Source organism: Variovorax ginsengisoli, from assembly GCF_030486595.1.
Classification (GTDB): domain Bacteria; phylum Pseudomonadota; class Gammaproteobacteria; order Burkholderiales; family Burkholderiaceae_C; genus Variovorax; species Variovorax ginsengisoli_B.
Map to the genome: position 1 here is coordinate 335,253 of NZ_JAUJZH010000003.1, position 51,086 is coordinate 386,338.

The 51,086-nt window shown below is 65.7% G+C and carries 71 protein-coding genes, 1 tRNA gene and 1 other RNA gene (2 of these 73 cut by a window edge); 37 read left to right on the top strand and 36 right to left on the bottom strand.

All coding sequences use genetic code 11. From position 1 onward, the window contains the following. The 16 genes from QZH52_RS06285 to gyrA form a co-directional block, all read right to left on the bottom strand. A protein-coding gene (locus QZH52_RS06285; RefSeq protein WP_301805517.1) for a monovalent cation/H+ antiporter subunit A crosses the window boundary here: on the bottom strand, positions 1-2,903 show its 5' portion. Its footprint begins 37 nt before the window's first position; 2,903 of the gene's 2,940 nt are visible here — the first part of the coding sequence; it begins with the start codon at positions 2,901-2,903; the stop codon falls past the left edge of the window. Positions 2,904-2,945: 42 nt separating this feature from the next. Then, the gene (gene crcB / locus QZH52_RS06290; protein ID WP_286535582.1) at positions 2,946-3,323 is read right to left on the bottom strand and encodes a fluoride efflux transporter CrcB; all 378 of its coding nucleotides are present in this window, start codon (positions 3,321-3,323) and stop codon (positions 2,946-2,948) included. Positions 3,324-3,339: 16 nt separating this feature from the next. Next, entirely contained in the window at positions 3,340-4,641 is a 1,302-nt protein-coding gene (locus QZH52_RS06295) for a TRAP transporter large permease (RefSeq protein WP_301805521.1), read from the bottom strand. Continuing rightward, positions 4,634-5,140 (bottom strand): TRAP transporter small permease, encoded by a 507-nt coding sequence (locus tag QZH52_RS06300; protein WP_301805524.1) that lies wholly within the window; start codon positions 5,138-5,140, stop codon positions 4,634-4,636. Before QZH52_RS06300 ends, QZH52_RS06295 begins: the two co-directional genes overlap by 8 nt. 20 nt (positions 5,141-5,160) lie before the next feature. After that, positions 5,161-6,129, bottom strand: coding sequence for a TRAP transporter substrate-binding protein (locus QZH52_RS06305; protein WP_286535585.1), 969 nt, complete (start codon positions 6,127-6,129; stop codon positions 5,161-5,163). A 171-nt stretch (positions 6,130-6,300) separates the two neighbouring features. Next, a complete protein-coding gene (locus QZH52_RS06310; protein WP_301805528.1) occupies positions 6,301-6,666 on the bottom strand; it encodes a ComEA family DNA-binding protein in 366 nt (121 codons plus the stop codon). A gap of 106 nt (positions 6,667-6,772) precedes the next feature. Further along, positions 6,773-7,957 (bottom strand): lipopolysaccharide assembly protein LapB, encoded by a 1,185-nt coding sequence (gene lapB / locus QZH52_RS06315; protein ID WP_301805531.1) that lies wholly within the window; start codon positions 7,955-7,957, stop codon positions 6,773-6,775. Further along, positions 7,947-8,264: a LapA family protein gene (locus QZH52_RS06320; protein ID WP_286526303.1), complete on the bottom strand. Its 318-nt coding sequence runs from the start codon at positions 8,262-8,264 to the stop codon at positions 7,947-7,949. Before QZH52_RS06320 ends, lapB begins: the two co-directional genes overlap by 11 nt. Positions 8,265-8,296: 32 nt before the next feature. Beyond that, positions 8,297-8,614 (bottom strand): integration host factor subunit beta, encoded by a 318-nt coding sequence (locus QZH52_RS06325; RefSeq protein WP_286508188.1) that lies wholly within the window; start codon positions 8,612-8,614, stop codon positions 8,297-8,299. Between the two features lie 68 nt (positions 8,615-8,682). Beyond that, the gene (rpsA, locus tag QZH52_RS06330) at positions 8,683-10,368 is read right to left on the bottom strand and encodes a 30S ribosomal protein S1 (protein WP_286526302.1); all 1,686 of its coding nucleotides are present in this window, start codon (positions 10,366-10,368) and stop codon (positions 8,683-8,685) included. A 171-nt stretch (positions 10,369-10,539) separates the two neighbouring features. Beyond that, positions 10,540-12,534 carry a bifunctional 3-phosphoshikimate 1-carboxyvinyltransferase/cytidylate kinase gene (locus tag QZH52_RS06335; protein ID WP_301805536.1) on the bottom strand — a complete coding sequence of 665 codons (1,995 nt, stop codon included), beginning with the start codon at positions 12,532-12,534 and terminating at the stop codon, positions 10,540-10,542. A 2-nt stretch (positions 12,535-12,536) separates the two neighbouring features. Beyond that, positions 12,537-13,415, bottom strand: coding sequence for a prephenate dehydrogenase (locus QZH52_RS06340; RefSeq protein ID WP_301805538.1), 879 nt, complete (start codon positions 13,413-13,415; stop codon positions 12,537-12,539). A gap of 2 nt (positions 13,416-13,417) precedes the next feature. Then, positions 13,418-14,536 (bottom strand): prephenate dehydratase, encoded by a 1,119-nt coding sequence (gene pheA / locus QZH52_RS06345; RefSeq protein WP_286535592.1) that lies wholly within the window; start codon positions 14,534-14,536, stop codon positions 13,418-13,420. 113 nt (positions 14,537-14,649) lie between these two features. Continuing rightward, positions 14,650-15,717 (bottom strand): 3-phosphoserine/phosphohydroxythreonine transaminase, encoded by a 1,068-nt coding sequence (gene serC, locus QZH52_RS06350; RefSeq protein ID WP_301805780.1) that lies wholly within the window; start codon positions 15,715-15,717, stop codon positions 14,650-14,652. Positions 15,718-15,767: 50 nt separating this feature from the next. Beyond that, on the bottom strand, positions 15,768-16,352 hold the full coding sequence (locus tag QZH52_RS06355) for a DUF2059 domain-containing protein (RefSeq protein WP_301805543.1): 585 nt from the start codon (positions 16,350-16,352) through the stop codon (positions 15,768-15,770). Then, the gene (gene gyrA, locus QZH52_RS06360) at positions 16,349-19,000 is read right to left on the bottom strand and encodes a DNA gyrase subunit A (protein WP_301805546.1); all 2,652 of its coding nucleotides are present in this window, start codon (positions 18,998-19,000) and stop codon (positions 16,349-16,351) included. The genes QZH52_RS06355 and gyrA overlap by 4 nt, the downstream gene beginning before the upstream one ends. A gap of 225 nt (positions 19,001-19,225) precedes the next feature. Here gyrA and ompA point away from each other — a divergent pair, with 225 nt between their 5' ends. From ompA to ssrA, 4 genes are all read left to right on the top strand, one after another. Beyond that, the gene (gene ompA / locus QZH52_RS06365; RefSeq protein ID WP_301805548.1) at positions 19,226-19,873 is read left to right on the top strand and encodes an outer membrane protein OmpA; all 648 of its coding nucleotides are present in this window, start codon (positions 19,226-19,228) and stop codon (positions 19,871-19,873) included. A 97-nt stretch (positions 19,874-19,970) separates the two neighbouring features. Further along, a complete protein-coding gene (ubiG, locus tag QZH52_RS06370; protein WP_301805782.1) occupies positions 19,971-20,690 on the top strand; it encodes a bifunctional 2-polyprenyl-6-hydroxyphenol methylase/3-demethylubiquinol 3-O-methyltransferase UbiG in 720 nt (239 codons plus the stop codon). After that, the gene (gene gph / locus QZH52_RS06375; RefSeq protein WP_286526289.1) at positions 20,687-21,355 is read left to right on the top strand and encodes a phosphoglycolate phosphatase; all 669 of its coding nucleotides are present in this window, start codon (positions 20,687-20,689) and stop codon (positions 21,353-21,355) included. Before ubiG ends, gph begins: the two co-directional genes overlap by 4 nt. Before the next feature lie 12 nt (positions 21,356-21,367). After that, positions 21,368-21,755, top strand: a transfer-messenger RNA (tmRNA) gene (gene ssrA / locus QZH52_RS06380). Positions 21,756-21,883: 128 nt separating this feature from the next. Here the strand turns inward: ssrA and QZH52_RS06385 are convergent. The 16 genes from QZH52_RS06385 to QZH52_RS06460 all read right to left on the bottom strand — a co-directional run bounded on the left by QZH52_RS06385 (position 21,884) and on the right by QZH52_RS06460 (position 30,919). Then, positions 21,884-23,068: a site-specific integrase gene (locus tag QZH52_RS06385; RefSeq protein WP_301805554.1), complete on the bottom strand. Its 1,185-nt coding sequence runs from the start codon at positions 23,066-23,068 to the stop codon at positions 21,884-21,886. Continuing rightward, positions 23,026-23,244: an excisionase family protein gene (gene xisR / locus QZH52_RS06390; protein ID WP_301805557.1), complete on the bottom strand. Its 219-nt coding sequence runs from the start codon at positions 23,242-23,244 to the stop codon at positions 23,026-23,028. The genes QZH52_RS06385 and xisR overlap by 43 nt, the downstream gene beginning before the upstream one ends. Continuing rightward, complete coding sequence (locus tag QZH52_RS06395; RefSeq protein ID WP_301805560.1) at positions 23,241-23,657, bottom strand: hypothetical protein; 417 nt, start codon at positions 23,655-23,657, stop codon at positions 23,241-23,243. Before QZH52_RS06395 ends, xisR begins: the two co-directional genes overlap by 4 nt. Next, on the bottom strand, positions 23,654-23,824 hold the full coding sequence (locus QZH52_RS06400) for a hypothetical protein (protein WP_301805563.1): 171 nt from the start codon (positions 23,822-23,824) through the stop codon (positions 23,654-23,656). Before QZH52_RS06400 ends, QZH52_RS06395 begins: the two co-directional genes overlap by 4 nt. Beyond that, positions 23,821-24,477 (bottom strand): hypothetical protein, encoded by a 657-nt coding sequence (locus QZH52_RS06405; protein WP_301805565.1) that lies wholly within the window; start codon positions 24,475-24,477, stop codon positions 23,821-23,823. The genes QZH52_RS06400 and QZH52_RS06405 overlap by 4 nt, the downstream gene beginning before the upstream one ends. Beyond that, positions 24,474-24,968 (bottom strand): Lar family restriction alleviation protein, encoded by a 495-nt coding sequence (locus QZH52_RS06410; protein WP_301805567.1) that lies wholly within the window; start codon positions 24,966-24,968, stop codon positions 24,474-24,476. The genes QZH52_RS06405 and QZH52_RS06410 overlap by 4 nt, the downstream gene beginning before the upstream one ends. After that, the gene (locus QZH52_RS06415) at positions 24,958-25,146 is read right to left on the bottom strand and encodes a hypothetical protein (protein ID WP_301805570.1); all 189 of its coding nucleotides are present in this window, start codon (positions 25,144-25,146) and stop codon (positions 24,958-24,960) included. The genes QZH52_RS06410 and QZH52_RS06415 overlap by 11 nt, the downstream gene beginning before the upstream one ends. Further along, positions 25,143-26,507 carry a hypothetical protein gene (locus QZH52_RS06420; RefSeq protein ID WP_301805572.1) on the bottom strand — a complete coding sequence of 455 codons (1,365 nt, stop codon included), beginning with the start codon at positions 26,505-26,507 and terminating at the stop codon, positions 25,143-25,145. Before QZH52_RS06420 ends, QZH52_RS06415 begins: the two co-directional genes overlap by 4 nt. Further along, entirely contained in the window at positions 26,504-26,767 is a 264-nt protein-coding gene (locus tag QZH52_RS06425; RefSeq protein WP_301805575.1) for a hypothetical protein, read from the bottom strand. The genes QZH52_RS06420 and QZH52_RS06425 overlap by 4 nt, the downstream gene beginning before the upstream one ends. 127 nt (positions 26,768-26,894) lie before the next feature. Further along, on the bottom strand, positions 26,895-27,089 hold the full coding sequence (locus tag QZH52_RS06430) for a hypothetical protein (protein WP_301805578.1): 195 nt from the start codon (positions 27,087-27,089) through the stop codon (positions 26,895-26,897). A gap of 1 nt (position 27,090) precedes the next feature. Then, a complete protein-coding gene (locus tag QZH52_RS06435; RefSeq protein ID WP_301805580.1) occupies positions 27,091-28,626 on the bottom strand; it encodes a YqaJ viral recombinase family protein in 1,536 nt (511 codons plus the stop codon). Next, positions 28,623-29,672 carry a hypothetical protein gene (locus QZH52_RS06440; protein WP_301805582.1) on the bottom strand — a complete coding sequence of 350 codons (1,050 nt, stop codon included), beginning with the start codon at positions 29,670-29,672 and terminating at the stop codon, positions 28,623-28,625. The genes QZH52_RS06435 and QZH52_RS06440 overlap by 4 nt, the downstream gene beginning before the upstream one ends. An 11-nt stretch (positions 29,673-29,683) precedes the next feature. Beyond that, the gene (locus tag QZH52_RS06445) at positions 29,684-29,881 is read right to left on the bottom strand and encodes a hypothetical protein (protein ID WP_301805585.1); all 198 of its coding nucleotides are present in this window, start codon (positions 29,879-29,881) and stop codon (positions 29,684-29,686) included. Continuing rightward, positions 29,878-30,084, bottom strand: coding sequence for a hypothetical protein (locus QZH52_RS06450; RefSeq protein WP_301805587.1), 207 nt, complete (start codon positions 30,082-30,084; stop codon positions 29,878-29,880). Before QZH52_RS06450 ends, QZH52_RS06445 begins: the two co-directional genes overlap by 4 nt. Beyond that, a complete protein-coding gene (locus QZH52_RS06455) occupies positions 30,081-30,704 on the bottom strand; it encodes a hypothetical protein (protein ID WP_301805589.1) in 624 nt (207 codons plus the stop codon). The genes QZH52_RS06450 and QZH52_RS06455 overlap by 4 nt, the downstream gene beginning before the upstream one ends. Then, positions 30,704-30,919, bottom strand: a complete 216-nt coding sequence (locus QZH52_RS06460; protein WP_301805592.1) for a hypothetical protein — start codon at positions 30,917-30,919, stop codon at positions 30,704-30,706. The genes QZH52_RS06455 and QZH52_RS06460 overlap by 1 nt, the downstream gene beginning before the upstream one ends. 155 nt (positions 30,920-31,074) lie before the next feature. Between QZH52_RS06460 and QZH52_RS06465 the strand changes: the two genes are divergently transcribed. Next, positions 31,075-31,284, top strand: a complete 210-nt coding sequence (locus QZH52_RS06465; RefSeq protein WP_301805594.1) for a hypothetical protein — start codon at positions 31,075-31,077, stop codon at positions 31,282-31,284. 44 nt (positions 31,285-31,328) lie between these two features. Here QZH52_RS06465 and QZH52_RS06470 read toward each other — a convergent pair whose 3' ends face one another. From QZH52_RS06470 to QZH52_RS06485, 4 genes are all read right to left on the bottom strand, one after another. After that, the gene (locus tag QZH52_RS06470; protein ID WP_301805598.1) at positions 31,329-32,282 is read right to left on the bottom strand and encodes a hypothetical protein; all 954 of its coding nucleotides are present in this window, start codon (positions 32,280-32,282) and stop codon (positions 31,329-31,331) included. Positions 32,283-32,393: 111 nt separating this feature from the next. After that, on the bottom strand, positions 32,394-32,969 hold the full coding sequence (locus QZH52_RS06475) for a hypothetical protein (protein ID WP_301805600.1): 576 nt from the start codon (positions 32,967-32,969) through the stop codon (positions 32,394-32,396). Between the two features lie 8 nt (positions 32,970-32,977). Then, positions 32,978-33,229, bottom strand: coding sequence for a hypothetical protein (locus QZH52_RS06480; protein ID WP_301805602.1), 252 nt, complete (start codon positions 33,227-33,229; stop codon positions 32,978-32,980). Beyond that, entirely contained in the window at positions 33,230-34,030 is an 801-nt protein-coding gene (locus tag QZH52_RS06485; RefSeq protein ID WP_301805605.1) for a S24 family peptidase, read from the bottom strand. Positions 34,031-34,122: 92 nt separating this feature from the next. Between QZH52_RS06485 and QZH52_RS06490 the strand changes: the two genes are divergently transcribed. From QZH52_RS06490 to QZH52_RS06645, 32 genes are all read left to right on the top strand, one after another. After that, positions 34,123-34,323 carry a helix-turn-helix domain-containing protein gene (locus tag QZH52_RS06490; protein WP_301805607.1) on the top strand — a complete coding sequence of 67 codons (201 nt, stop codon included), beginning with the start codon at positions 34,123-34,125 and terminating at the stop codon, positions 34,321-34,323. Next, positions 34,324-34,470: a hypothetical protein gene (locus tag QZH52_RS06495; protein ID WP_301805609.1), complete on the top strand. Its 147-nt coding sequence runs from the start codon at positions 34,324-34,326 to the stop codon at positions 34,468-34,470. A gap of 15 nt (positions 34,471-34,485) precedes the next feature. Beyond that, complete coding sequence (locus QZH52_RS06500) at positions 34,486-34,656, top strand: hypothetical protein (RefSeq protein WP_301805611.1); 171 nt, start codon at positions 34,486-34,488, stop codon at positions 34,654-34,656. Beyond that, the gene (locus QZH52_RS06505; protein ID WP_301805613.1) at positions 34,653-35,132 is read left to right on the top strand and encodes a phage regulatory CII family protein; all 480 of its coding nucleotides are present in this window, start codon (positions 34,653-34,655) and stop codon (positions 35,130-35,132) included. Before QZH52_RS06500 ends, QZH52_RS06505 begins: the two co-directional genes overlap by 4 nt. Beyond that, positions 35,129-36,202: a DNA-methyltransferase gene (locus QZH52_RS06510; protein ID WP_301805616.1), complete on the top strand. Its 1,074-nt coding sequence runs from the start codon at positions 35,129-35,131 to the stop codon at positions 36,200-36,202. The genes QZH52_RS06505 and QZH52_RS06510 overlap by 4 nt, the downstream gene beginning before the upstream one ends. After that, positions 36,199-36,561, top strand: a complete 363-nt coding sequence (locus tag QZH52_RS06515; protein ID WP_301805618.1) for a hypothetical protein — start codon at positions 36,199-36,201, stop codon at positions 36,559-36,561. Before QZH52_RS06510 ends, QZH52_RS06515 begins: the two co-directional genes overlap by 4 nt. Then, the gene (locus tag QZH52_RS06520; RefSeq protein WP_301805620.1) at positions 36,554-37,438 is read left to right on the top strand and encodes an LvrA C-terminal domain-related protein; all 885 of its coding nucleotides are present in this window, start codon (positions 36,554-36,556) and stop codon (positions 37,436-37,438) included. Before QZH52_RS06515 ends, QZH52_RS06520 begins: the two co-directional genes overlap by 8 nt. Then, positions 37,438-37,929: an HNH endonuclease gene (locus tag QZH52_RS06525; RefSeq protein WP_301805621.1), complete on the top strand. Its 492-nt coding sequence runs from the start codon at positions 37,438-37,440 to the stop codon at positions 37,927-37,929. Before QZH52_RS06520 ends, QZH52_RS06525 begins: the two co-directional genes overlap by 1 nt. Continuing rightward, positions 37,930-38,256 (top strand): hypothetical protein, encoded by a 327-nt coding sequence (locus tag QZH52_RS06530; protein WP_301805623.1) that lies wholly within the window; start codon positions 37,930-37,932, stop codon positions 38,254-38,256. A 1-nt stretch (position 38,257) separates the two neighbouring features. Then, positions 38,258-38,596 carry a DUF1064 domain-containing protein gene (locus QZH52_RS06535; RefSeq protein ID WP_301805626.1) on the top strand — a complete coding sequence of 113 codons (339 nt, stop codon included), beginning with the start codon at positions 38,258-38,260 and terminating at the stop codon, positions 38,594-38,596. Continuing rightward, positions 38,596-39,120: a DUF1367 family protein gene (locus tag QZH52_RS06540; protein WP_301805628.1), complete on the top strand. Its 525-nt coding sequence runs from the start codon at positions 38,596-38,598 to the stop codon at positions 39,118-39,120. The genes QZH52_RS06535 and QZH52_RS06540 overlap by 1 nt, the downstream gene beginning before the upstream one ends. Beyond that, a complete protein-coding gene (locus QZH52_RS06545) occupies positions 39,120-39,263 on the top strand; it encodes a hypothetical protein (RefSeq protein WP_301805631.1) in 144 nt (47 codons plus the stop codon). The genes QZH52_RS06540 and QZH52_RS06545 overlap by 1 nt, the downstream gene beginning before the upstream one ends. After that, a complete protein-coding gene (locus tag QZH52_RS06550; RefSeq protein ID WP_301805632.1) occupies positions 39,260-39,454 on the top strand; it encodes a hypothetical protein in 195 nt (64 codons plus the stop codon). Before QZH52_RS06545 ends, QZH52_RS06550 begins: the two co-directional genes overlap by 4 nt. After that, positions 39,451-39,894 carry a hypothetical protein gene (locus QZH52_RS06555; protein ID WP_301805635.1) on the top strand — a complete coding sequence of 148 codons (444 nt, stop codon included), beginning with the start codon at positions 39,451-39,453 and terminating at the stop codon, positions 39,892-39,894. Before QZH52_RS06550 ends, QZH52_RS06555 begins: the two co-directional genes overlap by 4 nt. Next, positions 39,891-40,079, top strand: a complete 189-nt coding sequence (locus QZH52_RS06560; protein WP_301805637.1) for a hypothetical protein — start codon at positions 39,891-39,893, stop codon at positions 40,077-40,079. Before QZH52_RS06555 ends, QZH52_RS06560 begins: the two co-directional genes overlap by 4 nt. Continuing rightward, entirely contained in the window at positions 40,076-40,423 is a 348-nt protein-coding gene (locus QZH52_RS06565; RefSeq protein ID WP_301805640.1) for a hypothetical protein, read from the top strand. The genes QZH52_RS06560 and QZH52_RS06565 overlap by 4 nt, the downstream gene beginning before the upstream one ends. Then, positions 40,420-40,668: a hypothetical protein gene (locus QZH52_RS06570; protein WP_301805643.1), complete on the top strand. Its 249-nt coding sequence runs from the start codon at positions 40,420-40,422 to the stop codon at positions 40,666-40,668. The genes QZH52_RS06565 and QZH52_RS06570 overlap by 4 nt, the downstream gene beginning before the upstream one ends. Then, entirely contained in the window at positions 40,662-40,883 is a 222-nt protein-coding gene (locus QZH52_RS06575; RefSeq protein ID WP_301805645.1) for a hypothetical protein, read from the top strand. The genes QZH52_RS06570 and QZH52_RS06575 overlap by 7 nt, the downstream gene beginning before the upstream one ends. Positions 40,884-40,933: 50 nt before the next feature. After that, positions 40,934-41,173, top strand: a complete 240-nt coding sequence (locus tag QZH52_RS06580) for a hypothetical protein (RefSeq protein ID WP_301805648.1) — start codon at positions 40,934-40,936, stop codon at positions 41,171-41,173. After that, the gene (locus tag QZH52_RS06585) at positions 41,170-41,706 is read left to right on the top strand and encodes a hypothetical protein (RefSeq protein WP_301805649.1); all 537 of its coding nucleotides are present in this window, start codon (positions 41,170-41,172) and stop codon (positions 41,704-41,706) included. Before QZH52_RS06580 ends, QZH52_RS06585 begins: the two co-directional genes overlap by 4 nt. Positions 41,707-42,126: 420 nt before the next feature. Continuing rightward, positions 42,127-42,203: transfer RNA gene (locus QZH52_RS06590), tRNA-Met, on the top strand. An 80-nt stretch (positions 42,204-42,283) separates the two neighbouring features. Continuing rightward, complete coding sequence (locus tag QZH52_RS06595; protein ID WP_301805652.1) at positions 42,284-42,508, top strand: hypothetical protein; 225 nt, start codon at positions 42,284-42,286, stop codon at positions 42,506-42,508. A gap of 447 nt (positions 42,509-42,955) precedes the next feature. After that, on the top strand, positions 42,956-43,315 hold the full coding sequence (locus QZH52_RS06600) for a hypothetical protein (RefSeq protein ID WP_301805655.1): 360 nt from the start codon (positions 42,956-42,958) through the stop codon (positions 43,313-43,315). A gap of 105 nt (positions 43,316-43,420) precedes the next feature. After that, positions 43,421-44,011 (top strand): putative metallopeptidase, encoded by a 591-nt coding sequence (locus QZH52_RS06605; protein WP_301805658.1) that lies wholly within the window; start codon positions 43,421-43,423, stop codon positions 44,009-44,011. An 18-nt stretch (positions 44,012-44,029) separates the two neighbouring features. After that, positions 44,030-44,485 (top strand): DUF2280 domain-containing protein, encoded by a 456-nt coding sequence (locus QZH52_RS06610; protein WP_301805661.1) that lies wholly within the window; start codon positions 44,030-44,032, stop codon positions 44,483-44,485. Continuing rightward, positions 44,454-45,869, top strand: a complete 1,416-nt coding sequence (locus tag QZH52_RS06615; protein ID WP_301805665.1) for a terminase large subunit domain-containing protein — start codon at positions 44,454-44,456, stop codon at positions 45,867-45,869. Before QZH52_RS06610 ends, QZH52_RS06615 begins: the two co-directional genes overlap by 32 nt. Before the next feature lie 17 nt (positions 45,870-45,886). Next, on the top strand, positions 45,887-47,332 hold the full coding sequence (locus QZH52_RS06620; RefSeq protein WP_301805667.1) for a DUF4055 domain-containing protein: 1,446 nt from the start codon (positions 45,887-45,889) through the stop codon (positions 47,330-47,332). Then, complete coding sequence (locus tag QZH52_RS06625) at positions 47,332-48,441, top strand: phage minor head protein (protein WP_301805670.1); 1,110 nt, start codon at positions 47,332-47,334, stop codon at positions 48,439-48,441. Before QZH52_RS06620 ends, QZH52_RS06625 begins: the two co-directional genes overlap by 1 nt. Then, on the top strand, positions 48,438-48,692 hold the full coding sequence (locus tag QZH52_RS06630; protein ID WP_301805672.1) for a hypothetical protein: 255 nt from the start codon (positions 48,438-48,440) through the stop codon (positions 48,690-48,692). The genes QZH52_RS06625 and QZH52_RS06630 overlap by 4 nt, the downstream gene beginning before the upstream one ends. A gap of 9 nt (positions 48,693-48,701) precedes the next feature. Further along, on the top strand, positions 48,702-48,932 hold the full coding sequence (locus QZH52_RS06635) for a hypothetical protein (protein ID WP_301805677.1): 231 nt from the start codon (positions 48,702-48,704) through the stop codon (positions 48,930-48,932). A gap of 150 nt (positions 48,933-49,082) precedes the next feature. After that, a complete protein-coding gene (locus QZH52_RS06640; protein ID WP_301805680.1) occupies positions 49,083-49,925 on the top strand; it encodes a hypothetical protein in 843 nt (280 codons plus the stop codon). A 67-nt stretch (positions 49,926-49,992) separates the two neighbouring features. Further along, positions 49,993-51,086, top strand: the 5' portion of a protein-coding gene (locus QZH52_RS06645) for a major capsid protein (protein WP_301805683.1). The gene runs 205 nt beyond the window's last position; the window shows 1,094 of its 1,299 coding nt (coding positions 1-1,094); its start codon is at positions 49,993-49,995; its stop codon lies beyond the right edge, outside the window.

A 51,086-nucleotide genomic window follows, 5' to 3' on the forward strand; every position in this document is an offset into this window, starting at 1 on the left:
GCCTCCCGCTCGGCCTGCTCGTCGGACCAGCGATGGCTGCGCACCGACTGGTGGGCCAGCGCGGTGAGGATCAGCATGGTCGCGCCGAGCACCAGCGAGAACACGCCCATGTCGAAGAACAGCGCGCTCGGCACGTGAACCTCGCCGAGCAACGGCAGGTGCAGGTGCGCGGTGTGCGTGGTGAGGAACGGATAGCCGAGCACCACAGCGCCGCCGCCGGTGGCCAGGGCCAGCAGCAGGCCGACCGCGATCCAGCGGCGCGGATAGATCCGCAGGTGCTCCTCGACCCACTCGGTGCCCGAGACGATGAACTGCAGCAGCAGCGCCACCGACATCACCAGACCGGCGACGAAGCCGCCGCCCGGCTGGTTGTGGCCGCGCATGAAGAAATAGACCGAGACCAGCACCGACAGCGGCAGCAGCAGCCGCACCAGCACCGCCGGCACCATCAGGTAGCCGACGGCCGTGTCCTTGGCCCGGCGCGGATTCAGCAGGTCGCTGCTGCCGTCGGCCGGCTGCAGCCGCTGCTGGATCGGCAGCGCCATCGACTCGATCGCCGGCCGGAAGCGCCGCAGCAGCGCATACACCGTCAGCGCGACCACCCCGAGCACCGTGATCTCGCCGAAGGTGTCGAAGCCGCGGAAGTCGACCAGCATCACGTTGACCACGTTGCTGCCGCCGCCCAGGAACAGCGCGTTGTCGAGGAAGAAGGGCGAGATGCTGAGCGGGAACGGCCGCGTCATGACGCTCCAGGCGATGGCCGACATGCCGGCGCCGGCGGCGATCGCGATGGCGAGGTCGCGTCCGCGCCGGCTCCAGTGGCGCAGTGGCGCGCCGACCGGCTCCGACTTGGCGCTGCGCATCGGCAGCCAGCGCAGCCCGAGCAGGATCAGCACCGTGGTGACGGCCTCGACCACCAGTTGCGTCAGCGCCAGGTCGGGCGCCGAGAACCAGATGTAGGTGATGCAGCACACCAGGCCCGCGCCCGAGGCCAGCATCAGCGAAGCGAGCCGGTGGAACTTGGCCTGCCAGGCCGCGCTCACCGCGCAGGTGGCGCCGATCAGCCAGGTCATCGCGAACATCGGGGAGAAGGTGAGCAGTTCGCGCGAGCCGCGCGCGACCGGCGTGACCCAAAGTGCCGCGCCGGCGCCTGCCAGCGCCACGGCGACCAGCAGCAGCAACTGCATCTGCAGCCGGCGGGTGCCGAGCAGCCGGCGGCTGCGGCGGCCGGCTTCGCTGAGGCGCGCCATCAGGTTCTCGAAGATCCGCTGGCCGTCGAAGTAGTGCAGCAGCGGCGTGGTCGAGAGCACGCCGCGAGCGCGGCCGTGCCGCTGCAGCAGGTAGAGCAGGGCGCCGCCCGCCAGAGCGATGAAGCTCATCAAGAGCGGCAGGTTGAAGCCGTGCCATAGCGCCAGGCTGTAGGCCGGCAGCTCGCCGCCGACCACCGGCGCCGCTGCGGCGGCCAGGAAGGCACCGACCGACCAGGCCGGCGCAATGCCGACCACCAGGCAGATCAGGACCAGCAGCTCGGCCGGCACCCGCATCCAGTGCGGCGGCTCGTGCGGCGTCTTCGGGACATCGGACCCGCATGGCGGACCGAAGAACACATCGAACACGAAACGGGCCGAGTAGGCCACGCTGAAGATCCCGGCGATCGTGGCGATCACCGGCAGGCCGCGGTCGACCCAGACGTTCGACTGGATGAAGACCGTCTCGGCGAAGAACATCTCTTTCGACAGGAAGCCGTTGAGCAGCGGCACGCCGGCCATCGAGGCGCTGGCGATGATCGCCAGCGTGCCGGTGATCGGCATCAGCTTCATGAGGCCGCTGAGCTTGCTGATGTCGCGGGTGCCGCTCTCGTGGTCGATGATGCCGGCCGCCATGAACAGCGAGGCCTTGAAGGTCGCGTGGTTCATGATGTGGAACACCGCCGCGACCGCCGCCAGTCGGCTGTTGAGGCCGAGCAGCAGCGTGATGAGCCCGAGGTGCGAGATGGTCGAATAGGCCAGCAGCGCCTTCAGGTCGCGCTGGAACATCGCGATGTAGCCGCCCAGCAGCAAGGTGATCGCGCCGGCGCCGCCGACCAGCCAGAACCAGGGCTCGGTGCCCGACAGCACCGGCCACAGCCGCGCCATCAGGAACACGCCGAGCTTCACCATCGTGGCCGAATGCAGGTAGGCCGAGACCGGCGTCGGTGCCGCCATCGCGCGCGGCAGCCAGAAGTGGAACGGAAACTGCGCGCTCTTGGTGAAGGCGCCCACCAGCACCAGCACCAGCACGGCGGGATAGAGTGGGTTGGCGCGGATCAGGTCGCCCGAGGCCAGCACCATGTCGAGGTCATAGCTGCCGACGATGCGCCCGAGGATCAGCACCCCGGCCAGCAGGCAGAGCCCGCCGGCGGCGGTGACCGTGAGCGCCATGCTGGCGCCGCGCCGGGCATCGCGCCGGTGGTGCCAGTAGCCGATCAGCAGGAACGAGAACAGGCTGGTGAGCTCCCAGAACATCACCATCTGGATCAGGTTGCCCGACAGCACCACGCCCATCATGGCGCCCATGAAGGCGAGGAAGAACGAGAAGAAGCGCGGCACCGGATCGGAGGCCGACATGTAGTAGCGCGCATAGAGCACCACCAGCGCGCCGATGCCCAGCACCAGCATGCAGAACAACCAGGCGAAGCCGTCCATGCGGAACGTGAGGTCGAGCCCGAGCACGGGCAGCCATTCGACTCGCTGGCGGATCACGTTGCCGTCGGCGAGGCTCGGAAAGAACCAGGCCGCCTGGATCGCGCAGCCCAGCGCGACCAGCCCGGCCAGCGTCGATTCCCGGTTGCGCGCGTCCGATGGCAGCAGCGCGGCGAGGACGCTGGCGACAAAGGGAAGGGCAACGAGGAAGACAAGGGGCATTGCGGTCGATTCTATCGACCGGCCCCGCGGCAATTTCCCAGGTCAGGCCATGAAATGCTGCACCGTCCGGATGCCGAGCCAGGTGAGGGCCAGCGAGCCCGCCACGTGCAGCATCGCGGTGCCGAATGCGAGACCCAGGCGGCCCTGCATGAGCATGGCGACGACTTCGGCGGAGAAGCTCGAGAAGGTGGTCAGTCCGCCCAGGAAGCCGGTGATCAGCGCGAGGCGCCAGACCGGGTCGAGTTGCGGCATCGCCTGGAAGCTCGCGACGGCAATGCCGATGAGGTAGCCGCCGACCAGGTTGGCGGCCACGGTTCCCCAGGGCAGCGAACCCGGCGGCGACAACCACAGGCCGAGGCCCCAGCGGCTCAGTGCGCCGATGGAGGCACCGGCGGAGATGGAGAGGACGTGAACGAGCATGCGGGCCGCGATGTTCTCACGGCGCCATCTGCTGCGGCAACCAGGTCACGAGCTGCGGTATGAAGTAGATGATGAGCACCGCCGCCACCATGAGGAAGAACATCGGCAGCGTCACGCGTGCGATGTAGATCAGGTCGCGCCCGGTCATGCCTTGCAGCACGAACAGGTTGAAGCCCACCGGCGGAGTGATCTGCGCCATCTCCACCACCAGCACGATGAAGATGCCGAACCAGACCGGGTCGATGCCCGCTGCGGTCACGGTCGGCATGATCACGCCCATCGTCAGCACCACCATCGAGATGCCGTCCAGGAAGCAGCCGAGCACGATGTAGAACACCGCCAGCATCAGGATCAGCTGGAACTTCGACAGCCCAAGCGAGCCGATCCACTCGGCCAGGTGCCGCGGCAGTCCGATGTAGCCCATCGCCAGCGTGAGGAACGCGGCCCCCGCGAGGATCAGCGCCATCATGCAATAGAGCCGCGTCGCGCCCAGCAGCGATTCCTTGAAGGTGCCCCAGGTGAGTGAGCGCTGCAGGCCCGAGATGACCAGGGCGCCGACCACGCCCAATGCGGCGGCTTCGGTGGCGGTCGCGATGCCGGCGTAGATCGAGCCGAGCACCGAGAGGATCAGCAGCGCGACCGGGATCAGGCTCAGCGAGGCGCGCAGCTTGTCGCCGAAGGGCATCGGCGGATCTGCGGGCGGCACCCGGTCCGGATGAAGCAGTGCCCAGATGGCGATGTAGCCGGAGAACAGCAGGGCCAGCAGAATGCCGGGCACCACGCCGGCGATGAAGAGCCGCGCGATCGAGACGTCGGCGCTGACGCCGTAGACGATCATGATGATCGAAGGCGGAATCAACAGGCCCAGGGTGCCGGCGCCCGCCAGCGTGCCGATCACCATGTCGTCCGGATAGCCGCGCCGCTGGAGCTCGGGCAGCGTCATCTTGCCGATCGTCGCGCAGGTGGCGGCGCTCGATCCCGACACCGCGGCGAACACGGCGCAGCCCGCGACGTTGGTGTGCAGCAGGCGCCCGGGCAGGCTCTGCATCCAGGGTGCGAGACCCTTGAACATGTCCTGCGAGAGCCGGGTGCGGAACAGGATCTCGCCCATCCAGAGGAACAGCGGCAGCGCGGTCAGCGTCCAGCCCGAGGCCGAGCCCCAGATGGTCACCGCCATCGCGTCACCGGCGGGCCGGGCGGAAAACAGCTGCATGCCGATCCAGGCGACGCCCGAGAGCGTCAGGCCGATCCAGACGCCGCTGCCGAGGATCAAAAACAAGGTGAGGATCAGCAGGCCTGCGGTGGCGATGTCACTCATGGCGCAGCGCCTCGGCGTTGGCTTGCAGCGGGCGCCCGTTCCACTCGACGAAGAACTCGTCGACCGCGGCGATCGCGAACACCACGGCACCGACGGCCATGCCCAGCTGCGGCAGCCACAGCGGCGTGGCGTCATTGCCGGTGGAGATGTCGTTGTAGCCGTGCGATTGCCAGGCCAGGCGCACGCTGTAGAAGGCGAACAGCGCCGCCAGCAGCGCCCCGACGCCGCAGGCCCAGCGTTCCAGCCAGCGGCGCCCGGCCGGCCCCAGCCGCGAGACGATCAGCGTGACGCGGATATGCTCGCCGCGCTTCAGCGTGTGGGCCAGCGCCAGGAAGCCGGTGCCCGCCATCAGGTAGCCGGCATAGGCGTCGATGCCCGGGATGTTGAAGTACAGCTGCCGTCCGATGATCGACAGCAGCACCATGGCCAGCAGTCCGACCATGAAAAGCGCCGCCAGGGCGGCGGCGCTGTCATAGAGAAAGTCGAGTGTCTTGCGCATTGGGGGCCAGGCGTTCGCCCTTACATCTTCTTGTAGGCGTCGACCACGCTCTGACCCTCGGGGCCGGCTTTCTCGAGCCATTCCTTGATCATCGTGTCGCCCACTTTCTTCATGTCCGACTTGAGCTGGGCGGAGGGAACGTGAACGGTCATGCCGTTCTTCTTCAGCAGGTCGAGGTACTCGAGGTTCTTCTTCTTCGACAGTTCCCAGCCGCGCTTCTCCGCCTCGGCGCCGGCCTTCAGCAAGGCCTCCTGCGATGGCTTGTCCAGCGCGTCGAAGGCCTTCTTGTTGACCAGCACCGCGTTCTTCGGCAGCCAGGCCTGCGTGTCGTAGAAGTTCTTGATGTATTCGTAGGTCTTGGTGTCGTAGCCGGTCGATCCGGACGACATGTAGGACTCGATCACGCCGGTGGCCATGGCCTGCGACAGTTCGGCCTGCTGCACCGTGACGGGCTGGGCGCCGACCAGTTCGCCGATGCGTGCGGTCGCGGGGCTGTAGGCGCGCCACTTGACGCCCTTCAGGTCGGCGGCCGAGGCGATCTCCTTCTTGACGAAGATGCCCTGCGGCGGCCATGCGACCGCGTACAGCAGCATGATGCCCTGCTCGGCCAGCTTCTTCTCGAGCACCGGCTTCTGGGCCTGATAGAGCTTCCAGGCCGCGTCGTAGCTGTCGGCCAGGAACGGGATGCCGTCGGCACCGAACATCTGCCATTCGTTCTGGTAGTTGACCAGCAGGATCTCGCCCATCTGCGCCTGGCCGCCCTGCACCGCACGCTTGATCTCCGGTGCCTTGAACAAGGCCGCATTCGAATGCACCGTGATCTTGAGCTTGCCGGCGCTCGCCTTGTCCACGTCGCTCGCGAACTGAGTGATGTTCTCCGTGTGGAAGTTGGTTGCGGGGTAGGCCGTGGGCAGGTCCCACTTGGTCTGCGCGAAGGCGGCGGCGCCGAGGGTCAGGCCAGCGAGGGCAATGCCGAACTTGTGATGCATGGACACTCCAGAAGGTGCGGAAGTAAAAGGGCGATCGGCAGCATACGTGCAAATATCGGGCCACTGCTCGGGCCTTTCCCTGCCACGGCAATCCTGATGGGCAAACTGGTTCGGCACGAAAAAGCCGCCCGGAGGCGGCCTCGTGTGGTTGTCCGGCGTGGCCGGACGGGTTCAGGGCTTGGCTGCGGCCTTGACCGGCGCCGGCGCCGCTGCGGCCTTGCCCGCCGCCTTCGGTTCGACCTTGGCCGCCGTGACGGCGGGCGCCGCCGGCGCGCCGAAGCCCTGGCCATCGATCGTCAGCCCTTCGGCCGACAACTGGGTCGCCGCCTTGTCCTTCACGCCTTTCACCCGGCCCATGAAGTCGGCCCAGTCCTTGAATGGCGCCTCCTTGCGGGCGTCCGTGATGCGCTTGGACATGGCCGGACCCACGCCCTTGATCCCGAGCAGCTCCGCCTCGGTGGCCTTGTTGGCATCGACTGCGGCCCAGGAGCCGACAGCAAACAGCATGGCCGCGATGGCCACTATCTTCTTCATCATCTTTTTTCTCTCCCTGACATGGTGTGGGAGGCGCCGAAGCACCCCGCCGCGCGCCGAGTGCGCCCGGCCCGGACCATGATATCGGCGAAGCGCCTCGGCAGGGGGATCAGAGTTCCTCGACGCGCCGTGGGGGGTAGCTGTCCCAGGCCTGGCAGCCCGGGCAGTGCCAGAAGTACTGGTGGGCCTCGAAACCGCAGGCCGCGCAGCGGTAGCGCATCAGCGGCCGGGTGGCCTGGTCGAGCGAACGCTGCACCTGCGGGTGGAACTGCTCGTGTTCGAAACGCTCGCCGGCCAGCCAGCGCGAGGCCGCCACCAGAGAGGGATGGTGCGCCAGATGGGCGATGTAGCCGTCGCGCGGCTGCGCCGAGATCGCCGCATCCGAGGGCGCATCGTCGGGCAATGCCGGCGTGCCGCCCAGCGCGATGATCGCCTCGAGTACATCGATCGATGGCGATGCCACGTAGCGCCGCTGCAGCAGGGCGAGCGCCTCGCCGGAGCGCTGCGAAGCCACCGCGGCCTGCTGCATCGCCGCCGCGTACAGGGGCAGCGCCAGCGGCGCGGTCTCGCTCAGTGCCGCCAGCGTGTCGAAGGCTGCCGCCGCATCGCCCTTGCGCAGTTGCAGCGTGGCGCTGTCGATGGCCGGTCGCGGCGCCTCGGGCGCCAGCGCGACGGCCTGCTGCAGCAGCCGGCCCGCGCCCCCGAGGTCGCCGGCGGCCACGCGTTCGGTCGCCTGTTCGCACAGATGGTGGGCCCGGCGGGTGCCGTAGCTGGCCTGGTCGGATTCATCGAGCTTCTGTGCCACGTCCTCGGCCTGCGCCCATTCGCGCGAACGTTCGTAGATGGCGAGCAGCGAGAGCCGGGCCTCGTTCTCGTAGCGCGTGCCTTCGAGCTTCTGCAGCGCGGCCTCGGCGCGGTCGAGCAGCCCGGCGCGCAGGAAATCCTGCGCCAGCGCGTGCTGCGCGCGGTCGCGATCGGCGCGGCTCAGATCGCCCCGGCCCAGCAGGTGCTCGTGCACGCGGACTGCGCGCTGGTATTCGCCCCGGCGCCGGAACAAGTTGCCCAGCGCGAAATGCAGCTCCTGCGTGTCGGGGTCGTTCTGCACCGCCTCGATGAAGGCGTCGATGGCCTGGTCCTGCTGCTCGTTGAGCAGGAAGTTCAGGCCGCGGAAATAGGCCTTGGGCGCCTGGCGGTTCTCGATCCTGAGCTGCCGCAGGTCGAAGCGCGAAGCGAGCCAGCCGAGCACGAAGGCGATCGGCAGGCCGAGCAGCAGCCAGCTGAAATCAAAGTCCATGTTGGCGAACGGCGGGCAGGTCGGTGGTGGCAGGCGCGGGCGGCGCCGCGGGCGAGGCCGTCGTCGGGGCGACCGGGGCGGCCGGTCGCTGGGCTGCGGCGCTGCGGTGTTTCCACCAGCCCGGCAGCATGCCGAGCGCGCCGACCACCAGGCCGCCGGCAAAGGCGGCCAGCACCACCAGCACCAGCGGCGCGCGCCACGAGGTGCCGAAGAAGAAGTAGACGGTGGCGTCGTGCTGGTTGTTCAGCGCGAAGGCGAAGAGGGTAAAAAAAATGGCTGCCTTGAGCAGCCACAGGAGGTATTTCATGCGGGTCCCCGATGGCCGGGGAATTCTATGCCTCAGCGGGCCTTGTTCTTCTCGGCGTCGAGGATCGCGGTCTGGGCGTCGACCGCCTCGCGCAGGGCCTTGCCCGGCTTGAAGTGGGGCACCCGCTTCTCGGGGATCTGGACGCTCTCGCCGGACCGCGGGTTGCGTCCGATGCGCGGCGGGCGCCGGTTGACCGTGAAGCTGCCGAAACCGCGAATCTCGATGCGGTGCCCGCGCACCAGCGCGTCGCCCATGGCGTCAAGAATGGTCTTGACGGCGTATTCGGCATCGCGGTGCGTGAGTTGCGCAAAGCGGGCTGCGAGTTCTTCGACGAGATCGGAGCGGGTCATGGCAAGAAATGTAGGCGAAAAAAAAGACAGGGTGGCGCCCGGCGCCGACCCTGTCCCCGGGACCCGGATTACTTGTCCGAGTTGTCCAGCTTGGCGCGCAGCAGGGCGCCCAGGCTGGTCGTGCCCGCGTTCTCGCGTGCCGACTGCTGGCTCAGGCTGGCCATGGCGCCTTGCTCGTCGACCATGTCCTTCTGCTTGATCGACAGCTGGATGTTGCGGGTCTTGCGATCCACATTGACCACCACGGCCGTGACTTCATCGCCTTCCTTGAGCACGTTGCGTGCATCTTCCACGCGGTCGCGGGAAATTTCGCTGGCGCGCAGGTAGCCGATGATGTCTTCGCCGAGGTCGATTTCAGCGCCGCGGGCGTCCACGGTCTTGACCTTGCCGGTCACGACCTGGCCCTTGTCGTTCACGGTCGTGAACGTGGTGAACGGATCGCTGTCGAGCTGCTTGATGCCCAGCGAGATGCGCTCGCGGTCGACGTCGACGGCCAGCACGATCGCTTCGACTTCCTGGCCCTTCTTGTAGTTGCGAACGGCGGTCTCGCCGGTTTCGTTCCACGAGAGGTCGGACAGGTGCACCAGGCCGTCGATGCCGGCAGCCAGACCCACGAAGACGCCGAAGTCGGTGATCGACTTGATCGGGCCCTTGACGCGGTCGCCGCGCTTGGTGTTCTGCGCGAACTCTTGCCACGGGTTGGCCTTGCACTGCTTCATGCCCAGGCTGATGCGGCGCTTGTCTTCGTCGATCTCGAGGACCATGACTTCGACTTCGTCGCCGAGCGAGACGATCTTGTTCGGCGCGATGTTCTTGTTGGTCCAGTCCATTTCGGAGACGTGCACCAGGCCTTCGATGCCGGGTTCGAGTTCGACGAACGCGCCGTAGTCGGCGATGTTCGTGACCTTGCCGAACAGGCGGGTCGATTGCGGGTAGCGGCGCGAAACACCCATCCACGGGTCGTCGCCCATTTGCTTCAGACCCAGCGAGACACGGTTCTTCTCGGTGTCGAACTTGAGGATCTTGGCGGTGATTTCCTGGCCGGCCTGCACCACTTCGCTCGGGTGGCGGACGCGGCGCCATGCCATGTCGGTGATGTGCAGCAGACCGTCGATGCCGCCGAGGTCGACGAACGCACCGTATTCGGTGATGTTCTTGACGACGCCGCGCACGACTGCGCCTTCCTTCAGGGTTTCCATCAGCTTGGCGCGTTCTTCGCCCATACTGGCTTCGACCACGGCACGGCGCGACAGCACGACGTTGTTGCGCTTGCGGTCGAGCTTGATGACCTTGAATTCGAGGGTCTTGTTCTCGTAAGGGGTCAGGTCCTTGATCGGACGGGTGTCGATCAGCGAACCCGGCAGGAAGGCGCGGATGCCGTTGACCAGCACCGTGAGGCCGCCCTTGACCTTGCCGCTCGTGGTGCCGGTGACGAAGTCGCCGGATTCGAGGGCCTTCTCGAGCGCGAGCCACGAAGCCAGACGCTTGGCGGTGTCGCGCGAGAGGATGGTGTCGCCGTAGCCGTTTTCGACGGAGCCGATGGCCACGGAAACGAAATCGCCGGCCTGGACTTCGAGCTCGCCCTTGTCGTTCTTGAACTCTTCGATCGGCACGTAGGCTTCGGACTTGAGGCCTGCGTTGACGACGACGTGGTTGTGTTCGACACGCACGACTTCGGCGGTGATGACCTCACCGGTGCGCATCTCCGAACGCTTCAGGGATTCTTCGAATAGGTCGGCAAAAGATTCAGACATGTGTTTTTCCTTCCGTCACTCAGGGTTTGCAGCTGCGATGGCGACATTGCCTGCAGCTGGCTTGGATCTGGCGACGGCGGTTGTGTGGGCATGAAGCCCGGTTAGGGTTGAACAACCAGCATGGCCGATGCGCTGTCGCGCGGCGGGGACCCGGCTGGATCGAAATACCGTTCAAGAAGACTCGAACGGCTGTACTTCCTGCCACCAGGCAAGCACCTGCACGACCGATTGCTCGATCGTCTGGTGCGAGTTGTCCAGGAGGCGGGCATCAGGCGCCGGCTTGAGTGGCGCGACGCTGCGGGAGGAGTCCCGGAGGTCACGCGCTTCCAGGTCGGCGCGAAGACTGTCGATTGTAGTCGAAATACCCTTTGAAATCAACTGCTTATAGCGCCGTTCGGCCCGGTGGGCGGCGCTCGCCGTGAGGTAGACCTTGAGCCCGGCGTCCGGGAAGATCACGGTGCCCATGTCGCGGCCGTCGGCCACCAGGCCCGGCAGGCGCCGGAAGCTGCGCTGCAGGGCCAGCAGGGCGGCCCGCACCGCCGGCAGCGCCGAGACGCGCGAGGCGTCCATGCCGGCGGCTTCCGTGCGCAAGTCCTCGCTCACATCCTCGCCCGCCAACAGCACCTTGCCCTCGTTGAACACGAGAGGCAGGGCCCGCGCCAGGTCGGCGATGCGGGCCTCGTGGGCGGGCTCGGCGTCGAGTCCGGCGCGGCGCATCGCCAGCCCGGTCACGCGGTAGAGCGTGCCCGAGTCCAGGTAGTGGTAGCCGAGCCGCCGCGCCACCTCGACCGTCAGCGTGCCCTTGCCCGAGGCGGTCGGGCCGTCGATGCAGATCACCGGCACCTCGGGCGCATGGGCGACCGAGAACAGGGTCTCGAAATAATCGGGGAAGGTCTTGGCGACGCAGTGCGGATCGAGGATGCGCACCGCGACGCCGTCCGGATTGAAGGCCGCCAGCGAAAAGCACATCGCCACCCGGTGGTCGTCGTAGGTCTTGATGCTGGCCGGCCGCCAGCTGCCGGCCGGCAGCGGGTGGACGCGGATGAAGTCGGGGCCGTCCTCGACCGTGGCCCCGAGCTTGCGCAGCTCGTTGGCCATGGCGTCGATGCGGTCGGTTTCCTTGACGCGCCAGCTGGCGATGTTGCGCAGCGTGCTCGGGCCATCGGCGTAGAGCGCCATCACGGCCAGGGTCATCGCGGCATCGGGAATGTGGTTGGCGTCGAGGTCGATGGCCCGGAGCGGCCAGGCGCCGCGCGAGATCGCCAGCCAGTTCGGGCCACTGTCGACCCTGGCGCCCATCCGGCGCGCGGCGTCGATGAAGCGGATGTCGCCCTGGATCGATTCGGCGCCGACGCCCTCGATCCGGATGCCCGTTCCTTCGGCGATGGCGCCGAGCGCGATGAAGTAGCTGGCCGACGACGCATCCGCCTCGACGTGGATATCGCCCGGCGAGCGGTACTGGCTGCCGGCCGGAATGGTGAAGCGCTGCCAGCCCTCGCGCCGCACGGTGATCCCGAAGCGCGCCAGCAGGTTGAGCGTGATCTCGATGTAGGGCTTGGAGATCAGTTCGCCGACCACGTCGATCACGATGTCGCGCTGGGCGGCCAATGGAAGGGCCAGCAGCAGCGCGGTCAGGAATTGGCTGGAGACGTCGCCGCGGACGCGGATCGGGCCGTCGAGCTGCAGGTCGTCGAGCGCGACCGGATGGATCTGCAGCGGCGGATAGCCCGGGTTGCCGAGGTAGTCGACGCGGCAGCCGAGTTGGGTCAGGGCGTCGACCAGGTCGCCGATCGGGCGCTCGTGCATGCGCGGCACGCCGCGCAGCTCGAACTCGCCGCCCAGCAGGGCCAGCGCGGCGGTCAGCGGCCGCATCGCGGTGCCGGCGTTGCCGAGGAACAGCGACGCCGAGGGCGTCTTCAACCGGCCGCCGAGCCCTTCGATGCGCAGGATGTCGCCGGCGCGCTCGACGGTGCAGCCGAGGGCGGCCAGCGCATCGAGCATGACCCGCGTGTCGTCCGAATCGAGCAGGTCGTGCACGGTCGTCGTGCCGCTGGCCAGTGCCGCCAGCAGCAGCACGCGGTTGGAAATGCTCTTGGAGCCCGGCAGCCGGACGGTGCCGGCCGCCGCGCCCAGCGGCGGGATGTCGAGGAAGGGGGTCGTGAACATGGTCAGTCCGGCGAGGCGGCCACGCCGGGCTGCCACAGGGAGCGAGTGCCGCTCGCCGCCGCGATCGCGTCTTCCAGCTCCTGGGCGTTGCCGGTGCGCACCAGCGCCTCGAGGTGGGCCAGGGCCTCGCGGAAGCCCTGGGCCTGCAGCAGCACCTGCTCGCGGTTGGCCAGCAGGACGTCGCGCCACATGGTCGGGTCGCTGGCGGCGATGCGCGTGAAGTCGCGGAAGCCCGGGCCCGCCAGTTCGAGGAAGCGGCTCCCCTGGGGGTGCGCGGTCATGGCGTTGATGAAGGCGAAGGCCAGCAGGTGCGGCAGGTGGCTCACGGCCGCGAAGGCGCTGTCATGGGCCTCGGGCGTCATCGTCACCACCTTGGCACCGATGGCGGTCCAGACCTTGGAGGCCCGCTGCACGTTCGAGCGCAGCGTGGCCTTGACCGGCGTGAGTACCACCTGGCGCCCGGCGTACAGGTCGGCATCCGCATGCTCGACCCCGGCCAGCTCCTTGCCGGCGATCGGGTGGGCCGGGACGAAGGCGCCGATCTGGTCCTGCAGGCCGCGCCGCGCCGCCTCGATGACGTCGCCCTTGGTCGAGCCGACGTCCATCACGAACATCTTGTCGTTGATGCCGTGGCGGATCGCCTTGAAAGTCTGCTCGGAGGCGCCGACCGGGACCGCGATCAGCACCAGGTCGGCGCCCGACATCGCGAGCAGCGCGGAGGGCGCCGCGACATCGATGACGCCGAGCTGCCGCGCGCGTTCGGTGGTCGAGGGCGACTTGCTGTAGCCGACCACCCGCTTCACCAGTTTCGCGCGCTTGAGCGCCAGCGCGAACGAGCCGCCCATCAATCCGCAGCCAATCAGGCCCAACTGTTCGATCATCGTCAGGCCGTGATCGGGTAGGCGCCCAGTACTTTGTAGAACGCGCACAGCTTGCGCAGTTCGACGAGCGCGGCGGCCACGTTGGGTTGCGAGGGATGGCCGTCGAGGTCGATGTAGAAGTAGTACTCCCACTGGCCGGTGCGGGCCGGCCGCGACTCGAAGCGGGTCATCGAGACGTTGTTGGCCTTGAGCGGCACCAGCAGGTCGTGCACCGCGCCGGGCTGGTTGGGCACCGACACCACGAGGCTGGTGCAGTCGCGCCCGGTCGCCGGCGGCATCGCCAGCGTCTGCGGCAGGCAGATGACGGCGAAGCGCGTGCGGTTGTAGGAGTCGTCCTGGATCGCGTGGGCCACGATGTGCAGCCCGAAGCGGGTGGCCGCGCGTTCGCTGGCCAGGCCGGCCCAGGCCGGATTGCCGGCCGCCAGGCGGGCGCCTTCGGCGTTGCTCGACACGGCGCGCCGCTCGGCGTTCGGCAGGTGCTTGGCGAGCCAGGTCTGGCACTGGGCCAGCGCCTGCGGATGGGCCAGCACCGCCTCGATGCCCTCGAGCGAGTTGCTCGAACGCAGCAGGTGGTGGCGCACCAGCAGGCTGACTTCGCCGACCACGTGGGTCGGCGAGTGCAGGAACAGGTCGAGCGAGCGCGTGACCACGCCCTCGGTGGAGTTCTCGACCCCGACCACGCCGTACTGGGCGCTGCCGGCGGCGGTGGCATGGAAGACCTCGTCGAAGCTGGCGCAATAGACCAGGTCGGCGGCGCCGCCGAAGTACTCGACCGCGGCCTGCTCGCAGAACGTGCCTTCGGGGCCGAGCACGGCCACCCGCTGCGGCGATTCGAGCGCCAGGCAGGCCGACATGATCTCGCGCCAGATGGCCGCCACGTGCAGCGCCTTCAGCGGGCCGCCGTTGCTCTGCTGCATCTTCTCGATCACCTGGGCGACGCGGTCGGGCCGGAAAAAGGGCGTGCCCTCGCGCTTCTTGACCTCGCCGACCTGTTCGGCCACGCGGGCGCGCCGGTTCAGGAGGTCGAGGAGCTGCTGGTCGAGCGAGTCGATCTGCACGCGCAGATCGGCCAGGCCGGGGGAGGTTTCGGGGGTGGAGGGCGGTGTGGCTGGTGCGGTCATTGGTCAAGTGCTCGGTGTCTGCAGGTCCCTAGGCCGGCGCCGGGCCGCCCCAAGGCGGCCTGCGGCCCCCTCGGGGGGCAGCGACACACGCAGTGAGGAGCGTGGGGGTCAGATCAGGCACGCGACCGTTCGAATTCTCGCATGTAGGCCACCAGCGCCTGCACGCCGCCCAGTGGCATGGCGTTGTAGATGCTGGCGCGCATGCCGCCGACCGACTTGTGGCCCTTGAGCTGCAGCAGCCCGGCCTCGCGGGCGCCGGCCAGGAAGGCCTCGTTGCGGCTTTCGTCGGCCAGGAAGAAAGGCACGTTCATGCGCGAGCGGCAGCCGGGATCGACCTTGTTGGCGTAGAAGTCGGAGCCGTCGATGAAGTCGTACAGCAGCCGCGCCTTGGCGATGTTGCGCGCCTCCATGGCCGCGACGCCGCGCAGTTCGCCTTCCTGCTGCTCCCGCAGCCACTGGAAGGTCAGGCCGGCGATGTAGATGCCCCAGGTCGGGGGCGTGTTGTACATCGACTGGTTGTCCGCCACCGTCTTGTAGTTGAAGGCGCTCGGGCAGATCTGGAGCGCATGGCCGAGCAGGTCGTCGCGCACGATCACGATCGTGAGCCCGGCCGGGCCGAGGTTCTTCTGGGCGCCGCCGAAGGCCAGGCCCACGCGCGACCAGTCGACCGGGCGCGACGCCACGTGCGACGAGAAGTCGATCACCAGCGGTGCCTTGCTGCCGAGCGCGGCGAGGTCGGGCAGCTGCTGGAATTCGATGCCGTTGATGGTCTCGTTGGTGCAGACGTGCACGTACGACGCATCGGCCGAGAGCTGCCAGCCGGCCGGATCGGGCAGCCGGGTGTGGCCGTCCGCCGCGTTGCTCGCCACCACCTTCGCCTCGCAGTAGCGCTGGGCTTCCTTGTGCGACTTGATGCTCCAGCTGCCCGTGAGGACGAAGTCCGCACGCGTGCCGCGCGACAGGTTCATCGGCACGATCGCGTTCTCGCCCAACCCCCCGCCCTGCATGAACAGGATGTGGAACTGCGACGGTACCGCGAGCAGTTCGCGGATGTCGGCCTCGGCCTGCGTGCAGATCGCGCCGAACTCCTTGCCGCGATGGCTCATTTCCATCACGCCCATGCCGCTGCCATGCCAGTCGAGCATCTCGGCGGCGGCGCGCTGCAGCACCGCCTCCGGCATCGCGGCCGGACCGGCGGAGAAGTTGTACGGGCGCGGACCCGCGGGCTTCGTCACTTCTTGGCAGGCGCCTTGGCGGGCGCTGCGGGCTTGCCGGCGCCAGCGGCTGCGCCGGTCGGTGCGCCCAGGGCCTTGGCGACGCTGGCGTCGAGCGCGACCATCTTCGGCTCGATCGTGGCGCGGGTGTCAGCCACCAGCTTCTCGGTCAGGGCGGTCTGCAGCTTGGGGTTGACCTCCTGGTACTTCTTGCTCAGCGGCGAGCTGATCCAGGCCATGAGCTGCTTGAGCTCATCTTCGCTGAAGTTCTGCTCCATGATCGGGGTCAGGGCGCCCGGTGCCAGTTGCACGGCCTTGTCGCGCACGATCGGGTAGGCGTCGTCGAAGTACTTCTTGAGCTCGGCATCGGCGGCCTTGGCGGCGGCTTCGCGCTTCTCGGCCGGCACCTGCGTCTGCAGGTACTGGGAGCCGGCCTGGGCGATCGGGGCGCTCGACTGTTCGACCAGTCCGCGCGCCAGCGATTCGATGCCGGGGCGCTGCATGTCGATGAACTGCTTGATCAAGGTCGCCTTGTCCTGGGCCATGGCCAGCGAGCTGCCGGCAAGCGCGGCCGTGAGGAGCGCGAGTTTGATTTTTTTCACTGAGGGTTCTCCGTTGAAGAGGGGGTGGAAGTGTCGTCGTCGGCGCCGGGTTCATTCTCGATATTCGCGTCATTCTCGACGATGCGCTGCAGCCCGCTGAGCTTGGCGCCTTCGTCGAGTCCGATCAGGGTGACGCCTTGCGTCGCTCGCCCCAGTTCGCGGATTTCGGAGACTCGGGTGCGCACGAGGACACCCTTGTCGGTGATGAGCATGATCTCGTCGTCGGAATGCACGAGAGTCGCGGCCACCACTTTGCCGTTACGTTCACTTTGTTGAATCGCGATCATGCCCTTGGTTCCCCGGCCGTGACGCGTGTACTCGGTAATGCTTGTACGTTTTCCGTAACCGTTTTCGGTCGCGGTGAGCACGCTCTGCTCTTCGTCCTCGGCCACCAGCATGGCGATCACGCCCTGGCCGTCTTCCAGCGTCATGCCGCGCACGCCGCGGGCGTTGCGGCCCATCGGGCGGACGTCGTTCTCGTCGAAGCGCACCGCCTTGCCGCCGTCGGAGAACAGCATCACGTCGTGGGCGCCGTCGGTCAGCGCGGCACCGATCAGGTAGTCGCCCGGGTCGAGGTCGACCGCGATGATGCCGGCCTTGCGCGGGTTGCTGAATTCGTCGAGCGCGGTCTTCTTGACCGTGCCCATCGAGGTCGCCATGAAGACGTACTGGTTGGCCGGGAAGGTGCGTTTCTCGCCGGTGAGCGCCAGCACGACGTTGATCTTCTCGCCCTCCTGCAGCGGGAACATGTTGACGATCGGCCGCCCGCGCGAGCCGCGCGAACCCGCCGGCACCTCCCAGACCTTGAGCCAGTAGAGCCGGCCGCGGTTCGAGAAGCACAGGATGTAGTCGTGCGTGTTGGCGATGAAGAGTTGGTCGATCCAGTCGTCTTCCTTGGTTGCCGTCGCCTGCTTGCCGCGGCCGCCGCGCTTCTGGGCCCGGTACTCGCTGAGCGGCTGGCTCTTGATATAGCCGCTGTGCGACAGGGTCACGACCATGTCGGTGGGCGTGATCAGGTCCTCGGTCGAGAGGTCGAAGGCGCTGTGTTCGACCAGGCTGCGGCGGGCGCCCAGCTTGCTCTGGCCGAACTCCTGCTTGATCGCGCCGAGTTCGTCGCCGATGATCACCGAGACCCGCTCCGGCTTGGCCAGGATGTCGAGCAGGTCGTCGATCTCGGCCATCACGTCCTTGTATTCGGCGACGATCTTGTCCTGTTCGAGGCCGGTCAGGCGCTGCAGGCGCATCTGCAGGATTTCCTGGGCCTGGGTGTCCGACAGCTTGTAGAGGCCGTCGGCGTGCATGCCGTATTCGCGCTCGAGGCCGTCCGGCCGATAGTCGTCGGCGTTGATCACGCCGCCATCGGCGCGGGTGCGGGTCAGCATCTCGCGCACCAGCTTGCTGTCCCAGGCGCGGCTCATGAGCTCGGCCTTGGCGACCGGAGGCGTCGGCGCGTTGCGGATGATCGCGATGAATTCGTCGATGTTGGCCAGCGCCACCGCCAGGCCTTCGAGCACATGGCCGCGCTCGCGCGCCTTGCGCAGGGTGAACACGGTGCGGCGAGTGACCACTTCGCGGCGGTGCTGAAGGAAGACCTCGATCAGGTCCTTGAGGTTGCACAGCTTCGGCTGGCCGTCGACCAGCGCCACCATGTTGATGCCGAAGGTGTCCTGCAGCTGGGTCTGCTTGTAGAGGTTGTTGAGCACCACCTCGGGCACTTCGCCGCGCTTGAGCTCGATCACCAGCCGCATGCCCGACTTGTCGGACTCGTCCTGGATGTGGCTGATGCCTTCTATCTTCTTCTCGTGCACCAGCTCGGCCATGCGCTCCTGGAGCGTCTTCTTGTTGACCTGGTAGGGCAGCTCGTCGACGATGATCGCCTGCCGCTGGCCACGGTCGATGTCCTCGAAGTGGCACTTGGCGCGCATCACGACCTTGCCGCGGCCGGTGCGGTAGCCGTCCTTGATCCCGTTGATGCCGTAGATGATGCCGGCGGTGGGGAAGTCGGGCGCCGGCACGATCTCCATCAGGTCGTCGATGCTGGCGTCGGGGTGGCGCAGCAGATGCAGGCAGGCGTCGACCACCTCATTCAGGTTGTGCGGCGGAATGTTGGTCGCCATGCCGACTGCGATGCCGCCGGCGCCATTGACCAGCAGATTTGGCAGTTTGCTCGGCAATACCAGCGGTTCTTTTTCGGAGCCGTCGTAATTGGGGCCGAAATCGACTGTTTCCTTGTCGATATCGCCCAGCATTTCGTGGGCAATTTTGGCCAGCCGGATCTCGGTATAGCGCATCGCGGCCGCCATATCGCCGTCGACCGAGCCGAAATTGCCTTGGCCGTCAACCAGCATGTGGCGCATCGAGAAGTTCTGCGCCATCCGCACGATGGTGTCGTAGACCGACTGGTCGCCGTGCGGGTGGTACTTGCCGATGACGTCGCCGACGATACGGGCCGACTTCTTGTAAGGCCGGTTCCAGTCGTTGTTGAGCTCGTGCATGGCGAAAAGCACGCGCCGATGCACCGGCTTGAGGCCGTCCCGGGCGTCCGGAAGGGCGCGCCCGACGATCACGCTCATGGCGTAATCCAGGTAGCTGCGGCGCATTTCCTCTTCGAGGCTGATGGGCAGTGTTTCTTTGGCGAACGAGGTCATGGGCGGCACGCTGACGGCAAGGGAGGCGGAATTTTACGCTGTGGACGGTGTCGCACCGCCGCAACACAAGGCCGGTATTCCGCCTCCGTCCTACGTTTCCGGGGCGTCTGCGGGGGGGTTTGCCAAAGACCCTATGGCACAATCGCCTCAACGTTTTGGGTGGTGGTCACTTAAAGCGTCCTTGATTCGCAGCGCGGCTGCGGCTTTTTCCCCAAGAGGAGAACCATGAAGAAACTGAATAAAGTGGCGATGATGTTTGCAGTCGCTGCGCTCGCCACTGCCGCCGGCGCGCAGACCCGTGTCACCGCTGCGAATGGCGGACCGGTCATCGACAACTGGCAAAACGGCACCGGCGAACTGGTCTGGAAGAACGGCACCAATGAACTGTGCTGGCGCGATGCCAACTGGACGCCCGCAACGGCTGCCGCTGGTTGCGACGGCGCTCTGGTTCCGGCACCTCCTGTGGCTGCTGCTCCCGCTCCCGCACCGGCTCCGGTTCCCCCGGCAGTCGCTGCTTCGAAGGTCACCTTCGCCGCTGACGCCTTCTTCGACTTCGACAAGTACGTCCTGAAGCCCGAAGGCCGCGCCAAGCTCGACGACCTGGTCTCCAAGATCAAGGACGTGAACCTGGAAGTCATCATCGCCGTGGGTCACACCGACTGGATCGGCACCGTGGCGTACAACCAGAAGCTGTCGGTCCGCCGCGCTGAAGCCGTCAAGGCCTATCTCGTGTCCAAGGGCATCGAGAAGAACCGCGTGTACACCGAAGGCAAGGGCAAGAGCCAGCCGATCGCTGACAACCGCACCGCCGAAGGCCGCGCCAAGAACCGCCGCGTGGAAATCGAAGTGGTCGGCACCCGCCCCAACAAGTGATTCGCCAGAATCGCTGATGAAAACCCCGCCTCGGCGGGGTTTTTTTATGGCCGGCCGCGCGCCGGCATTTCAATTCGCGACGTTTCATAATCGCTGCATGACCGATACCGTGAATGCCGATCCGGCAGAACTCGCCAAATTTTCCGAACTCGCGCACCGTTGGTGGGATCTCGAAAGTGAATTCCGGCCGCTGCACGAAATCAATCCGCTGCGGCTCGACTGGATCGACGGCATCGCACCGATTGCCGGGCGCAAGGTGCTCGACGTCGGCTGCGGCGGCGGAATCCTGGCCGACTCGATGGCGCGCAAGGGCGCCGAGGTGCTGGGTGTCGACCTGGCCGACAAGGCGCTCAAGGTGGCGCAGTTGCATGCACTGGAGGCCGGCACGCGCGGCGTCAAGTACCGTTCGGTCAGTGCCGAGGCGCTGGCGGCCGAGCAGCCAGCCACTTTCGACGTCGTGACCTGCATGGAGATGCTCGAACACGTGCCCGATCCGGCCTCCGTCGTCAAGGCCTGCGCCGACCTCGCCAAGCCCGGCGGCTGGGTCTTCTTCTCGACCATCAACCGCAGCCTCAAGGCCTTCATGCTGGCGATCGTGGGGGCCGAGTACGTGCTCGGCATGCTGCCGCGCGGCACGCACGAATACCAGAAGCTGATCCGACCCAGCGAGCTGGCCGCTTACTGCCGCGCCGCCGGGCTCGACCTGCGCCATACCCGCGGCCTGGAGCACAACCCGGTGACGCGGCGCTACTGGCTGAGCAGCGACACCAGCGTGAACTATATGTTCGCCACCCAGAAGCCGGCGGGCTCCCTGTGAGGCCGGACCGCACCGAAGCCGTCCTGTTCGACCTCGACGGCACCCTGATCGACAGCGCCCCCGACCTGGGCGCCGCGGCCGACCAGATGCGCACCGAGCGCGGCTTGCCGTCGCTGCCGTTGGCGCGCTATCGCCCGATGGCCGGCGCCGGCGCCCGAGGCATGTTGGGCGTGGCCTTCGGCATCACGCCTGAAGCGCCCGAATTTCCCGAGCTGCGCGAGGAGTTCTTCGTCAAGTACGAGTCGCGGATGCTGCACAACACGCAGGTCTTCGATGGCGTGGCCGAACTGGTCGAGGCCCTGAGGGCTGCCGGGCTGCAGTGGGGCGTGGTGACCAACAAGTCCGAGCGCTTCACCGTTCCGCTGACGCGCGCGATGGCGCTGTTCGAAAGCGCCCGCGCTATCGTCAGCGGCGACACCACGCCGCATGCCAAGCCGCACCCGGAGCCGCTGTTCGAGGCGGCGCGCCGGCTCGGCGTCGCGCCTGCGCACTGCATGTATGTAGGCGACGATGAGCGCGACATCCTGGCCGGCCGCGCCGCCGGCATGCGCACGGTGGCCGCGACGTACGGCTACATGGGCGAGCAGGCCGAAGTGGCGCGCTGGGATGCCGATGCCGCCATCGCTTCGCCCATGGAGCTCTTGAAGTTACTGAAACAGGCCTAAAATGATTGGCTTGGGGCTGCACTGGTTTCGACGTGGGTTCGGAATCGCAGCGGGGCATGTCGAGCTGAATGCGCTCGTAAAACAGATTCAAACAAACTAACTGCAAACGACGAACGTTTCGCACTCGCCGCTTAATTGCCGGTGAGCTTTGCAACAGCAGGCCGATGGGCTGGGCAAGGGGGCGCTAGAGCAATCTGACGCCTCCCGGCTGCAAAGATAATCTACATGGGCTGGTCCTGATCCGGGTACCTTGGGTCGGGACGAGAAAATAGGGTGCTGGCGGCCGGTGTAGCGTGCGACTGCGCGACACCGGTGGCGAGACTCAAATCAGACCGCTAAACATGTAGATCTGCGCGAAGAAGGCTTGCGGACGGGGGTTCAAATCCCCCCAGCTCCACCATACACGGCGGTCAACGCCAATGAAAGACAGATGGCGGGCGGCGGTCGATACCGCCTAAAACCGCCCCAAGTTGGCGTTCGGCTCGCACCGATTTCGCACGCAGGACGGGGGAAATTCGCACGCGACCCTCACCCTACCGCCTTCAGGGTCGCCTTCGGCTTCTTGTAGTCGTCGGCGATGAACTTCCCATAGACCGTGAACACCATCGTAGCGTCCTCGTGGCCGAGCTGCTGGGCCAGGTACCACGGGTTCGCGCCGGCCGTCAAGGCTGCGCTGGCGTAGGTGTGCCGGGCTTGGTAGGGGTTCCGGTAGCGCACCCCTGAGCGGGCCAGCAGCGGCACCCAGAGGGTCTTCCGGATCTGGGCGTCGGTCGTCCATGGCTGGCCGCTGGCCGGGTTGAGCCACACATGCTCACCCTTGGCCCGGCTCATCGGCTCCTGGGCCCTCAGGGCGGCGATCGCCTCCGGGGTGAGGTCTACGTCCCGGATGCCCGCCGCGGTCTTCGGACCCTTTTCGACGCCGGCCACCTGGTTCAGGTCGATCCGGACCGTCCCAGCCTTCAGGTTCACTTTGGGCCACTTCATGGCGATCAGCTCGCCCGGGCGCGGGCCGGCGTTGAACCAGAACTGGACCATGGGCCATTCATCCGCCCGGGCCGCCGCGATGATCAAGGCGCGCTCCTCGGCGGTGAACGGGTCGACCTCGTATTCGCTGGCCGTGGCCGTCTGCTTCAGCAGCTTGGTCAGGGCGATCCGCTCGAACGGGTCGAACGCGATCAGGTCGTCGTTCAGGGCGTCCTCGAACACGCTGCGCAGGGGCGTCAGCAGGTTCCGGGCGAACTTGGCCGTCACCTTCATCTCGCCGATCCAGGACCGCAGGGCGCTCGGCGTGGCCTCGGCCAGGGTCTTCTCGGCCCAGAACTGCATCCGGTCGCTGTTGATCGCCTTGCGGTAGCCGTCCAGCGTGCTGGGCGACAGGCTCTTGCTCTCTACCTGGCGCTCGTAGGTCTCCAGCTGGTCCTGCAGCAGCTTGCCGATCAGGACATGCCGGGAGGCGCTGCCGAACTGCTTCGCCTTCGCGCTTCCAGGGAAGTATTCGGCGTAGACGAACTCCCCGTCCTTGATCTTCCGCTGGATTTCGACCCGGACCCCGTGGGCGTAGGTCAGCGCGCTCTTGGTGATCTTCTGTGGCGGCAGCAGCTCCCGGCACTCGGTGCCGCGGTAGCTGAACGCGATCTGGATGCGCTGCTCGTGCTTGAACTCCCGGATGCTCACGCCGCGAGGGCATTCGATGGCGCCTGGCTTTCCACCCATTTGTTCCACTCCTCGGGGTTGATGTAGAGGTTGCCGTCGGCACCCAGCCGGCACTGTACGCCGTCGGTCCAGACGCGCTTCCGGCGCCGGGCGTGCACCGCATCGGGGGTGTCGCCGGTCGCCTCGCAGTGCTTTTTGAGCTTGACCCAGCGATAGTTTGATTCGTTGGCGCTCATTGCGTGCTTCCTCCATTAGGGTGCAGGTCCCCGTCGATCATGTATTCATGGCGGTAGCCCTTGAGCATCCGCTTGAACGCCGCCGACGAGATGACGCGCAGCTTGTCCTTGCCGAACTGGCGGCCGGTCGGGTCGATGAAGCTACGCAGGTAAAAGGTGCGCTCCGGGTACTTGCCGGGCTTGAAGCGGCCGACGACCTGCAGCACCATCTTTCCGTGGCCGTCAGCGGCCCACCATTCCTCGACATCCTGGTAGTAGGCATCGCCCCCAGACGACCACTCGCGGCGGGTGCCCGGTCGCCAAGTGTCGGCGTCATCGACCACGACGCCGTCCATCGGGCCGCTGTACGACTCTTTGACGAACGGGAAGGCTATCTCGTGCGTCTCCATGATTCGAATCTCACTGGCGTTCATTTCCGTGGCTCCTCCGGGCAGCCAAACAGGCTGTCCTGATCTCTGATCTGTGCATCGGTGATTTCGGCTGCGGCTTCACGGGCTACCCTGCGAGCATCGGCGCGAGAGGCAAACCACGGGCCCTTGCTGTCATGCGTCTGGGTCTCGTCTTGGAGTAGGCGGGTCATGCTGACTCCAGTTCGCGGCGGTAGTTCGCCTGGAACACGGCGCGAGCGAACCCGGCCGGCGTCTTGCTGCGGATGGTGGCCCGGTCTGCGCCAGGCGAGGCCTTGTGGATTCGGTCGTCCGGCTCTCCAAGGCCTTCAGCCTCGAACGGTTCCGGCATCACGAACCCATTGCCGACCCACAGCGCCGTGAGCTTCGTATAGTTGTCCGTCAGCTCAAAGCCGGTGTACTGGCTCGGGTGGAAGTAGTGATCCGGCTTCCCGATGTGCGGGATGCTGGACAGGACGCCCACCGGGTTCTCGATGAGGTACGGGGCGCCGGACCAGGATGCAACGGTGCGGCACGCCTCAAAGGTTTCCAGCGCATCGCGGAGCATCATTCCGCCCTTGATGACGAAATCCCGAGCGCCGGCACCAGTCACATGCGTGCAAGGCGGGAAGGCGGCCACGAACACGATCCTGCGGCCCTCTGGCGGACGCCAAGTGCGGCAGTCGCCCCACACGTAGTGGATCAACCCTTCGACGCGCTCACGGCGGATCGAATGCGACATATCCACGCAGTAGCACTCAACCCCGGCTTCAGCCCAAGGCTGCGCCATGATCCCGGATTCGTCGCACAGGAAGATGGCGATCGGCGGCAGTTCTTCGCGCTTCACATCGCCTCCCTGATCTCGACGCCCCGAGACTCCTGGGCAAGAGCGGCGCGGGCGGGCTTGCGTCTCAGATAGTGACCGAACCCGGCCAAATCCCACTCGTCGGGCTCGGTGTAGGCCGCGTACTGGAGCAGGGCGTTGCCGCCGGTCGTGCTGACGATCTCATGCCAGCACGTCTCATCGTCGAACAGGCGAACCACGGCGAGCGCCACGCAGACGCCAGCGTAGAACCGCTCATCGCTCGGCTCTCCCTCCTGCGTGCCCCGACCTTGGAGGGCGGCGGCGCGGTTGTTCCATTGCTCGGCCAGCAACGGCTTCACGTCCTCCATGCATGAGAATCGCAGGCCGATGGTGGCGCATCCTTCTGTATCGCAGCAGATGCCCTCGCCGCCGAAGTCGCGCTGGTCAACATCGGTGATTTTGAAGAAATGAGCGCGCTTGCCGCAGAACGGGCACGGTGCCAGATCGCCTTGGGCTTGGGTGTCAGCGGTCATGGGGTTGCTCCTTCGAGGACTTGAGTCCAGCCATAGAGCGATTCATCGCCATCCAGCCCCGACAGAACTCCTTCCACGCCTCGCAGCCCGGCGGGAATGGGTTGTCATGCACCATGCCGAAGCCGTGCTCTCGCGCGTAGACGCCGTCTTGGTATGGCGTGGTCGGCTTGATGGTCATGCCGCACCCCCGGCAGGCTGTGCAGATGCTCCCGAGCGCAGGGCGAGGACCGCTTCGGCATCGCGGAACCCTTGCTTCCACCACTCGATGCACGTCTTGTCAGATTCCCTGAGCCAGTAGCCCTTGTAGAAGTGCTTGGCCCAGATGATCTCCTGCAGCTGCTGATCGCTCGCCGCGTCTTCTGCCGTGGCGGGCGCTGCCGGCTTGCCATCCGGGGTGAAGTTTGCAACCCGGCCCGTCGCCATCAAGCGGGACTTGAAATCATCGGCGGGCGCTGCCGGCTTGGGGTGGGCGGCAAGGAAGCGCACGCGGTCGCGGTACAGAGCGACAGTGCGGGCGTCTTCTTGGCTCGCCGGCCCCTTCACCAAGCCGTCTTCGATCATGCGCTGGAGAGCTTCCCACACGCCATCGGGCACCACCGGCTCGGCTTGCACTGCGACAGCCGGCGTGGCGGCGAGCAGCCCTCGGATGCTTGCAACAAGATCCATTCCAAGCGGCCAGTACCCCGATGCGTTCAGGGCTGTGCGAATCTCCGTCAGCACCTTCTGCGCGCCGTCGTACTCGGCTTTCCAGTCGATGTCGGCCGGCGTGGCGGGCGGGTGCGAGGGGGCGGCGAGAAGGGCCGCGCGATATTCGGCAACGCACTCGTCGGGGATGTCGTTGCTGACGCAGATCGACCAAGCCTCAGCCATCGCCTCGATCATTTCGGCAGTAGGCTCGACCGGAACAAGTTGCCAGCCCTCTGCCGTGCTGACACCCTTCACGGCTTCGGACGGGGCAGGGGACTCGTTCCAGCCGCGCTCGAACACTTCCTCTGGCGGCCCCATCGCCATTTGCTCGTCGTAGCGGCCTTGCTGGTAGCCGAGTTGGTACTCGCTGGGCTCTGCCGGGGAGGGAGCGGCATCTCCGCAAACATCGCAAGGCGCGGGTGCTTCACACTTCAACCAGGGCCACCGGCATACAGCGGACTCCTGGGCGGGAGCGGCGGCCAGCACTGCGGCTTCGATGGCGCGGGTGAATGCAACCCTGTTGCCTTTCCATTCGAACGCCCATAGATGCGCGATCTGGTCCTCCGTCAACGCTCCTACTGGGGGAGCCCCATAGGTGTCATGCTCAAGCCAGCCGTCACGAAACAGGCGAAGATCTTCCGCACACGCAGGATCTTCCGCGCTGCTGCTGTACTTGGCCTCGAAGGCGGCCTTGATTGCTCCTTCGGTGTCATGCTCGGGATTGGAGGGGAGGGAGGCGAGAGCATTGTTGTAGCGCAGCACGGCCATCGCCAACTCGTGTTCCGGCTCCGCCTTGTGGCTGGAGTTGTACCAGACTCGTGCGGCCTGCACGATTGCTTGTTCTTCGGTCATTGCTTTTCTCCTACTTGGGGGAGGGCACGGGCAGCGACGTACTCACGCCAATCCGCCTCGGTCCACTTCAGCCAGAAGGCAGGGTGAAACATCATTGCGTCGTAACCCGGAAGCAGCTGGTACAACTCATTCCCAGCCCACGGATCGTCGGCGGTCTTGGTTTCAAGGATCGCAATCCGGTGCTTGTAGGTGATGGTGTTGCGGACCATCGCCAAAAATAGAGCGGCAAGGAATGCGTAGAGGATGTAAATGATCATCATGATTGGCTTCCAAGGCAGGACGCTTCCCCGCCACCAGGTTTAGAGAGAACCACGCCGCACTTAGCGGGTTGGTATGAATCACCGCCACCCCCGCATCCAGCGAGCAGCAGTGCAAGGAAGAGCGCTTTCATGCGGCCACCAGCCTGAGAATTGCGGCGCGGACCTGTTCGCGGCATTCGTCGATCTGGTCGGGGATGTCCGTCTCAGGGTGGCGACGGCCGGCAGAGGCCAGGCCTTGGGCGTAGGCTTCCTCTTGCAGCTGGTCCAACTTCTCGTTGACGTCGTCCCAGTCGAAGACGGCCAGGGGCTGGCGGGCGCTCATGTCAGGCCGCCTTGCGCAGTTGGTAGCCGGCGCGGAACTTCTCGAACTCGACCAGCACCGCGCGGGCTTTGGCCTCGTCGCCTTTGCCCCAGGTCCGCGATCCGAGGAAGGCGCTGATGACGTCCTGCTGCTCGACGACGACTTGGCGCGCGACCGTGGCGGTGATCGGTGTGACGCTGGGCGCGGGCGCTGCTGCCGGTGCGGCGACCGTCTGGACCTCCTCGGCCTTGGCGTTCGCCGCCTCGATGGCCTTGTCGTGCTCCATGATCCGGTGCGCGATGATCGCGGCCAGGTCGTCGGGCGCCTTCAAGACCAGCTGCGCTTCGTCCGGGAACAGGATCGAAACGTGGCTACGTGCCTGAAGTGTCGTCAGGTTCTGGTGGATCAGGTCAAACGAGGCGGCCGCGCCGATCTTGGCGTTCGCCAGGGTCGTGTCGATCGCGTCCTGCATGCTGGCGACCGAGCGCTTGTTCTTGATCGCGCCGGCGAAGTCGGCCGGGACCGCGGGCATGTAGGGCTTGCCTAGGCGGGTGTTCAGGCCGTCGATGTATGCGCGCAGCGAGGCAGCGGCGTCCGTTAGCATCTTCTGCTTGCGGAGCTTTTCCTCGGCCTCCACGGCGTTCTCGAGGTCGATGGCCTTGCGGCGCGCCACCTCCGAGATGTGGTCGATGGCCTTGATCGCTTCGTCGATGCTGGCCATCCGACCCAGGATCATGATCTTGGCGGTCGCCATCGCGTCCTGCACGTCGCGGCAGAACTTGGCGTCTTCCTTCGCGTCGACGAACTGCTGATCGTTCTCGAACTTGGTCGGGATGCTGCCGATCACGGCAAGCGCCTTGACCTTGTAGGCGTCGAGATTGCTGACGGTGATCTCGCCCTTGGCTTCGACCACCAGGGCCGGCAGCGACTCGCGAGCGGCGGCAGTGGGCTTCGGCGCTTCGGCCGGCGCCGGCTTGTAGGCGGCCAGGTCGGCGGCGAACTGCTGCCAGCCGGCCAGGATCTCGGCGCGCAGCTCTGCGTCCGGCTCGTACCAGGCGTGCATCTCTTCGACCATCTCGTCGCCGGACCACTTCGACGCCATGAACAGGATGCGCGTGGCGCCCGACACCATGCACTGCTGTTCCATCTGCACGCGGTAGGCCTTCGGCAGAGCGTCGGCGCCGGCGTCGGAGATCAGTGCGGCGCGCAGCTGGTCGTTCAGGGTCTTGTGCTCGAAACCGGTGGACTCGTCCATGGTCAGGCCGTCGAAGGAGGCAGAGAGCTCGCCCTCGGTGCCGGTGACAGGGTACAGGTCTTCGCCGATGATCTTCTCGGCCAGCGGCCGGGCCAGGGCTTCGAAGCGGTGGCCATCATCGAAGCGGCGCTGTGTGCCTGCGTCGACCTCTTCCGAGATGCCCGTCTTCAACTCCTGCAGCAGCTGCGTGCGGTTCTTGTACTTCGAGCAGCCCAGCATTGCCGGCGCGTCACTGGCGTTGAAGTGGGAGGCGCGGTGGGCGTGCCAGGCGGCCGAGCCTTGAATCAGATCGTGCGTCTTCATGCTTGCTCTCCTTGGGCCGGGGTCCACGACGCGATCTCGACCTTCTGGTCGGCGGTCAGGATCTCCTTTGTTTCGATGGTCTTGATGAGGTCGTTGGCGGACTTCTTGCCGCTCTCGACGGTCTTCTTCCAGCCCTCCTTCTTGGCTTCGAAGGATTCGGCGGTGCACGCGGGGAGGGCGGCCGTTTTCTTCTCGCCGCTGCTGCCCTGTTCGGCCTTGTTTTCCATGACGGTGGCCCAGGTGGCTTCGCCGTCCTTGATCGCGCCGTACAGGCCGCGCAGGTTGACCAGCTCGGTCGGCGAGCAGGCGCCGATGTCGTGGCCGAGGTAGTCGGCCAGCTGGCTCGCCTTCACGCCCAGGCCATCGAAGGCGTCGACGATGCGCTTGCGCTCGGCGGCCGGGTCGCGCGCCGCCTCGTCCATGCGGACTGACTTGATGATGTCTTCGGCCTCGTCGCACAGGTCGCCGGGCACGATGCGCAGGCCCAGCGTGCGGATGGCCTTCGAGATCAGCGCCGCGCGCTTGTTGAGCAGGTCGTCATCGTTCGCGGGGATCGTGTAGACCGGCTTCTTGTAGCTGTTGATGCGCATGCTGATGTAGCTGCCGTCGTCGGAGGGCTTGGAGCGCTCCACCGTCTTCGACACCTTCACGTCCAGCGGGTAGGTGACGTTCGCCTCAAGGTCCGTGACACTGACCCGGTGCACTTCCTTCTGCACGTCCTCGAAGATCATGGTGGTCTCGATCAGGACATTGGTCATGCAGCGGAGAGCCACTTCGACGAAGCGGATGCCGAGGCCTTCGACGCCGGCGCCGATCGGCTTGCGGTAATAGGCACTCTTGTTGTTCGCGAAGGTCGGCCGGCGGCATTCCTTCAGCAGGTCTTGGCGCACCTGGTCCCAGTTGCGGGGGCGGTGCAGCGCAATGGTGTAGCGGGCTTCGACCATGGCCTTCGCCTGGGAGGCGACAGCGCTGGATGCGCTCTCAATGCCGAATTGCTGGAGGGCGGGCGGATTGAATGCGCCGCCGGTGGTGGTGAGTTCGTTCACGGTTCGTTCTTTCAGGTGCGGAGAAGGACGGCGACCAGCGAAACCACGCAGGGCACCAGGAGAGGGGAGAGGCACAGGAGGACGACAGTCCAGAGCGACGGGTCGCCGACGTAGGCCTGGTGGTCTTCCTGCTCGGCAACCGACACGCGGGTGTCGACCTCGGGGCGGTCCGACCAGTGGCCGGCGTGCATGCGGTGGACGGCGTTCATGACGTGCCTTTCAGGATGAAAAACAGGGCAACGACCGCGGCGATGCACGCCGGGACGATCCAGCGATGGCCACCGGCCTTGGGGGCAGGGCGCTCGATCGCGCACGCATCTCGGCAGACGTCGCGGCTGGTGCGTGGGGCCAGGGCGCCCATGGCGGCCCCGATCTGGCGCGTCCGGAGCTCGGCGAATTGCGAGCGCGTCATGAGGCGCTCCCGGTGACCTTGGCGATGGCCTTCGCGCTTTCGGCCGCCCGGCCATACGATTCATCGGTGACGTAGCTCAGCGTGCCGTAGCCGTCGAGGCTGTAGCCGATCAATTGCGCAACCTGCATGTGCTCCTCGGGCGTGAAGACGCCTCGCGCCGTCTCGTTCAGGCCGTAGCCATGCTTCCTCGAATGCTCCAGCAGCGCGGAGACGATGCGGTTTTCCTTGAAGCGCAGAACGCCATGCTCGTCCGTCACCAGAGGGTGCATCGGCTGGGCTTGGGCCGGTTGCGAGGGGGCGCCGAGGGATGCGCGCCATGCTGCATCCAGCTTGTCGTCGAGGTCGCCCTTGCAGGTGTTGAAGGCGATGATCGACTTGGCGCGCTGGTCGTAGGAGCGGTCCGCATGCACGCGGTACAGCGGGGGCAACGGCTCCTCCGTGGCGGCTGGGCGCGAGGGAGCGGCGAGAGCGTCTGCCGCCTCAACGTGCGCCGATGCGCGGGCTTGGTACTCATGCCACGTAAGCTCATGTCGCAGGTACATGCCGAGCAGGTCGTCCAGCACGCCAGCGCTCCACGAGCGGATGCGCTCGCTCGGGTCGAATTCGTTCATGTCGGCCATCACAGTGCGACCCCCAGCGCGGCGAGGGCGCGCTTGGCCAGGCCACGGGTGCGGACGCTCTTGATCTGACCGGTGGTGCACATCGCGTCGAAGACGCGCGCCACCTCGACCAGGTCAGGCAACGGGTCATACTGACCCGGAGCGGGCAACTTCTCACGCTCGGCGCGGAGCAGCATCAGCTGCTCGTCGAGCGGTCCGGTGTTGGTCTCTTCCACTTCGCATCTCCTGCGCCGCGGGATTGCAGCGCCTGAGATGTAGTTTAGCGACAACTAAACGCAAGTCAAGCTGTCGCTGAATTATTTTTAGCGATGGCTAAACCACGCAGGTGAAGAAAGGCCCGCTCGGGCGGGGCCAGAGTCACAATGTGCCAATGAAACACCCCACCATCGAGCTATTCGAGCAACGAGCCTCTTTGCTGGACGTACAGGGCAGCGGCCAAGGCTTGGACGACGCCATAGCCAGCCTGGCGGCCTGGATGGATCTGGCTGAACACCGCCTCACGGAAGACGATCGCACCGTACTCGGGGGGATTGGTGCGCTGTTGTTCCGGGAAGGGCTACGCAGGCGCGGGCAAGCGTGAAAAAGCCCGCTCGAGGCGGGCTTGGGGGGCGATTGAGGGACGCTCTACAAGACAGAGACGATCTGTGCGGCCTTCACAACGTCTCGATTCTTGGTGATGCTCACCTCTAGCCGTATCGGTTGGCGATCCCGCGCTGCGGACCACAGCCTTTCTAAGTCGTCGGCTGAGAGTTCGTCGTGGCTGATGGTCACAGGAAACTCGGTTCCGTCGCCCCGCGCAAGTACATACCGGGTCGCTCCTTCGAACCTTGTCTCGGTGCCGAAAATCCGGAACTCTTCTTCGATGACGTCTGCGGTGGAGGAGACGCGGGCAGCACGCTGATTCAAGGTCGCGAGCTCATCGCTGTCCAGCCGAACCCGCCCTACGGCAATTTGGGTCGCATCAGTGGCGCTTCGGAGCACCGCCTTCGTTCCGTCTTCTGCAGCTTTCTCAATTCGCTGGACCTTTTCGTTCGCAGCAACACGAGCAAAGACTTCGAATTGCTTGGTTTTCTCTGCTTCGTTTCTTATATCGAGGTCAGCTTTTATTCGTTCTTTTCGAACGTCGGCGGTCGCACTTATGGCCTTCCACGCGATGAACCCTGCAGCAAAAATGACAGTGATGGCAATTAGTACCATGGCCTTGTTTGCGTCATCCATTTGCTGGAAGCCTTCCCCCAGTGTTTCAACCACTTTTTCAAGGAGGGCCTGAATGTCCGTCGATCCATGCTCAACTTTAAAAATGAGTTCCAAGCCCTCTCTTTGCTTGGCAGAGAGGCGCCGTATGTCGTCGCTTCCAGTAAGAACGAACGCGCCTGCCTTGTAGATTGCCTCCTGATACTCCCAGAGTGCCCGCGCCAATTCGCCTGGTATTGTTGAGTCGTATCGAGGCCCCTCAATGTCAATATCGATCTTTGACAGCTCGCCTGAAAAGATAATTTTCTTGTCGGCTTCGCTATTTTCGGTTAGGACGACTAGGTAGGCAAGCGCTTCTTCGGTAGTTGACAGTATCACGGCCATTTATTTCTCATATTCTCGGTTTGCTATATCGGGTTGTGCGATGCGTGGCAAGTCGTCCCCGCAACCATGGTTCCACCAGGCGGCAATCCGCGCGCCCAGGGAGACGAGTATTCATAGCTTGCCCGCGTTGGCCTTGTTCTCGCCGGCACGATCGGCACCAGCCTGAGCGGTGAGGGCGTTGAACGCGAACGCAGCTCGAGACAGATCGGCGCGCCGCGCGCGTTCGCTGAGCAGGATCGTGACGTTCGGGCCCGACCAGGTGCTTTCTTCCGACGACACGACTGCGCCGGCCGTCGTCGTCACTTGGGAGGTCCACGTCTTCATCGGTGGCCCGTATCGCTCGACGAGCATGCCTTTGAGCCGTGGATAGTCGACCTGGCCAGTCAGCAGGTGCACCGATGCGATCGCGCCGTTGGTGAAGAACACGCTGCCGCCGCGGGAAAAGCCGAACGGGATGCCCTTGAGCGAGGCCGTCTGCGGCGAGTACCCGATGTCATCAGTGCATATGAACGACGGCGTCTTGTAGCTATCAGGGTTCGACTGGACGAGAGGAGGGCACATGGGGATGCTGGCGGCCGGCGCGCCAAGCGTCACGCCCATCACCGACGTCGGCTCTTGATTCCACTGGGCATGCGCCGCGGGTACTGCAGCGAAGATCGCGGCCGCGACCACTGCTCGAATGTTCATGCTCCTCCTCATCTTGTTTCTTGTGGGCCTCGGCGGTGCACCAGCAGCGCCAGTTCATCGGACAAGGACGCGACCATGCCTCTGGCGAACGTGGGGTTCTTGTAGCAGCTGCCCGCCGTGTTCGTGATGTACCGCATTTTCCTCATCGTGCAGGCAAAGGCGATTCCGGTGATTTCGCCCGCCTTGGCGCCTTCAAGTAGCACCTCGAGGCACTCCACGGTGTCGTGGCTGATCGTGTCTGGGACCAGGCGGTAGGGCATTCATCTACCCTTTGCCTTCTCGCCTTGCGTGCGCTCGCGTTGGTCTGCAGGCGTCAGCCCCTCCAACTGTTGCATCGACGCGAGCCGGGCTGCCAGATTGGGCCCAGTCTTCTTCCTGGATGACGGCGCTGCCTCCTCCGAGACCTCAAACCACATCGCACTCTTCGCTGTTCCGGCGACGTAGTGCATCGCAGCCACGTCTTCCTCGAGCAGGCTGATCCGGGGGAAGGTCTGATGGTTGTTGTTGATCGAGTCGAGGTGGACCATTCCGTCTCGGGAATAGGCGAACACCTTGATCATCACCCGGCCGTCGCTCGATCGGACCAGGACCTCGTCGCCAGGCGAAACCGGATGGTTGGGCTCCACGACAGCAAACTCGCCATGCCGGATGCGGGGTGCCATCGACTCACCTTTGCAGCGGACGGCATAGGCGTTTCGATCTCGGCTCGGGAAGCCGACGCGCCCGTCACCGTGGCCGACCGGGTACTCGAGTTCGTAGTAGTGGCCGTCGTCTCCGAGTTGGGCGGTGCCGACGACAGGGACGCCCTCTTGGGGGGCATTGCTGGGCCCAGTCTCGCGCGCGCTCGTCGCAAGCGAAGGGAACATCTGGCCCCGAGTCAGATGCAGCCGCTCTTCGAGCTTTGCAGCCGCCTTCTCCCCGAATGGCTCGTCCTCGTCGAAGTACTGGGTGATCCGACCCTTGCTGAGGCCTGACGCCTCCATGAACTTCTGCCGCTCGCCGTGGAAGTGCTTGTTGAAGTAGGCGATGAATTCCGCCCTGCGCGTCGCGTCGTTGCTCATATCAGGCGCGGACGTTAAGCGGTAGCTAAATATCTCGCAACAGGCTTCAGACATAGCTTGACTCAGCGTTTAGCGACATCTAAACTGGCGTCATGAAACTCTCTGACTGGCTCGACGCCGAAAAAGGCCGCACCAAGGCCGTCGCTGATCACTTTGGTGTTTCCCTGGGCGCCGTGACGCAATGGCGAGAGGGCGTTCCGCGCGAGCGGATGAGGGATCTGCACGCCTTCACCGACGCTGCAGTTTCCTACGAAGACATGCTCCCGGCGCAGCCCGTCGCCAAGGCCGCCTGAATGTCCAGCGTGATCGGGTTCCTGTTGTGCCTGGGCTTCGCCTGGTTCGCTGCGAGTGCGTTCCTGGCCGGGGAGCCCATCGCCGCGGCCGCGTTCGTCCTTGCACTGCTCGGCACGCTGCATGAGATGGCCCGCGAGCCCAAGTAGGGCGGCGTCGTAGACATGAATCCACGCACCGCGGCCCTCGAGGCTTTCTTCTTCGGCCGCGCAGGCCAGCCCAACGCCGGCCTGCGCTCCGATCTCCCCCTGTGTGTTTTCTCTCCCTGCCATGACGTGAATGTGCACGCGACGCTCGCTGGCCGCCACGTCCACGATTTCAAGGAACGGACATGAACTCTCTCGACGCGCTTCGCAAGATGGTTGACCACTACCCGGGCGGCCGCGCTGCCATCGCCGTCCGCCTCGGCAAGACCGACGAGGTGCTGCGCAAGGAACTGTCGGGTTCGCACTCGCACAAGCTGGGCATGGTCGACGCCGAGACGATCGCCGAGCTGTGCCACGACGCAAAGAGCGAGCACCGCCACGCATTGGTGAACACGCTCTCGACCCGCAGCGGCGGCTTCATCTCGCTGCCTGTATTCGAAATGCCCGGCGCAGCGAACCTCCAGCGCACCATGTCCGACGTCATCCGCGAGATGTCCGATGTGTCGATTTCCACGATCGAAGGCGACGCCGACGGCGTGATCTCGGACAACGACCTGTCCCGCAGCCTGAAGGAGATCGAGGAAGCCCGCACCGCGCTGCAGGTCCACGAAGTCCACCTGCGCAGCAAGAATGCAGCGGGCAAGCCGGTGTTGAGGGCGGCATGAGCGCCGCCTCCGACTGGCTCAACCGCTGCCATTTCGGCGACGTGCGCGCCGTGCTGCGCCGAATGGCCGCCGACGGCGTGAAGGTCCAGACGATCGTCACCAGCCCGCCTTACTGGGGTCTCCGCTCCTATCTGCCGGCCGAGCACGTCGACAAGAGCATGGAGATTGGCGGCGAGTCGACTGTGCCCGAGTTCATCGCGGCGATGGTCCAGGTGTTCGACCTCTGCCGCGACGTGCTGACCGATGACGGCACGATGTGGGTGAACATGGGTGACAGCTACGCCGGGTCGTGGGGCGCCCAGTCGCGCGAGCATGCCGGCAAGCACGTTCATAGCGTCAGTGCGAACCAAGTCAAGGCGGCGCAGATGAAGGCCTCCGGCACCGGAAACTTGGGCCGGACACCTGGTCTCAAGGCGAAGGATCTGATCGGCCAGCCCTGGCGCCTCGCCTTCGCGCTGCAGGACGCCGGCTGGTGGCTGCGTCAGGACATCATCTGGCACAAGCCGAACCCAATGCCCGAGTCGATCAAGGATCGATGCACCAAGGCGCACGAGTACATCTTCCTGCTGTCGAAGTCGGAGCGCTATTACTTCGATCAGGGCGCCATCCTGGAGCCGGTCAGCCCACTCACCCACGCGCGCCTGTCGCAGAACGTTGCCGCGCAGCTCGGGAGTGAACGCGCCAACGGTGGTGCCAAGACCAATGGCGCCTTGAAGGCCGTCGGCCGACGCGACTCACCGCCTGGAAAGCCGCTCGACGGGGAAGCGTCGATCCAAGTGCTGACAAGCGTCGCGAGCGAGCGAAATAGGCGCTCCGTCTGGACGGTTCCGACTGCCAGCTACAGCGGCGCGCACTTCGCAGTGTTCCCGCCGGCGCTGATCGAGCCGTGCATCCTCGCGGGCGCCCCCGCTGGCGGCATCGTGCTGGATCCGTTCTTCGGCTCGGGCACCACCGGCCAAGTCGCGCAGCAGCTCGGGCGCCAGTTCATCGGCATCGAGCTCAACGAAGCGAATGAACCGCTGCAGCGCGAGCGCCTGCGGCAGCCGTCGCTACTCCTGGAGGCAGCATGAACCAGCTCGCAATCTCCTTCGAAACGCGCGCACGGGTCGCGCGGACCCTGGGCACAGAGGCCGGCGAGCGGGCGCTCGAGGCGAACGATCCAACCTTCATGCCGCGCGCGATCGAGTTCCTGCGCGACTTCGCTCGCCGCATGCCGGCGGGATCCTCCATCCCCGGCGAGGAACTGACCCGGGCCATGAAAGCGGCTGGGATCGTGCCCGCAAAGGACGACAGGGCATTCGGGCCAATCTTCCGCAAGGCCGAATCACAGCTGAAGCTGCTGCGCATCGTCGGCCAGGTGCCACGGGTGCGCGGCCATGGCGCGCGCGACGGCAAGCTGTATGCGGCAGGAGAGGGAGCGCATGCCTAACCGAATCCTCCGCGAAGGGATCCTGACCAGTGAGCGCGTCGAGAAGCTCAATTGGGCCGAGGAAGTGTTCTATCGCCGGCTCATGTCGGTGGTGGATGACTTCGGGCGCTACTACGCGCGTCCGGCCCTCCTGCTGGCTGCCTGCTACCCGTTGCTGCTCAAGAAAGTATCCGACTCGGACATTGAGAAGTGGCTCTCCGCTTGCGAGAACGCGGCTCTTGTAAGGGTGTATCCGGCTCAGGACGGAAAGAGGTACTTGCAGCTGCTGGACTTCAAACAGCAGGTGCGCGCAGCCACGAGCAAGTTCCCTCAACCGCCAGACACATGCGCAGCAGATGCGCAGCAGATGCATGGCAGCAGCGAAGCCTCTGCGCACTTAGGCGTATCCGTATCCGGAGGCGTATCCGAAGGCGAAGGCGGGAATGCAGCCGCGCCTGCCGGCGCTCGTGCTGGATTCTTCGAAGAATTCTGGAAGGCCTACCCGAAGAAGGTTGGCAAGGACGCTGCGCTCAGGGCATTCGACAAACGGAAGCCCACCCGCGAACTGCTGGATTCAATGCTGGCAGCCATCGAAGTGCAGCGCCGACTGAAGAAGTGGATCGACGACGACGGGCAATACATCCCGCATCCGTCGACCTGGTTGAACGAAGGCCGATGGCAGGACGAGGTGGCCACGGGGCAGGGCGGACAGCAGGCCTCTGATCCCGATTCGCGCGCCGCCATCGAAGCCGAGGGCATCGCCAAGGGCATCGGGCCGTGGGACCAACTGGAGCAGTTCCCGCTGTACCGCGCCCGTGTCCGCGGCGCTCGGCCAGCGCCCGGTCTCGATCTCAAAACCCTGGGCGCAATGGCCGCCCAACGCCAAGGAGTTCACTGATGAGTGAAGGTGCCTACCTGCTCGAGCGCATCTGCTCCTACTCCCACGAAGACGGCGACTGCCTCGTGTGGGACCGCTACTGCAACGGTCACATGCCGGTTATCAACGTCGACGGCGCGCCGCGCCCGGTTCGTCGCGTTGTCTTCGGCCTCGCGGTAGGCCCGATCAAGCCAGGCCACGAGGTCATCCACACCTGCAAGACGCTGAAATGCGTGGCGCCCGAGCACCTGGAGCAGATCACGGCCGCGAAGCGGCGCACGATGATGGCCGCGCTCCGGAATGGCCGCGGCCAGGCGCCGAGCCAGGTGCGGTACATGCGCGAGAAGCACGGCAAGCTGAGCATCGAGAAGGCTCGCGAGATCCGGGCGAGCGACGAGCTCGGGAAGGTGCTGGCTGCACGCTTCGGCGTCACGCCGCAACTGATCAGTCTCGTGCGCACCGGAAAGTCGTGGGCCGAGCCGAGCCCATTCGCCGGGCTGGGGGCGCGATGAATGGATCACCTCGAAACGGAGGTGCAGCACATGCTGCGGATGCTGGCGCCGCCATTCTTCAGCGCCTGGAAAGACGAGATCTGGCGCAAGGCCGAGGAACTGGAAGCGACGTACCCGGACTATGCGGGGATGACGGCCAGGATCAAGGCGGAAGTGAAGACGCGCCGGTGGCACGTCTCAGCCCCACCGCAAAGCTCCTCATCGAGCGCGACGCCCGACGAGCTGCAGCCGATGGACGCACCCGTCGAGACGCCTGCCCCTACGCCTACGACACCCCCGAAGGACAGCACTGGACGGCGGTCTTCCTCCTCGCGCGAGGCAAGCTGAAATGAAGAACTTCGCACTCGGCCGGCTCAAGACCGGCGCCATGAACAAGACCGAAGCGGCCTACGCGGCGCACCTCGAGCTCCTGAAGCACGCCGGCGAGATCGAGTGGCACCGTTTCGAGGGCCTGAAGTTTCGGCTCGCCGACAACACCTTCTACACGCCCGACTTCGCCGTCATGCGCGCCGGCGGGCAGATCGAATGCCACGAGGTCAAGGGCTTCTGGCAGGACGACGCCCGGGCCAAGATCAAGATCGCTGCCGACCTGTACCCCTTCCGGTTCATCGCCATCAAGGCGAAGACGAAGAAGGAAGGCGGCGGCTGGGCTGTGGAGGAATTCTGATGAGCGACATCACCCTGGTTCGCCAGCAGCCCGTCCAGCTCACCGCCGAGGAGCGCGCGGTGCTGACCCGCTGCATCTTCGGCATCGTCGACGGCCTGGGCGAGCGCGGCCGCAAGCAGTGGCGCCGGCTCTGGTCGAACATCCTGCGGCTCGAGCCCGGCGAGATGCTGGAGATCAAGACCCACCAGCAGCGGATCGGCTGGTACCACCGCAAGCACATGGCGCTCGAGCAGACCCTGTTCGAGAGCCAGGACCGCTTCGAGGTCTTCGAAGGCTTCCGCGACTGGCTCAAGGTTGGCGCCGGCTTCTGCGACTGGTATCCGGGCCCGAAGGGCGGCGTGTTCCCCGTGCCGAAGTCGATCAGCTACACGAAGCTGGAGCAGGGCGAGATGGAGAAGTTCCACAACGACGCCATCGAGTTCCTGCGCACCGAGCATGCCGGCAAGACGCTCTGGAAGCACCTGACCGTGACCGGTCGCATCGAGATGCTGGAGACGATCCTCGCCAGCTTCGGGGAGTGGTGATGAGCTTGAGCCAAACATTCTTGGTGCTCGCCGCCATCTACATGGCGCCGCATCTTTCTCGCCGGGCCGGCATCGTCTTCTCTGCCATGTGCTTGGCGTGGAGCGTCATCGGCCCCTTCATCATGGAGTGGATGAGCAAATGATCGCAGTTCCATTCAAGCGCCACATGGTTGGCCTCGGTGATCTGCTGGTGCTGGAGCGCGATCGCACGCGCCGGATGATGTTCAAGTTCTGCTTGGACGATGGTTCGGTCGTGGCGACGTGGCTGGAGCAGCGCACCCCGCAGGACGTGATCCTGCGTCAGAAGGATGTGCTGATGTTGAGGTCGGCATGACGTTCGGCCACCGCACCTACGAGCGAAAGCCCCAGCCCCTGTATGCGCCGGTTGAGCGCCGGGGCACCTACGCCTCGCCCGTTATGGGGAATCCCATATCGCTCCCCAAGACCGAGATCATGCGCAGCGAGGCCTATCGCCGCCTCGTGGCCGCCATGCCCTGCATCGCCTGCGGTTGCGGTCCCTGTCAGGCCGCGCACCCGAACACCGACAAGGGCATGAGCATGAAGACGGACGATCGTCTTTGCTTTCCGCTGTGCGGCCCGCAGCCCGGCCGGCCCGGGTGCCACGCGCTATTCGACCAAGGCGCCATGTTCTCGAAGGCGGCCCGCCGCGCGATCGAGCCGGCATGGGGCGCCGACACCCGCCGCCGCATCCTGGCGCTCCACAAATGGCCGAATGGCCTCCCACTCCTACCCGCACCCAAGGAAACAGCATGACGACCGTGACCCTTTGGCTACTGATCTTCACCGCGAACGGCTACAGGCCGGCTGTGGTCGTGGAGCACTTCAACACCCAAGCCCGCTGCGAGGCTGCTGCGGCAGAGATGGAGCGCTTGAGCAGCGCGCGCGGCGGGCCATCGGCGCAGTTTCCCGCCTGCCTTCGTGTGGAGGCTGTGCGATGAACGGCATCACCACCATAGCCGCCCTCCCGAACGGCGCCGGCCAGGCTGCACACCTCCCGGCAGAGGTAGGGGAGACGAAGCAGAAGTTCCAGGGCTACGGGATTGACGACCTCACCGACCTGGATCTGGCCGCAGGTGAGTACGACATGGCGGCGTATGCCACCTACACCCGGAAGCACCTCGATCCAAAAACAGGTGCCGTGCTCCGCGAGGAGCCCCGTCCGGCGAAATTCCAGGGCGCGCCGTGGAACGTGACCATCATCCCGAAGCGCGCGATCACCAAGGAGGAGATTGCTGCGTTCTACGAGATGGAGCCGCGCATTCGGGTGGAGGACGGCAAGTGAGGCCCACACAGCACCCCTCGAATACCCGCGTCCTCGGTGCGCCGAAGGGCTGGGATCAGTCCGAGCTGCCCTGCGGCGCGCTGGCGATTACCGACGTGGCCGTTGAAGGCGTTCGCCACGTTGTTTCGTTCTGGCGGCCGGACGCCGACGACCTAGCCAAGCTGAACGCCGGCGGCACCGTGGCGCTGTGGATCGTCGGCGCCACCATGCCGCCGGCATCGCTCACTGTGGAGGCAGCATGTTGAGATGGCTCAAGGCATGGATTGAAGCGTTCCGCCTGAACCGAGCGACGGAGGCTCAGTACAAGGCCGCCACGGATGGCTTCGGCTACGCCCTGAGCGTGCTGCGCGAGGAAACCGACCCGTGTCTTCTGCGCCAGCTGAGCGAGCAGGCTGAGAGCGACCGGGACGACCCTTTCTGCCTGGGCATGAGGATTGCCATCGCGGGGTATCGCAAGTGACCCCAGAACAACGCGCCCGCCTTCTGGACCTGATCCCGAAGATGAAGATCATGGCCCGCCGCAAGGTGAGCCAGAACGAATACCACAAGGCTTGGGGCGTCATCGGCGACCTTGAGCACTTCCTGACTCTCGACGAGTTCGGCATCCGCGAGATGCAGATGCCGCCGGCCGAAGAATGGATTGCCATCGCCGAGAAGGCCGCCGAGGGCCACGACAAGCCGGGCACCGTCCGCATGACCATGGCGCAGGTGCTGTCGGGGATGCCGCCAGAACACAAGGGAACCGAATGAAAGTCACCGACCGCTACGCCTCTGCCGTCCGCTCGTCCTGCCTCACGGTCGACGAGCGCACCACGTTCTCCGACACCGACGTCCTCGGCGCCATGGGCCTGGCCGCGCGCGCGCTGACCTCGGAAGGGCACCCGCTCGCTGTCGCGCTCGAGCGGCTGTTCGCCGGCGACAACGGCGCCTCTATCGAGATCGTCGAGGTGCTGGCCACCATGATCCGCGGCAAGGCGCCGGCCCTACGTCTGAAGCTGACCACCACCCAGGCCGTCGACATGGCGCGCGCCTGCTTGGCGTGGCATCGCGACGGCGTGTGCCGGCCATGTGGCGGCCACGGCACGCTCGTGATCCCGGGAAGCAGGACCCTGGGCGTCCAGCAGTGCAAGCCTTGTCGCGGCCACGGAAAGATCCCCTTCGAGCGCCAGTTTCGCGTGGAGTGGCGCGACCTCGCCGCGTGGCTGGTGGCCGAAATGGAGCGGGAGCAGGGCAGAGCGGGACCGGCGGCGATGAAGGCGTTGGCGCCTCGCCTGGACTTCTGAAATGACTGGATGAAAACCCCTTGCGGCGAGGTGTTTCCGTATGCTACAGTCCGCGCACCTGTACATAGCCGGCGTGTTGCTGGCAAAGCAATAGAGCAGGCCCGCCCTTTGATGGCGGAGCCGACCCCGAATACACCCCCCGAAGGGGCTGACCGTGCGGCCAGTGCTGAGCAAGTAGGCCAAGAGCACGGGATGAAGTCATGGTGCTGGCTAGCTCTGCAGGGCGATCCGGCCGAGGCCTTGAGTGGCACCCGCCTGCAGCATCGCCCCATATTTCTTCCTGAAAGCCGCCCGCCGAGGCGGCTTCGTCGTTTCTGGAACTCTCGGCCTGGTGGCGAACCTAAGCGGGAAGCACACTTCTCCAAGGTCGACCACCGACCTTTTTGCCCTGACTGGAAACAGCCAGGGCTTTTTCGTTTCAGCAGGGTAGGGAAGTTGGTCATCCCGCTGGGCTCATAACCCGGAGGTCGCGCGTTCGAATCGCGCCCTTGCAACCAGAACTCGCACGCATGGAATCGGAGCCCGGCATATCGCCTGGACCGGACGTCCGAGCGCGCCAGTAGAAGGCACCACCACCATGACCACCGTTCGAGCCAAGTTCAAGGTGCAGAGCGTCACCGAGTCGGAAGGCGGCCTGAAGACGGCCAACCTGTCGCCGGTCACCAGCGGCAGCCCCGAAAACGAGAAGTTTTTCAAGTGGACGCCCGGCGGGCAGATCCAACTGGGCACCATCAACCCGACCGCGGCCGAGCAGTTCGTGCCGGGCCGCCAGTTCTACGTCGACTTCACGCCGGCCGAGTAAGGCCGGCTCTGCTTTCCACCCACGGCCGAGGCTCGCTGCACACATTCACTGCCGCAGGTCGCCCTCGCGCCGTGGGCCTGGTTGTCTCCCTGGCCGTCGGCCAGTTGCCCACTTCGGTGGGCCTTTCTATTCCGGCCCCGACTCACCGCGAAACTTGAACGCGCTCGCCACGGGTAAATGGCGGGGTTTTCCGGCGACAAGCTCCTGGCGCCCACGTCCAAGCAAGGAAGAACGGCAGCCGCCCAGCGCCCGCAAGGGCGTAGTCCGATGGGATGCTACAAAATGCTCCGGCCAATATCGGCGACTCGGAGGAGCAGTATGGAAAAGGCGGGATGGACGAAGTACAAAGAGGCTACAGGCTTCGATAGGCTGAGGTACGGAACCTCGGAGGCATTGAGTAGGTTTACTGACTTTGTAGCCCTGATGCGACAGACGAAGCAGTATCTAGTGCAGCAAGGCTTCGAGTTTGAGATCCCCGAGAAGATCACGCCTGCGACGAGACTTACTGTCAAGACGCCGCTCGGGGAGATTGATGTGTCGGTCGTGCTTGTCCTCGACGACGGCTACCCAGGCGGTGCGGTGGCTTTCACCGATTCAGGCGTGGTGGACGGAATGGTGCGGCAACGCAAATTGAACGCGATCAGGCTTCGAATGAACGGGGCATGGATCGACTCCGACGGAGAGAGCGTGGCGGATCAACACGGGCAGCTCACGCCGCAGTCCGTGCAAAGGGCGCTGCACAAGGCATTGGCGCAGAAACTCAGGCTCGACACCGAATACGTCGACATGTTTAGCCGGGCCGAGTGAAATAGTTCGAAGCCGGGCCAACCCATTTAGCCGCCTCCGGGCGGCTTTCGCATTTCCGAGGGCGCCATGGCAAAGAAGCAAGCTCCAGGACTTCCCGCGCGCCCGATGCCGCCCGCAGACCTGCAGCAGTTCAAGCCAGCACCCGAGGTGCTGGAATGGATCGGGCGCGAGATCCTGGCCGAGGACGGCCGGATCCACAACCCCGACCACGCGCACCTGATCGACGCCGACCTTGAGGTCCTGTGGGCTCCGGGCGGCTTCCAGAAGCAGATGCGCACAGTCATCGGCCAGGCCGAGGAAGTGACCTTCCGGGCCGGCGGTTGGCAGAAGATGCGGCAAGAGGAGCAGTTCCTCGCCTGGTTCGATCGCCTGCCGACGTTCCTGATAACCCTGGACGCGCACTACGCCGCCCAGTGCTCGGACGTCGACTGGTGCGCCCTGGTCGAGCACGAGCTCTACCACCTCGCCCACAAGAAGGACGAGTTCGGCGCCCCGGTGTTCACGAAGGACGGATTGCCCAAGATCGGGATCCGCGGCCACGACGTCGAGGAGTTCGTCGGAGTCGTCAGGCGTTACGGGGTGGGCGACCCGAACGGGGCAATCGCCCAGTTGGCGCGTGCCGCCGGCAGCCGGCCGGAAGTCAGGCTGGCAGACGTTGCAGGCGCGTGCGGGACCTGCTTGCTTCGCGCGGCATAGCTGCGACTGGTCTCATACATGGCAACTCTTTCCGATCCGATCAAGCTGTTCATCGTCCAGGCGCTGGCCTGCTACGACACGCCGTCGCAGGTTGCGGCCGCGGTCAAGGAGCAGTTCGAGGTCGAGATCACGCGGATGCAGGTCTCGACGTATGACTTTGGCAAGCCGACCTGCCGGGGCATCAGCAAGAAGCTGCAGGCGGTTTTCGAGGCCACGCGCGAGAAGTTCCTCGCCGACGTGAGCGCGATCCCGATTGCCCAGCAGGCCTACCGGCTGCGGGTGCTGCAGCGGACGCTAACCAAGGTCGAAGGGCAGGGCAACACCGCGATGGTGTCGCAGCTGCTGGAGCAGGCCGCCAAGGAATCGGGCGGCGTGTTCACGAACAAGACGAAGCTCGAGCACAGCGGCTCGGTCGCCACTCCAGAATTGAAGCTGGTGCTGCATGGAACTGCACCTCCACCCCCGGCAAACTGAGGCGTTTCTCTCCACAGCGACGGAAATCCTGTACGGAGGCGCGGCCGGCGGCGGAAAGAGCCACCTGATGCGGACGGCCGCGATCGCGTGGTGCACGGCGATACCTGGGTTGCAGGTCTACATCTTCCGGCGCATCTCGGACGACCTGGCGAAGAACCACATGGAAGGCCCGACCGGCTTTCCCGCGATGTTGTCGGAGTGGATCGAGCAGGGCCACGCGAAGATCAACTGGTCCAAGAACTCGATCGAGTTCTGGAACGGGGCAAAGATTCACCTTTGCCACTGCCAATACGAGAAGGACAGGTTCAAGTACCAGGGCGCGGAAATCCACGTCCTGATGATCGACGAGCTGACGCACTTCACGGACGTCATCTATCGCTACCTACGCGGGCGGTGTCGCCTTGGCGGGTTGCGGGTGCCGGCGCAGTACCTGGGTCTGTTCCCGCGCATCGTGAACGGGTCGAACCCGGGCGGCGTCGGTCACAACTGGGTGAAGGCGACGTTCGTCGACCAGGCCGCGCCGATGGTCATCACCCAGATGGCCAAGGAAGAGGGCGGCATGCGCCGGCAGTACGTGCCTGCGAAGCTGGCCGACAACCCGACGCTGACCGAGACCGATCCCGACTATGTGGACCGGCTGGAAGGCCTCGGCAACCCGGCGCTGGTGAAGGCGATGCGGGACGGCGACTGGAACATCATCGCTGGCGGCATGTTCGATGACTTGTGGGACCAGGAAAAGCATGTCCTGAAGCCCTTCGCCATCCCGGCGAGCTGGCGAATCGACAGGGCTTTCGACTGGGGCAGCAGCAAGCCGTTCTCGGTGGGGTTCTGGGCGGAGTCGGATGGGACGGACGCGATCATGGCCGACGGCACGAAGCGTGCCTTCCCGCGCGGCACGCTGTTCCGGATCGGCGAGTGGTATGGCTGGAACGGGCGCCCGAACGAGGGCCTGAAGATGAGCGATGCGGGCATCGCCGACGGCATCGTGACGCACCAGGTCGATATGGGCATCCAAGACCGGGTCAAACCGGGCCCGGCCGACAGCAGCATCTTCGACGAGACGAACGGCGACAGCCCGGCCAAGATTCAGGAGCGCCACAAGGTGCGCTGGGAGAAGGCAGACAAGTCGCCGGGATCCCGAAAGCGAGGCTGGAGCCTGCTGCGCGGCCGGCTGCAAGCGTCTGCCGCGGCGCGCATGGAAGAGCCGGGAATCTTCGTTTTCGAGAGCTGCAGGCAGTTCATCCGAACGATGCCGGTTCTGCCGCGGAGCGAACGCGATCCTGACGACATCGACACGGACGCCGAAGACCACATCGCCGACGAGGTGCGCTACCGCATCCTGGCGGTGAAGCGGATAACGACCGTCGAGCCACTGCGCATGTGACGCGGAAAGACAAACGCATGGCCCTCAAGGTACAAGATCAATCGCCGGAAGTCGCCGCGATGGCGGTGAACTGGCCCATCGCCGAGGCGTTGCTGGGCGGGACTGTGGCCATGCGCGCCGCCGGCGCCGCCTACCTCCCGAAGTGGCCAAACGAGGAGCAGCCCAGCTACAACACGCGCCTGAGCGTGGCGACCCTCTTCCCGGCTTTCGGTCGCACCATCGGGGTGATGAGCGGCAAGCCGTTCTCGAAGCAGCTGACGCTGGCCGATGACGTGCCGGAGAAGATCAAGACCTGGTGCGACGACGCCGACCAGCAGGGCAACAACCTGCACACCTTCTCGGCTGCCGTCATGGCTGAGGCGCTGGGCTTCGGCATCTGCGGCGTGCTGGTGGACTATCCGAAGGTCGGCGAGGGCGTGAGGACACTGGCGCAGGAGCGCGAACTCGGCGTGCGTCCCTACCTTGTTTTCGTCCGCCACTCGCAGATCCTGGGGTGGAAGAGTATGCGCACCGGCGGCGTTACTCGACTGACGCAGCTTCGCCTGGCAGAGACGAAGGAGGTGTCGGACGGGGAGTTCGGCGTCAAGAATGAACCGCGCGTGCGCGTCCTGGAACCCGGCAAGTGGTCGGTCTACAGGCCCGGCGCCAGGGCTGAGGATGACTGGACGCTGGAGGAGGGCGGAGTCACGACGCTGACCGAGATCCCGTTTGTGCCGTTCTACGGCAAGAAGCTGGGCTTCATGTGCGGCGTGTCGCCGCTGCTCGACTTGGCGCACCTGAACGTCAAGCACTGGCAGAGCCAAAGCGACCAGGACACGATCCTGCACGTTGCGCGGGTGCCGATCCTGGCCATGATCGGGGCCGATGAGAATTCGAGCCTGACCGTGGGCGCATCCTCGGCCGTGAAGCTGCCGCTGAACGCGGACATGAAGTTCGTCGAGCACACGGGCAAGGCGATCGAGGCCGGCGAGACCTCGCTCGAGAAGCTGGAAGCCCAGATGGTCCAGACCGGCGCAGAGCTGCTGGTGGTCAAGCCGGGCGAACAGAAATCCGCCACGCAGTCGAACAACGACGCCGAGGCGAACAAGAGCGACCTGCAGCGCATCACCGAGATCGTCGAGGATGGCCTCGACCAGGTGCTGCAGTTCATGGCCGCCTGGGTCAAGGAGCCGCAAGGCGGTCACGCGAGCCTGTTCAAGGACTTCGGTGCCGGCAGCCTGAGCGATGCCTCGGCCCAGTTGATCCTGAGCATGCAGCAGGCCGGCCTGATCACGAAGCAGACGGCCATTCGGGAGCAGCAGCGCCGCGGCATGCTGGCGGCGGACATCGATCCTGAAGACGAGCTGGCAGCGGTGGACGAGGAAGGCCCGGCGCTCGGCGCCATGGACGATCCGAACGCCGACCCGAACATCGACCCGCTGACCGGGCTGCCAAAGAAGAAGCCTGACCCGGCCGCCGCCTGATGAACGCCGCAGAGGTCGCCGCGGCGAAGAAGCTGCTGGACCTGACCATCCGCCACCAGATCAGCCTGCAGCGCTACAGCAACGGCCAGGTGCGCCGGCTGATGTCGATGCTGAACCGGGCCGACGCGGACATCTTCGCGGCCCTGACCGTCGCCCTCGAGCGCCTGCCGGCTGGAACCGCCACCGTCGAGTACCTGGAGAGCATGCTCGGCAGCGTCCGGGCCTTGAATCAGCAGGCCTACCAAGCCATCGAAGGCGGTCTGATCGTCGGCATGCGTGACCTGGCCGGCGCCGAGGCGAACTACCAGTTCGAGCTGTTCCGCGGTGCGATCGCGCCGTCGGTCAGCCTGGCCGCGGTATCCGCTGAGCAGGCATGGCAGGCGGTCTACAGCCGGCCGTTCGCCGGGAAGATGCTGCGCGAGGTGGTTGTCGAGCTCGGAGAGACCCGGGCGAAGCGGATCCGGGACGCCGTCCGCATGGGCTACCTGGAGGGCAAGCCGACCGCCAAGATCGTGAGCGACATCCGCGGAACCCGCGCCAAGGGGTTCGTCGAGGGGTTCGTGGAAACGGACCGCAGGAACCTGGAAACCACCGTGCGCACCGCGCTCAGCCACACGGCCGCCGGCGCGCGCAACCGCTTCTACCAAGAGAACGAGCAGGTGATCGACAGCCAGATGTGGCTGAGCACCCTGGACAGCCGGACCTCGGACATTTGCATCGCCCGCTCCGGCCGGCGCTACACGCTGGACGAGCGGCCGAAGCCGATCGGTCACTCGGTGCCCTGGTGCACGCCGATGGGCTGCGGCCCGGGCAACGTCCACTACAACTGCCGCAGCACCGCGCTTCCGCTGCTGCCCGGTCAGACGAAGCTGTACGGCACGCGGGCCAGCGCCGGCGGCCAAGTCGACGCGAACATGAGCTACGGCGAGTGGCTGAAGACACAGCCGGCCGGCGTGCAGGACGAGGTGCTGGGCCCGACGCGGGGCAAGTTGTTCCGCGACGGCGGCCTGACGATCGACAAGTTCCAGAACGACAAGGGCGTTTTCATCGACATCGACCAGCTGCGCGAGCGCGACGCGGCGGCATTCAAGAAGGCAGGCGTCCAATGATCTACGACCCAAGCAACGCAGGCGGCGCCGCCGTCTACGACGTCGAGACCAAGGAGCAGCTGCGCGAGGTGCTGTGGGTGGACACCGAACTGGGCGAGGTGGTGCGCGCAGAGCAGCCGCTGAGGGTTACCGTCGGCGACGAATTCGCCACGTACACGACGCGGTTCGCGACCATCTACCCGATCCGCGGCGGCGGCCTCCGCCCGGTGCTGTTCCACTGCTATGGCCGCCAGGAGCCTCGGCCGGCCTAGAATCCCGGCGTGGCCCTGAAGCTCGTCCAACCCTCCGAACCACCTCTCGCCGAGAAGGTGCGCCAGCGCGTGAAGCGCACGCCCAAGCCGGCCGCCATGCTCGAATGCCGCTGCGGCTCCCGCGAGTTCATCGAAACGAAGTCCGGTGTGCTGCTCAAGGACGGCAAGCCCACCGGCGGCACCAAGACGCTGATCTGCGCTATCTGCCTGCTCAAGGGCGAGCGCGTCGTCGTCGCCTGACCTGATACCTCGGCCGCAAGGCCCACCGATCCCGAAGCCGCTGTGCGTGATGCCCAGCGGCTTTTTTCGTTCCCGGCCGCCGCGTGTGATGCGCGTCGGCCATCAACTGCCCGAGATGGGCGCATCCACCCCTTCGAGAGGAAGGTTCTCATGTCCACCGCTACCCGAAAGTCCGCAATCCGCGGCATGTTCCTCATCGCCCACAACCGCCTCACGAGCTACATGGCCCGCGCCGGCCTGCTGCTGACCGCCATCCCGATGACGGTCGACGCAATCGACGCGATCCCCGAAGCTCAGCGTGCCCTCTACAAGGAGTCGAACGGGAAGTTCGTCCTCGACGTGGACGGCTACGAGGACCCGGTCGGCCTGAAATCTGCCCTGCAGGCAGAGCGCCAGAACGCCAAGACTGCCACCCAGCAGGCTGCGGCGTGGAAAGCTCTGGGCAAGACGCCCGAGGAGATCCAGGCGCTCGTCGACGCGGCGGCTCAGGCCGAACAGGACCGCCTCGGCAAGAGCGGCGAGTGGGACAAGCTGAAGCAGCAGATGGCCGACCAGCACAAGACCGAACTGGGCAAAAAGGACGAGCGCATCAGTGCTCTGACGAAAAGCCTGGAGCGGCGTCTGATCGATGCCGATGCGACGGCGGCAATCGCCGACGCCAAGGGCGTGCCCGCGCTGCTCCTGCCGCATGTGCGCGCCTCGGTGAAGGTCATCGAGGACGGTGGCGACTTCAAGGTCCAAGTCGTGGACGCGGCGGGCAACCCTCGCGTCAATGGCAAGGGCGAGTTCCTTTCGATCGCGGATTTGGTCGGCGAGATGCGCCAGTCCGATGTTTTTGGCCGTGCATTCGAGCCGTCGGGTACCACGGGAGGTGGTGCTTCTGGTGGCGGCTCGGGCGGCGGCGCCAAGACGATGAAGCAGGCAGCGTTCGATGCGTTGCCGCCCAAAGCCCGCGCGAAGGCGATGGCCGACGGCTACTCCATCGTCGAGTAACAGGTTCCGTTTCACCAACCCCCCGGGCCCGCCATGAGCGGGCTTTGTCATTTCTGAAAGCCCAATCATGAAAAAGCTCTTCCCCTCGCTCATCGCCTTCGCTGCGGTGGCCCTCGCTTCGGCTGCGTCGGTGGCCGCGGCGCTCCCCGCGCAGGCCCGCGACTTCGTCAAGGTCTGCGGCTTCAAGGTGCACGATGCGCTCTTCGCGCACATGGCCAAGAACGGCATGGTGCTCGGCGCCAACGTGTTCACCGCCATCCAGCCGACTCTCTTCAGCGCCGCGCAGGAGGTTTCGAACGAGCCCTTCGGCGTGATCAGCGCGATCAGCGCGGACTTCGACGACAAGGGTGTCGCAGTGGGTGACCTGGTGAAGGTGCCCGTTGCTCCGATCCGTGCAGTCAAGAGCTTCACCCCGGCAATGGCGATGCCGACCGGAGACGACGCGACGGCTGACGGTGTCTCGGTGGCGATCACCAATACCGACTACGTCGACTGGAACCTGACCGGCGAGCAGGTCAAGAGCCTGCAGAACGCCGACTCCGACAAGGAGTGGGTCCGCCAGATGGTCGCCCAAGGCATGCGCGCCCTGCGCAACAAGGCAGAGATCGCCGCATGCACGGCGATCAAGGTCGGCGCCTCGCGCGCTGTCGGCACGGCCGGCACCAACCCGTTCGCCACCGACATCAACATCATCCCGGACGTCCGGAAGGTGCTGTTCGACAACGGCGCGCCCATGGCCGACCTGCAGCTGTGCATCGACTCGACCGCCGGCACCTCGGCGCGCAAGCTGGGCATCGTCCAGCAGGCCTACCAGGCAGGTAGCGACGCCGAGCGCCGCTCGGGTGACCTGCTGCGTCAGTTCGGCTTCGCGATCCGCGAATCGGCCGGCATCACGCTGCACACGAAGGGCACCGGCGCTTCCTATGTGACCTCGGGTTCGACCGCTCCCGGCGTGCGCGACGTGGCGCTGGTGACCGGCACCGGCACCGTGCTGGCCGGCGATGTGGTGACGTATGCGGCTGACACGGCCAACAAGTACGTGGTCAACACCGGTGTGGCGGCGCCCGGCACGATCACCATGGGTCGCCCTGGCGCCCGGGTGACCATCGCCACCGCCAACGCCCTGACCGTCGGCAACAACTACACCGCCAACCTCGCCTT

Coding starts and splice junctions, on each gene's coding strand:
- crcB (WP_286535582.1), bottom strand. CDS start 3,323: ATGCTCGTTCACGTCCTCTCCATCTCCGCCGGTGCCTCCATCGGCGCA.
- QZH52_RS06295 (WP_301805521.1), bottom strand. CDS start 4,641: ATGAGTGACATCGCCACCGCAGGCCTGCTGATCCTCACCTTGTTTTTG.
- QZH52_RS06300 (WP_301805524.1), bottom strand. CDS start 5,140: ATGCGCAAGACACTCGACTTTCTCTATGACAGCGCCGCCGCCCTGGCG.
- QZH52_RS06305 (WP_286535585.1), bottom strand. CDS start 6,129: ATGCATCACAAGTTCGGCATTGCCCTCGCTGGCCTGACCCTCGGCGCC.
- QZH52_RS06310 (WP_301805528.1), bottom strand. CDS start 6,666: ATGATGAAGAAGATAGTGGCCATCGCGGCCATGCTGTTTGCTGTCGGC.
- lapB (WP_301805531.1), bottom strand. CDS start 7,957: ATGGACTTTGATTTCAGCTGGCTGCTGCTCGGCCTGCCGATCGCCTTC.
- QZH52_RS06320 (WP_286526303.1), bottom strand. CDS start 8,264: ATGAAATACCTCCTGTGGCTGCTCAAGGCAGCCATTTTTTTTACCCTC.
- QZH52_RS06325 (WP_286508188.1), bottom strand. CDS start 8,614: ATGACCCGCTCCGATCTCGTCGAAGAACTCGCAGCCCGCTTTGCGCAA.
- rpsA (WP_286526302.1), bottom strand. CDS start 10,368: ATGTCTGAATCTTTTGCCGACCTATTCGAAGAATCCCTGAAGCGTTCG.
- QZH52_RS06335 (WP_301805536.1), bottom strand. CDS start 12,534: ATGTTCACGACCCCCTTCCTCGACATCCCGCCGCTGGGCGCGGCGGCC.
- QZH52_RS06340 (WP_301805538.1), bottom strand. CDS start 13,415: ATGATCGAACAGTTGGGCCTGATTGGCTGCGGATTGATGGGCGGCTCG.
- pheA (WP_286535592.1), bottom strand. CDS start 14,536: ATGACCGCACCAGCCACACCGCCCTCCACCCCCGAAACCTCCCCCGGC.
- serC (WP_301805780.1), bottom strand. CDS start 15,717: ATGCCGGAGGCGGTGCTGCAGCGCGCCGCCGCCGAGATGCTCGACTGG.
- gyrA (WP_301805546.1), bottom strand. CDS start 19,000: ATGACCTCGTTCGCCAAAGAAACACTGCCCATCAGCCTCGAAGAGGAA.
- ompA (WP_301805548.1), top strand. CDS start 19,226: ATGAAGAAACTGAATAAAGTGGCGATGATGTTTGCAGTCGCTGCGCTC.
- ubiG (WP_301805782.1), top strand. CDS start 19,971: ATGACCGATACCGTGAATGCCGATCCGGCAGAACTCGCCAAATTTTCC.
- QZH52_RS06385 (WP_301805554.1), bottom strand. CDS start 23,068: ATGGGTGGAAAGCCAGGCGCCATCGAATGCCCTCGCGGCGTGAGCATC.
- xisR (WP_301805557.1), bottom strand. CDS start 23,244: ATGAGCGCCAACGAATCAAACTATCGCTGGGTCAAGCTCAAAAAGCAC.
- QZH52_RS06395 (WP_301805560.1), bottom strand. CDS start 23,657: ATGAACGCCAGTGAGATTCGAATCATGGAGACGCACGAGATAGCCTTC.
- QZH52_RS06400 (WP_301805563.1), bottom strand. CDS start 23,824: ATGACCCGCCTACTCCAAGACGAGACCCAGACGCATGACAGCAAGGGC.
- QZH52_RS06410 (WP_301805567.1), bottom strand. CDS start 24,968: ATGACCGCTGACACCCAAGCCCAAGGCGATCTGGCACCGTGCCCGTTC.
- QZH52_RS06415 (WP_301805570.1), bottom strand. CDS start 25,146: ATGACCATCAAGCCGACCACGCCATACCAAGACGGCGTCTACGCGCGA.
- QZH52_RS06420 (WP_301805572.1), bottom strand. CDS start 26,507: ATGACCGAAGAACAAGCAATCGTGCAGGCCGCACGAGTCTGGTACAAC.
- QZH52_RS06425 (WP_301805575.1), bottom strand. CDS start 26,767: ATGATGATCATTTACATCCTCTACGCATTCCTTGCCGCTCTATTTTTG.
- QZH52_RS06430 (WP_301805578.1), bottom strand. CDS start 27,089: ATGAGCGCCCGCCAGCCCCTGGCCGTCTTCGACTGGGACGACGTCAAC.
- QZH52_RS06435 (WP_301805580.1), bottom strand. CDS start 28,626: ATGAAGACGCACGATCTGATTCAAGGCTCGGCCGCCTGGCACGCCCAC.
- QZH52_RS06445 (WP_301805585.1), bottom strand. CDS start 29,881: ATGAACGCCGTCCACCGCATGCACGCCGGCCACTGGTCGGACCGCCCC.
- QZH52_RS06450 (WP_301805587.1), bottom strand. CDS start 30,084: ATGACGCGCTCGCAATTCGCCGAGCTCCGGACGCGCCAGATCGGGGCC.
- QZH52_RS06455 (WP_301805589.1), bottom strand. CDS start 30,704: ATGGCCGACATGAACGAATTCGACCCGAGCGAGCGCATCCGCTCGTGG.
- QZH52_RS06465 (WP_301805594.1), top strand. CDS start 31,075: ATGAAACACCCCACCATCGAGCTATTCGAGCAACGAGCCTCTTTGCTG.
- QZH52_RS06470 (WP_301805598.1), bottom strand. CDS start 32,282: ATGGCCGTGATACTGTCAACTACCGAAGAAGCGCTTGCCTACCTAGTC.
- QZH52_RS06475 (WP_301805600.1), bottom strand. CDS start 32,969: ATGAACATTCGAGCAGTGGTCGCGGCCGCGATCTTCGCTGCAGTACCC.
- QZH52_RS06480 (WP_301805602.1), bottom strand. CDS start 33,229: ATGCCCTACCGCCTGGTCCCAGACACGATCAGCCACGACACCGTGGAG.
- QZH52_RS06485 (WP_301805605.1), bottom strand. CDS start 34,030: ATGAGCAACGACGCGACGCGCAGGGCGGAATTCATCGCCTACTTCAAC.
- QZH52_RS06490 (WP_301805607.1), top strand. CDS start 34,123: ATGAAACTCTCTGACTGGCTCGACGCCGAAAAAGGCCGCACCAAGGCC.
- QZH52_RS06495 (WP_301805609.1), top strand. CDS start 34,324: ATGTCCAGCGTGATCGGGTTCCTGTTGTGCCTGGGCTTCGCCTGGTTC.
- QZH52_RS06500 (WP_301805611.1), top strand. CDS start 34,486: ATGAATCCACGCACCGCGGCCCTCGAGGCTTTCTTCTTCGGCCGCGCA.
- QZH52_RS06505 (WP_301805613.1), top strand. CDS start 34,653: ATGAACTCTCTCGACGCGCTTCGCAAGATGGTTGACCACTACCCGGGC.
- QZH52_RS06510 (WP_301805616.1), top strand. CDS start 35,129: ATGAGCGCCGCCTCCGACTGGCTCAACCGCTGCCATTTCGGCGACGTG.
- QZH52_RS06515 (WP_301805618.1), top strand. CDS start 36,199: ATGAACCAGCTCGCAATCTCCTTCGAAACGCGCGCACGGGTCGCGCGG.
- QZH52_RS06520 (WP_301805620.1), top strand. CDS start 36,554: ATGCCTAACCGAATCCTCCGCGAAGGGATCCTGACCAGTGAGCGCGTC.
- QZH52_RS06525 (WP_301805621.1), top strand. CDS start 37,438: ATGAGTGAAGGTGCCTACCTGCTCGAGCGCATCTGCTCCTACTCCCAC.
- QZH52_RS06530 (WP_301805623.1), top strand. CDS start 37,930: ATGGATCACCTCGAAACGGAGGTGCAGCACATGCTGCGGATGCTGGCG.
- QZH52_RS06535 (WP_301805626.1), top strand. CDS start 38,258: ATGAAGAACTTCGCACTCGGCCGGCTCAAGACCGGCGCCATGAACAAG.
- QZH52_RS06540 (WP_301805628.1), top strand. CDS start 38,596: ATGAGCGACATCACCCTGGTTCGCCAGCAGCCCGTCCAGCTCACCGCC.
- QZH52_RS06545 (WP_301805631.1), top strand. CDS start 39,120: ATGAGCTTGAGCCAAACATTCTTGGTGCTCGCCGCCATCTACATGGCG.
- QZH52_RS06550 (WP_301805632.1), top strand. CDS start 39,260: ATGATCGCAGTTCCATTCAAGCGCCACATGGTTGGCCTCGGTGATCTG.
- QZH52_RS06555 (WP_301805635.1), top strand. CDS start 39,451: ATGACGTTCGGCCACCGCACCTACGAGCGAAAGCCCCAGCCCCTGTAT.
- QZH52_RS06560 (WP_301805637.1), top strand. CDS start 39,891: ATGACGACCGTGACCCTTTGGCTACTGATCTTCACCGCGAACGGCTAC.
- QZH52_RS06565 (WP_301805640.1), top strand. CDS start 40,076: ATGAACGGCATCACCACCATAGCCGCCCTCCCGAACGGCGCCGGCCAG.
- QZH52_RS06575 (WP_301805645.1), top strand. CDS start 40,662: ATGTTGAGATGGCTCAAGGCATGGATTGAAGCGTTCCGCCTGAACCGA.
- QZH52_RS06580 (WP_301805648.1), top strand. CDS start 40,934: ATGGCCCGCCGCAAGGTGAGCCAGAACGAATACCACAAGGCTTGGGGC.
- QZH52_RS06585 (WP_301805649.1), top strand. CDS start 41,170: ATGAAAGTCACCGACCGCTACGCCTCTGCCGTCCGCTCGTCCTGCCTC.
- QZH52_RS06595 (WP_301805652.1), top strand. CDS start 42,284: ATGACCACCGTTCGAGCCAAGTTCAAGGTGCAGAGCGTCACCGAGTCG.
- QZH52_RS06605 (WP_301805658.1), top strand. CDS start 43,421: ATGCCGCCCGCAGACCTGCAGCAGTTCAAGCCAGCACCCGAGGTGCTG.
- QZH52_RS06610 (WP_301805661.1), top strand. CDS start 44,030: ATGGCAACTCTTTCCGATCCGATCAAGCTGTTCATCGTCCAGGCGCTG.
- QZH52_RS06615 (WP_301805665.1), top strand. CDS start 44,454: ATGGAACTGCACCTCCACCCCCGGCAAACTGAGGCGTTTCTCTCCACA.
- QZH52_RS06620 (WP_301805667.1), top strand. CDS start 45,887: ATGGCCCTCAAGGTACAAGATCAATCGCCGGAAGTCGCCGCGATGGCG.
- QZH52_RS06625 (WP_301805670.1), top strand. CDS start 47,332: ATGAACGCCGCAGAGGTCGCCGCGGCGAAGAAGCTGCTGGACCTGACC.
- QZH52_RS06630 (WP_301805672.1), top strand. CDS start 48,438: ATGATCTACGACCCAAGCAACGCAGGCGGCGCCGCCGTCTACGACGTC.
- QZH52_RS06640 (WP_301805680.1), top strand. CDS start 49,083: ATGTCCACCGCTACCCGAAAGTCCGCAATCCGCGGCATGTTCCTCATC.